Here is a 54,126-nt window from a genome sequence, read left to right on the forward strand (position 1 = left end):
TTCACAAATCAAATTCATCGTTTGTTGCATCCTATTCTCCATTTCGTTCGTTCCAACCGATCCATGAAATGCTACACTAGTTTTGCATGATTTCATTGAACACGAAGGAAGGTTTTAGTATGAAACAAATTCATCACATCTGTATTCAGACGACGGACTACGCTGCGTCTAAACACTTTTATGAACAGCTTGGGTTCTCCCTCGTTCAAGAGTCACCTGGTTTTCACGACCGCGCCTTTAACAGCTGGTTACGACTCGGTGATTTCTATATCGAATTGCAAACACCCAAATCGGGTCAGCCGTTCACCGATTATACGAAACAAGCAGCGGGTCCCGTCCATTTCGCACTTTACGTTGACGACTTGCAAGAAGAAGTAACACGCCTGGAACGACTCGGGATGCCTTTCCTACCGAAACACGGCGGAAACATCTACTTCGTCGTCGATGGTCATCTCAGCAAATTAAAAGCACCAGAAGGAACAATCATCGAATTACGGGATACGTTTGCGATTCATGGTTGAATATTGAAAATACCTTCATTGATGATTTTTTATGAAAGAATCTAATAATAATTAAAAAGCTAACGATTTGTAATCTAAACATTTCTAGATCAAAATCGTTAGCTATACCTTTATTTGATTTTAATATGTTTTTGATTTTCTATAAAGGCACCATTTGATGCAATTACTTTTTTATACCAATCAAATGACGCCTTTTTTTGTCTTCGATTCGTTCCACTGACATCATCATGACGATCTACATAAATATAGCCATACCGTTTTGCATATTCTCCGGAAGAAGCACTAACGAGGTCAATACAGCCCCAACTCGTGTAACCGATAAGTTCTACACCGTCTTGAATCGATTCGTACATTGCGCGTATGTGATCTGTTAAATAAGCAATTCGATAGTCATCTTGAATGTTTCCTTCACCATCCAATTCATCAAATGCCCCTAAGCCATTTTCGACGATGAATAACGGGAGTTGATAACGGTCATATAACTGATTCGCCGTTAAACGGAGTCCTTTCGGATCAATCGTCCATCCCCATTCCGATTGATTCAAATATGGATTTTTAACAGTCGGGAACACATTCCCCGCTGTCATCTTATCCAATATTTCTGGATCAGTACTGATACAGCGACTCGAATAATAACTAAAACCAATAAAGTCCACTGTGTGGTTGCGTAATAGTTCAATATCACCTGGTTCCATCTGAATTTCAATTCCAGCATCTTTCAATTGTCTTAATGCATAACCAGGATAGGCACCGCGAGCTTGTACATCAATGAAGAAGAAATTCTCACGATCACGTTCCATCGCTTTTTCGACGTCATCTGGGTTACAGGTATAAGGATATGTCATAGCTGCTGCCAACATACACCCAACCTGAAGATCCGGTTTAATCGTATGAGCAATTTCCACGGCACGCGCACTCGCTACCAATTGATGATGTGCTGCTTGATACTGAATTTGTTGCCGATTCTCTCCTTCTGCGAATACTAATCCAGCTCCCATATAAGGAAGATGGAACAACATATTTATTTCATTGAAAGTCATCCAATAACGAACTTTTGAATGATACCGGGATACGATCGTCTTCACATATTGTTCGAAGAATGTAACCATCTTTCGATTGCGCCAACTTCCGTAATGCTTTACTAAATGAACGGGGACATCAAAGTGCGCCATCGTAACGACCGGTTCAATTCCATATTTCAATAATTCATCGAACACTTCATCGTAAAACTTCAATCCTTGTTCGTTTGGTTGTTCTTCATCACCATTTGGAAAGATACGCGCCCATGAAATCGATAAACGAAGTGCTTTAAATCCCATTTCGGCGAATAACGCAATATCCTCCTTGTAGCGATGATAAAAATCAATCGCCTCATGGGATGGATAAGTTAGTTCTGGGAGCGGCTCATAATGTGATAAGTCTCCTTTCATGACGGCTCTTCGAGTCGACCCATTAGGAATTAAATCAACGGAAGATAATCCCTTTCCATCGGATAAATAGGCACCTTCTGCTTGATTAGCAGCAATAGCGCCACCCCATAAAAAGTTTTTTGGAAATTGCATCGTCTCATCCTTTCTTATGCAAAAGCAGGTTTATTGTATTCACTTACTGAAATTTGATCTTGGTCAATCGTAATTTGTCGTTCTTCTGATAAATTCGTGAAAATCACAGGTGTGATGATGTCATAACCTTCCGCTTGAATCGATTCCATATCAAAAGTGATTAATACATCCCCTGGTTCGATTTTCTGGTCTTGTGTGACGTGTAATTCGAAGTGAGTTCCATCTAAGCGTACCGTATCAATCCCAACATGAATGAGGATCTCCATTCCGTCCTCTGACCGAATACCAATCGCATGTTTGCTTGCAAATATAGCAGTTACTTGACCTGACACTGGGGCGATTACTTTTCCTTCAGTCGGAACGACTGCGAAACCTTTCCCCATTGCTCCACTCGCAAACACACTATCCGAAACTTTTTCGAGAGACACGATTTGACCTGACACTGGGCTTGGAATCGTCATCTCTGTTGATGGACGAATATTTTTTTCCACTTCTTTTTCAATCGGATCATCTTCAAAACCAAGGATGTATGTTAAGACCATCGATAAAAAGAATGAGACACCAACACCAATTAACAACCCGTAAAACGCTGTCATACTATCTCCAATAAAGACGGGTAACGTCAATAATCCCGGAGGACCAGAAGCAACTGCTACACTTCCAAAATGTCCTACGATTCCTCCACCTACTGCTGCACTAATGATTGCTGCAATGAAAGGACGCTTTAAGCGTAACGTGACTCCATATACGGCAGGCTCTGTAATACCGAATAATGCGGTAATTCCCGTAGAACCTGCTAATGTTTTTAACTTTTTATTTTTTGATCGAAGCATGACACCAAATGATGCTCCTGCCTGTGCAAAAATTGCTGGTGCAGTTGCCGGTTTGATATAGTCATATCCTTTAGTCGCAATGTTATTGATGAAAATCGGAACAACTCCCCAGTGAATACCGAAAATGACGAGGATTTGCCATACACCGGCAATGAACGCCCCTGCTAAAATCGGATTAAATGCTAGTACCTTTAAAATAAAAGCAGCAATCAAGTCACCTGACGTAACGCCGATTGGTCCAAACACGATTAATGTCAATGGAACGATTGTAACGAGAGCAATCAAAGGAGTAACAAAATTTTTAACACTCTCATGGACATATCGATTGAAAAATTTCTCAACATAACTCATAACCCAAACGGCAAGAATGATCGGAATGACTGTAGATGTATAGGACATCATCGTCACGGGTATACCGAAGAATGTCGTCGCGACTGCATCCGCTTTCAGTTGAATGATTGTAGGATAAATTAAAGCACCCGCTACTGTCATGGCAACAAATTGATTTGCACCAAACTTTCGCGCTGATGTAACCGCTAACAAAATAGGTAAGAAGTAAAAGAGACTATCCGCTGTAGCATTTAAAATGATATAAGTTGTTTCGGTAGGAACTAACCAACCTGCATTCGTCGCAATCGCAAGTAAACCTTTCAAGATACCTGCTCCCGCCATGACACCAAGCAACGGCGTAAAGATACTCGAAATAACATCAATCGCTCGACCGAAAATATTTCCCTTTTCACTTGTCTCAGAAGTATCTGTTGATTCTTCCATCAGCTTTGTTTGTTTCCCAATTGCTTGATATACCTCAGGTACTGTATTTCCGACGACGACCTGAAATTGCCCTCCGCTCTCTTTTACAGCAATAACACCTTCTAGTTTTTCAAGTTTTAGTTTATCAGCCTTTGCTTTATCTTTAAGTACGAAACGTAGTCGGGTCGCGCAATGGACAAGTGAACTAACGTTTTGTTCACCTCCGACAGATTCAATGATTGCTTTAGCCAGTTGATCGTATTTCATAGTACACCTCCATAGTTGATAGACACAAAAAGAAACCCAGATGAGAACAAGTTACGTATTTCATAGAAATACGCATTGCTTCACCTAGGTTTCGCCTGCTTGACCAGTAACAATCCTATTAGATAAATATATATTTATTAACCACATAATAACAACAATACATTAATATGTCAATCTTTCTTTTTTTCTTTAATCAATCTTGTAATATGAACCGTTAGGTACAATTTCTCTTCATCCGTCAACCGATAATCATATTTTGTCTGAATAAAGGTAGCGATTTTTTCAGTGCAGACATAGGACTTTGGATATTGCATTTTCACTAGATCGAAAAGCGCACTCTCATCTCCTTCGTATTCCGTTCGTGTCACGAGTCGTTGTGCAAAAAATTTAAGGTGGGTTACAAAACGATGATAGGCGAGAGCATTCTCATCCCATTCTAGTGCAAAGTGGTATTTTACGAGATTCAATACTTCTTGAATGACTTTTGTCATTGAGACGATGTTTGGCATCTCTTCGTTTAATTCAGCATTCACGATATGAAGTGCAATATAGGCTGCTTCGTCTTCAGGTAATATGATATTGAATTTTTCTTCAACCAGTTCAAGCGCTTGCAGACCAACACTAAACTCATCTTGATATAAACGTTTAATCTCCCAAAGCAATACATTTTTGATCTCTAAGCCTTTTTCATGACGTTCTAATGCAAAATGTAAATGATCAGCAAGAGCGATATACACAAGTTCATTGAGTTTTTTCCCGAGCGTCAATTTAGCAATCGTTACGATATCATCAGTCAAGACGATGATTTCTTCAGGAATTTCTTGAAGTAGTAATTTAAATCGTTCATGATTACCTGCATCATCGAGATAAAAGACTTTTTCCACATCGGAGGCTAATATCTTCTGTCCTGAATTCCGTTTAAAGCCGATTCCCTTCCCCATGACGACTCGCTCACGCCCTGCTTCGTCAAATACACTGATGACATTGTTGTTGAAAATTTGATGAATGATCATCGGTGACCTCCTTTCAAATCAGAAAAATAGAAAAACCCAAATCAAACGTCACTCACGGTTCCAGTGATCGCTGATTTGGGTTTCGCCTGCTTGACCAGTAACAATCCCTATTCCATTACATTCTATATCATTGTTGATAACGGTTACAAGTATCATTTTTATAAACATTCATTCCTTACATCTTTCGGTTCACGTACAGCAATACAAGCGGAAAGAATAAAAGTTGTCCTCCTAATGCTAGTAACAGAGCAAATTGAATGTCTTTTATGATCGACAGATTGACGAGAATCAAGATCAAGAAAAGATATCCGATACTTACGAGATAAGCGATATGTCCACTACGGATTTTAATCTCTCCTTGGCGCTCATCATACGGTTCCGTTGGCGAGAATACCGTTCCTGTGATACGTGACGTGACGCCAGCTAAAACGAGGATAATCCCAAGAGTTTTAGCCGCCGGATCTGTCATCGTTAAGTACAGACCTACTCCAATTAAAATGAAGTCTAACAACACATTAACTCGCTTCATTCTATTCCCTCCTCGTTCGTTCGATTCGGTGTAAAGATGTCTTCGATTCGCCGTTCAAACAGATCAGCTAGTGAAAACGCGAGGTCGAGTGACGGATTATACCGCTCTTTTTCGATGGAAATGACCGTCTGACGCGACACGTTCAATCGTTTTGCCAGTTCGCCTTGCGACCAACCTCGTTCTTCGCGCATCTTCTTGACCTTATTTTTCATGATTTCACCTCGTAGTCCCACTATATGTAAATAACATACCACCTGTCAAGTTTCCTTTACACCCTCTTCATACGCTCCCACATGGTATACCGATCGTCTCTCCCGACCTGAATCAATCCCGCTTTTTCGAGTACTCGGATTGATGCTTGATTCGTCGACTCCGTCTTCGCAAGTACCCCTGTCACTTCCGTTTGTTCAAACGCCCATTCAATCAATGCTTGAACTGCTTCCGTCGCAAACCCTTGATTGAGATACGCTGGTAACAGACCATAACCGATTTCGACCGCTTGTCGTATGTCCGGCTTCCCCTTGAATCCGATATCCCCGATTACTTGACCATCCTTTGTCATGACGAGCCAGCTGCCCCAGTATAGCAGCGAGGGATCTGACGCGAGTAACGTCAAGTGATGCTGAACTTCCGGTCCGTTATCGTAGTGCTGTTGTTGTAAACGTGTCACGTCATTCGCTGTACATGGATAAATCGTCAATCGCTTTGTTTGAAGGGTTATCATTACTTTGTCTCCTTTTTTAGGTTTGCCACCACTGTTGTAGGTGACGTTGGATATACCAACAAGCAATAAAAAAGCTCGTTGCACCGAGTATACTGTAAAAAATAGGAATGCCTAAGCGAATCAATCCATATAAGACGGCAAGCAATAAGAACGTCGCTGGTAATCCGAGTAACACACTCTTTAAGAATGTACTCAGTTCTGCCCGTTCACTTCCCTGTTTAACGAGCCAGGCAAAGCTAATCAGACTGACGACGGGCAATGCAGACAACACGCCTCCCAGTGACGGTGAACGCCGGGCGACTTCCGTGACGAGACCGATGACCAGTGCGCTCGACAGCACCTTAACGAGAAAAGCAGTCATCTGCCGCCTCCCGCAACAATCGAAACGCCTGTTCAATCGCCTGTTGATCTGTTTTTGACATCGTAGCAAAGACTTGATTCAACCGTTCAGGATCGAGTTCCGTATGATGACGAACGATTGTATCCCCCAAGTCTGTCAAACCAATCGTCACTTGGCGTTGGTCTTCTGGATTTCGTTTTTTTTCAATATAGCCTAATCCCTCCAACTTTTTGACGTGCTCGGACGTCGTATTATGTGAGAGGCGAAATGCCTCGGCAATCTGCTTGATCGTCGGATTCGTCGCAAATTGAATGTATTGCAGGATGCGGACGCTTTGGTGAGACAGGTTTTCTTCGAACCGTGGATGTAGTTGATAATAAATTTTTGCAAAATCAGCTGAAATCATGATGCTCCCCCTTATATCGTATAATCCGAATATATCGTAAATTACGACATATAACCAGAGAAAGAGGTATTTTCATGAAAAAAGTGTTAGCTACTATCGTATTGGTCATTCTTTGTCTCAGTGGATGTCAGACCGAGACGACGATGACAACGACGGACCTCATCGCAGCGGAAGCCATTGAACAAGATCAAGACGTCATCCGCTTGAACGATCGCGTGTACCGACTAGATCAGGTCGTAACCGTCTCCGATCTTTTCTTGACTCCTGGTCCACGTGTTCAAAAAATAGCACCCGAAAAGACGCTCGAGGACGGCATGGCAACTCGTCTTAAGAGCGGTACGGTCATCTATCAAGAAAAAGATGATACGATGTTTATATATGTGCAGCGAAACAAGAAGTGGTATCGCTATCAATCCATCCCTGAAGGATGAGGAGGAAGACAGATGCAGTATCCAACGACATTTGGCACGAAAAATGGCTACATCCACAATCCGACTTCCGCTGAAGCGATTCCTGTCCGTTATCGTGCCGTGATTCGAGACGTCGTCGCCTATTTACAAACCTTATCCGTGTTTCATGGCGTGTACTTGTATGGCAGCGTCGCAAAAGGAACGGCGCGTCCCTTTGAATCCGATCTCGATTTTACACTGATTTTGACAGAACCGTTGACGGAAGAAGAACACATGCAGTTAGATAAACGGACGGAAGATTGGTTGACGGACTATCCATTCGTCACCAAAATCGATTATGACATCGGTCTGCTTGGCGACGTCATACGGGATGACGAAGCACTTCGCTGGGGCGTCTGGTTGAAATCCGTCAATTTGTTTTTGGCAGGCGAAAATCTCCAAAGTCGATTTCCGTCCCTTCGTCCGACACGCGCTCTTGGCTTCGCGTTAAACAGTGGGTTATGCGAGCAGTTGAAAACGGATTTATTTCTCCTAGAAACAGGTCGGGTCGCTCTGCTTCATTCGGATTCGATCGTGAAACGGATTGTTCGGAGCGCCTATCACCTCATCTTAGAGGAAGATCAAAGCTTCGTGCATGACCTAGAGACACTCCGCTCGATCCTGCTTCATTATTTCCCTGATGAACCGCGCTTTTTGTCACTGTTCGCCGCTTACGATACACACCAAATCGTATCGCTAGAGGATGTCCATTACTTTGTAGACTGGTTCATGTCTCGAATGCCGGACGAATCAATCCTTTAATCGAAACAAACCGGTCCACAGTCCAGTATGACCAAATAATGCCTCTGGATTGTCGACGGGTTGCATTTCCGTTAGTTCGATGACGTCGAATGCATCGAATATAGAGAGTAATCGCTCTTTCGTGTAACTGAGTCCGCCTTGGAGACTATTTTCTTGATAGACTTCCCAGTCCGTCAACGTCGCCCCGCCAAGCGGACCGCCCGCAACAAAACACGTCAATCCGAAATATCCTCCTGGTCGCAACATCTCCTTCAGTCGCGTCACATAAGTCACACGTCGATGTGGCGCCATATGATGAAAACAGCCGGAATCGTAAATGAAATCATATGTATTCTGTTCGGTCGTCTCTAGAAAATCTTGCTTTCGAAACGCAACGTGCGCTCCAGTCTGTTGTGCTTGTTCCGTTGCCCAGTCTAACGCGGTTGCTGAGAGATCCAGTCCCGTCACCGAGAAACCGTGTGTTGCGAGATAGATCGCATTTCGACCCGGTCCTGTTCCGAGATCTAACGCATCACCAGGCGAGAGCCAGCCCTCTTCGACGTAGCGAACTAAGTTCTCGTCCGGAATGTTCTTAAAAAACGGGACCGGTTTCGACCGATCTTCATAGAACTTGTCCCAAAACGGTTCTGGTTCACGCAATCGTGCGTCGAGCATCTTTAAAATATCCTCCATCGTATCAATCGTCTGTGTTTCTGTCATTGATCAGTCCCCCCTCTTTTCTTCTATAATATTGTATTCGTGTTTCAGCTCTGATTTTCCTGTATTTCCTGGATAAAAATGCGCTATTTTTCTTACCTTACGATATTGTTAGTATGTTCTCGCAATCGCTCATGCTACACTAGCCTGTAATTGAAACAACCATTCAAAAGGGAGATATCTTGCATGCGTCAACATCCGACTTCCACTTCCACCTTAGCAACGGATGAGAAGATCATCCGCTTGATTCAAGGTCTTCATCAAATGCACCATTCACCTATGAAAGCTACCCATTATCAAAAGTTAGCAGCTCAACTTCCTTACCCTTCGCTTGAAGAAATCAATGCCCGATTCGGTTCGTGGGCACACTTGTTAGAACGAGCTGGAATCGTCAAGACTTCCCATTTATCGACGAAAGAACGCATGACGTTGAACCGTCCCGCCGCGGTCAAGCGAACGAAGCGGTGGTCGATCGAAGATAGCGTCGCTTTTTATGTCGCACAAAAAGGAACGAACATGACGATTCGCTCCTACACGGAATTGCGGGATCTACACCCAGAAATGCTGAGTGCGAATACGATCATTCGTCGGTTCGGCACCTGGAAAAATGCCTTGGCACACTTCGATCTCACCTCGAACGGCTTCTTCACCGATCAAGACTGCTTAGACGCTCTTCAACAAGCTGCTGCCACACATGGACCGCTTCTGACGAGTCAGCAATATGCCAAGTGGGCGCGTGCGCACCAAGCACCTTCACTGACATTGTTGATTGAACGCTTCTCCAGTTGGCGCGAAGCCTTACGTCGGCTCGACAGCGAATAAAAAGGATCGTGCCCGCTGATTGATTCGACGGGACACGATCCTTTTTGATTATTGTTTTGGCAATCGTAAGAGCTCATGATCCGCTCCTTCAGCGCATTTACGTAACGTATAGGTTGCCTTCTGCTTCACGATCGTCTTGTCGAGTTGTCGACAGACTTCGTTTTTACGATCATCGTCTGTCGTACCGAACTGATCACGCGATGAATCGGACGTATAGTGATACGACTTGCCATCATACTTGACGTCATACAACACCGGGTCGCCTTCAGTCGTAAACGCCGTGATGCGAATCTGATCTGATTTGCCTTGCGTTGAGTTCTTCAAAAAGGACTCGAATCGGTCGCTGTTCGTAACATCCTTCTGGACGATGATGTCGCCATTCTCCTTCGCCTCTTCCATCGTATATTTTCCACAACCGGCTAAACAAAGCAGACATACTATAAGACCGAGCTTCCCCATCCCTCACCGACTCCTTCTCAACGTTTCGTTAATAAGCGATCAAGGCGATACAGTTGCGACGTAAAGCCTTCCTTCATCCCCATACCGAGTACTTCTTGCACGGCTGCTTCTGTCTCATAGGTCGACTCGAAGACGATCAACGTCGTCTCCCCGTGGTCGAGGAATGTCGTGACATTCTCGCTTCCTGGTAAATGTTCAGAGATCCCCCCTGACGCGTCCGAGAAATAATCGGCATGACTATACGTGTTCGGAGCATCGATGTGTCTGAAAATCGCTTTTCCCCACGACTCCATGCCGTAAAAGTCACCTTGCGCCGAATCAACACAGCGCATGCAATAATGCCATACACCACCCGGTTGAAACTCAAACGTCTTGATCGTCGTCTCCCAGCCTTCCGGTCCCCACCACGCTTCGAGTTGCTCTTTTTCCGTGAATGCGGCAAAGACGCTATCTCGCGGCGCCTCGCACGTCCATTCCATTCGTAGCGTCTTCCCCTCAATCGAAGTCTTCAATTCCTTTTTCATTCGTCCCGTCTCCCTTCACGTTCGACTGAATCTGCTTCAAATGTGCGTCTAGACGATGCATGCGGGCTTCCATTTGTGCAAGCGAGTTGCTCCACATGACGAGCTCTCGAAACGCTTCTGGGCGAAGGCTATACAAGCGACGATTCGCCTGCCGTTCGACAGTGATTAGTTCCGCGTCAAGCAACAGCTTCAAATGCTTCGAGGTTTGCGGTTGGCGTAAGTGTAGTTGTTCAGCTAACTCATTGACGGAGCGAGGACCATCTCGTAACGCTTCGATGAGTTGGATCCGTGTCGCATCTCCGAGAGCTGAGAATCGTATTGGTATCCGATCGTTCATATCCGTTCACCTCTTTATTTTATATATTCCCACTTTAGAATATTCCAAACTAAGAATATAAAAAATGCAAAATGATTGTCAGATGCGTTCAAATGGCGTACGTTCTAGAGAACCTGTATGAAAAGAGCGTGAACCAATGAAGACTGAATGGATGGAAGCATTCCTCGTCACCGCGGAGACCGGTAGCCTGACGAAAGCAAGCGAAGTACTGCATATGACGCAACCGGCGTTAAGTAAACAAATCAAAAGTCTTGAGAGTGCACTTGAAGCCTCGTTGTTACACCGTTCAGCACATGGTGTTACGTTGACGACAGCTGGCGAAATCGTCTTTGAAGAGAGTCGTGAACTGCTTGACCGGATCGATCAGATGAAACGACGGATCGGTACGATTGACGAACGGACGACGTTGACACTCGGATCATGGCCAAGCGTCGCGATGACGTATCTCCCGCGTCACGTCTCGCGTCAAGCGACGGCCCCGGATCTCAAATTGAAGACGGCGCATACGACGATCGATTTGATGCAAGGTCTTGAAGAACGGCGATACGATGCTGTCTTACTCGACGATCGTCACCATGTCCATCCGTATCATACGACGCATTTGTATACGGAGAACTTTTTGCTTTATGTGCATCAAGACGATGAACGATTTATAGGCTGTACGTCTGTGGCGTTTGAGCAAATTCGTGACGCCTCTTTCTTATCGCTTCCGATCGATTGCGATTCGACGAATATCCTAAAGGACGCGTTCATCGATCGAGGTGCCGTCTACCAAGCAGAAAACGAGATGGAATTCGGTTCAAGCGTCCTCGGTTTCATTCGTGCAGGACTCGGTATCGCTCTATTGCCGGAGATTTTTCAAGACGGACTATCCCCAGAAATCAAGACGTTACCGGTCGACGGATTTGATGTCGTCCGCGAATTGTCACTCGTCTCACGAGACGCCTCCCATCATGCGATCCTGCTTGATTTGCTCGGTCAATCGCGCTGAAGGTGCACTTGTAGTTCATGTCTCAGATCATCGACCTGATCTTGTGAAATCGCCGAGTCCGGTGTCTCACCGTACCGGACGAGATGATAGATCGATGGATCGAGCGTGACATCAATCCGCTGTAACCATTCGCCGACCGTCTCTTCGGAACGGCGGCGTTTTTGTCGTGTCAGTTGCCGATCGAACGTTTGTAACAGACGGCGAATCTCTGACTCTGATTCTTCACCAACAAGAGTTTGTCGTATCGAACGATTTGGGGAAAACACCGGCGGAGGCTCCATTAAATCGTCGATTACATTCTCTCGTCTGCGTCGTTTTCGCAAACGCTTCAAGAAGTAACGTACACTGAAGAGGACGATCAGTAGTATGACAAGACCGACGACACCGTAAAAGGTAACAACTCCTAATGCATCCTTATCCGCAAATCCCCCGCTTTGGATGTCGATTTTTTGCTTGGTCGGTTTTCCTTCTTCTTTTCCGCCTCCATCAACCATAAATCGGGCTTGATAGGTTGCCGGATCATAAAAGAAATAACGATAGACTTCTGTACCGACTAGTTGAATCGCAGCAAGGCTCACGAGAGCTATACATATTGTCACAACTAAACCACGCTTCATCTCATCCCTCCTTTTCAATATTTTACCATCTCTACTTTACTATGGAGTGATTTTTCTTTCTTTTCAGTCAATTTTTCATTAGAGTAAGTGATGACTCTTAGTAAAAGGACGTGACATCATGTATCTTCCAAGTTTTTCGTTAACCGATCAGACATTTTTCATCACTGGAGCTGGACGAGGCATCGGACGCGCGCTCGCCATCGGGATGGCAGAAGCCGGTGCTAACATCATTCTCGTCGCCCGGACGGAACGGGATTTGAAGGAGACGGCACAAGAAATCGAGCGACTCGGTCGAACGGCTTACATATTCCCGTGCGACATCACTGACCGGAAACAAGTCGTCGAGACGGTAGCTCGTGCCTACGAACAAGTACCGCAGATTGATGGGCTCGTCAACAACGCTGGAATGAACATTCGCTCGAAGGCACTCGATGTGACGGAAGACGAGTGGGAAACGATCCAACAGACCAATCTGAAATCCGCTTTCTTCTTTGCTCAAGAAATTGGTAAACGGATGCAGGAGACAGGTGGAAGCATTTTAAATATCGCCTCGGTTGCTGGTCACGTCGCCTTACGGACCGGCGTCGTATATGCGACGACGAAAGCGGCAATGATTCAGATGACGAAAGTACTGGCGCTTGAATGGGGACCACAAAATATTCGCGTCAATGCAATCGGACCGTGGTATTTTAAGACACCATTAACAGAACCATTGCTGGAAGATCCTACATACCTGCAAGAGATCGTTGACGTGACACCGCTCGGTCGGGTCGGTGAATTAGAAGAACTGGTTGGACCAGCTGTCTTCTTATCGTCTGCTGCAGCCCGTTACGTGACCGGACAAACGCTTTATGTCGATGGTGGGATGACGATTAAAGGTTTTTAAAGACAGAAGAAGACGGATGCGCATCTGCCCATCCGTCTTCTCGTATCTGAAAGGAGTTTCATCATGTCAATACGTATTACACTCGTCGCTGGTGCCTCCCGTGGCGCCGGACGTGGCATCGCTTATGCCTTGGGTGACGCTGGAACGATTGTCTACGTCACAGGACGGAGTACGAATGAACAGGCAACGGATCAACGAAGCGAAACGATCGAAGAGACGGCTGCTGGTGTCACAGCACGCGGCGGACTTGGCATCCCCGTCGTTTGTGACCATACAAATCAAACGGACATCGATCGTCTGATTCAGCAGATTCAGCACCAACATGGTCGAATCGATCTCCTCGTCAACTGCGTGTTCGGTGGTTCGGAAAGCCACTTGCCTTCTGGAACCGGACGACGGTTTTGGGAGCGACCTTAGGACGCGATGATGTCTGCCGGACCAAAAGCGTATTTGTGGACGATTCGGGCTGCGATGCCATTGCTGCAACAGAGTCCAGCTGCGCTCGTCATCAATGTGACGTCATTCACTCCAGATCAGGTGGCCGGAAACCTCTATTATGATTTGGCGATGCAAACGATTAATCGAATGACACACGTCATGGCACTGGAGTTAGCTCAGACGACCATTTCTGTCATCGCGCTGTGCCCCGGTTTCATGCGAACGGAACGGGTCGTCGATGCTGGATTCGCGAGTGCTGCGACTGAATCGACGACCTATATCGGACGAGCCGTTACAGCGCTGATGGCGGATGACGATGTTAGCCGTTATTCTGGACAAGCCCTCTTCGTTGCCGATCTCGCGAAGACCTATCACTTTACGGATCAGGACGGGACGCAGCCACTACCGTTTTAATTTCTTTACCCGATGGATTCAACTAGTTTTCAATCACTCACTTCCGTTCCGGTCGCGCTGGATCAAAGACCTCTTTCGCATCAAAGAACGAATCGAGGACGTTCGTCTTTCCAGCAACGGCTTGACGTAAACGTATCCCATCAACGTTGATCCGGGCTTGGCGGAAGTAGTCGGGTCCAACTTGCTTCCAAGCATGTTGACTTGCATCGACATTGAAGAAATAGCGGAACCCACTATCGATGAGTAGACGATATTTCTCACCCGAATAATTATGCCAATCCCCGACATCACTGCCGTATGGATAAATCAGTTGCGTCGTTTTTCCAATCAGCGGGGCAACGTCCTGTTTGTAGCGTTTAAGATCCGCGTCAATCGTCGTGACTGATTCTTTTCCGACCCAAACATGTCCGTACGTATGACTCGCGAACTGCCAGCCGTCCTTTTTTAATGCGACGGCGGTCTGTTTCGCTTGTTTCCGTGCCGTTTCAACCTGTTTATTGTGTCCATATTGATTGTAGGAGGAACGATACCCGAGCACCCCGTTATAACCTGTGATACCAAGCAACCCTTTTGCTCCTTTATAGGAAAAGTCAGGATGCGACTGGACGAACGCATCGACGATTGGTACGAGATCATAGGCACCATTCGGCTTTCCAACCATCGCGTTGACGATTTTGCCGTCCTTCACTTTTAAATTCTTCGCAAATCCATCGCCTTTCATGTATTCGTAATAATTGACATCATCTTGCGAGAGAACGAGCGGGTGTTTTCCTTTTGGTAAACGGACGGGTGTCTCGACGATCTTCCCGTTCACCTCTTTTGCTAAATCTGTTGGTCGGACGAGTACGTAATCGTTTTTATACACCGCAGCTAAAATCCGTTCGAATTCCTGTTGCGTCACCATGTAATCATCGTATCCCGCTTCCTTCCGGTCACCGTCAAATGCTTGTTTTGGATCAGCAATCAATGAATGGAAAAAGAGATGCGGTACAGGTTTTGCCACGGACAGGAGCGCCTGCTTTTTCTGTTCGTATTCTTCTATTTTCAGATTTGTCTCTTTTGTGCGCACGGGTTTTAACACCTTGATCGCTCGGTCATAATCGTACTGGGCAGCGTAACGATCCGCACGCTGGATTGTCTTTTCTATGTACGCCTGCTGAGAAGCTTGTCTTTTTTGCTGTGTCTCGCGTGGTTTATCCGGCTTTTTCTCAACGACTTCTTTTTCTCCACATCCACTTAATAATAGACTCAACGCCACACTGCTAATGATCCAATTCCGTTTCATGACTGTCGACCCCTTCATCAATTTTGATATTTTCATTCTCCATTACTTTAACTATTCCCGATTGTTCAGTCGATTAACTATTTTGTTGAGTCATTCCGTTTCGTTATGACGGTCCATCCAAAGCGGAACTTCCGCTCCTTCGTCTTGAGGTGTTTAATAGGGAGCGTAATGAAATTCACGGAGGTGCAACAAGATGATTGAAAAGAACTTAATTAATGGTGAATGGTATGACACAACAGAAACGATTCCGGTCTACGACCCTGCAACGAAAGCATTGCTCGGACATGTTCCAGCAAGTTCAGCTGAAGACGCACAACGTTCCGTTGATGCAGCGAGCGAAGCATTCGTCAAGTGGTCAAACGAAACTGCAGACACACGTGCGAATTTAGTCGATGCCTGGTATCGCTTGATCAACGAACACCGTGAGGAACTCGCTCGGATCATGACGACAGAACAAGGAAAGCCGTACGTCGAAGCACTCGGTGAAGTCGATTACGGAAATCAATACGTCCGTTGGTACGCTGAAGAAGCACGCCGGATTTACGGTGAAACGATTCCGGCTTCTGTTCCAGGAAAACGACTCTTCGTCGAAAAAGAACCAGTTGGTGTCGTCGCAGCGATCACACCATGGAACTTCCCGGCAGCGATGATCACACGTAAACTTGCACCGGCTCTTGCAGCGGGTTGTACGATTGTCCTTAAACCATCGGAAGAAACACCGTTTACGGCACTTCGCCTCGTTGAATTAGCAGAAGAAGCAGGTATCCCTAAAGGTGTCATCAACGTCTTAACAGGTGATGCAGCAACGATCAGTGGCGTCTGGCAAGCCGATTCCCGCGTCCGGAAGATTACGTTCACAGGTTCAACAGCCGTCGGGAAACTGATCATGCGTCAAGCAGCCGATACGATGAAGAAACTATCACTTGAACTCGGTGGGCACGCACCCTTCATCGTCACGGAAAATGCGGATCTCGATAAAGCCGTTGAAGGCGCGATGCGCTCGAAATTCCGGAATGGTGGACAAGCGTGTGTCGCGACGAACCGCTTCTACGTGCAAGCGTCTGTTCTTGACGCATTCACGGAAAAATTCACAGCAGCCGTTAAACAACTACAAGTCGGGAACGGGATGGACGCTGACTCGACAGTTGGTCCATTGATCAATGCGAAAGCCGTCGCAAAAGTCAAAGCACACATCGATGACGCTGTCGCAAAAGGAGCAACGATTCTGACTGGTGGTACGATTGACGAATCTGTCGGCTACTTCGTCACTCCAACCGTGCTTGCGAATGTCACTGAAGATATGCTCTGCATGCAGGAAGAAACGTTTGGTCCGCTCGCACCGATCTCTGTCTTTGAGACACTTGATGAAGTCATCGAACGGGCGAACAACACACCATACGGACTGGCAGCTTACGCGTTCTCTGAACGTATCGATGAAGCATTGATGCTCGGAAAACGACTCGAATACGGGATCGTCGGTCTGAATGATGGCGCACCATCTGCTGCACAAGCTCCATTTGGTGGCTATAAAGAGAGTGGTCTTGGTCGTGAAGGTGGCGTCTACGGCATCGAAGATTATCTCGAAGTCAAATACTTGTCGCTCGGTTAATCCATCAGACATTTCGTTTGAAACAAATGATCTTTCCTCATAGGTAACCCCTCATTTCTAAATCGAAATGAGGGGTTTTTGTACGGCTGATGCTTACATACTATTTTGTAAGGTATGATTGAATTCAAATGATTATACGAAAAGGAGTGATTAAACAATGGATGTCATCACATTCGGGCAGAGACAACAGAACCAACACTACATCACGAGACCTGCTGTTTATGCGGTCATGCGCGACCCTCAAACAGGTAAAATCGCCGTCATTCAAAAAAAGGACGGTATGTTGTTTCTTCCAGGTGGCGGTATCGAGACCTATGAGACGTATGAAGACTGTCTTACAAGAGAGGTACTAGAAGAAACGGGGATGGACGTCGAAATCGGTGATTTCATCGGACGAGCCAATCAATATTTCTATTCAAAAAATGAAACGACATATTATTTGAATGAAGGGCAGTTCTACCGTTGCGATGCTGGGCAGAAAATTCAAAGTCCAATCGAGGATGATCATGCCTTACGATGGATCGACCCGGTTGAAGCAATCGAACATCTATTTCACGACCATCAACGCTACGCAGTCCAAAAGACGCTATACATGATTTAAATCAAGACGCACAAAAGGAGCACGATTCTCTTTTTCAGAGAAAACGTGCTCCTTTTAAATATGTGACAAACGAACAGTCTCGTTGTTATTCGACGTATTCGTAGAGAACGACACTCTCGATGTAGTGAATGAAGCGACGTAATTCCTTCTCCTCTTCGTTCGAGAGATCCCCTTCTTTCGACATATTCGCGATTTCAAGACGCTGAACTTCGATAGCTTTCAAGCAAAGTTCTTCTTTTTGCTGATCGACGTCCTTGCCACCGATTGGTGACGACCAACGCGTATGTTTGAAGCGAAGTCGTTTATAGAATTCCAGCACACTTTGAACGACGTCTGGTGGGTACGATGAGCGGCAATTCTCGAGACGTTCGATCACTGTGCCCATTACCTTTTCATACAGTTCATGCTCGACTTGTGTCATTTGAATCAACGCGTCAGACGACATGTTCGATCGTTTCCGCTTCCACCACAATTTTCGAATCGGTTGGACGATTTGGAAACGCGAATCCTTGCCGATCGCCTTACGACGGTTTTCGATCGAGCGGAAGACATCCTTCTTCAACAGATCCGGCACCTTGTGCTCAGCGACGAAACGTTTTGATTCTTCCTTTTCCCACTGGACGGCTTCCAGTCGCAGTGCTTTCAATTGATCATTGAATTGATCGAGCTCTTCCTGACTTTTTTCCTGTGCCCGAAGTAACCGAAGCATGACATGATACTCATTAAGGAGATCAAACGCAACGACCGCATTGTCTTCGTCCGTCACTTGTTTGATTTCTGAGATTGCACGGCGAATCATCCGTTGTTTTTGAGCATTCAGGTCGAGTGCGATTGGTGTAGCCGCTTCTCCCCGGTTCAAGACCGGTAAGAGAATCGTTGCGAGAACGAGTGTATAGATGATGACACCCGCTGCAAGGAAGATGATCAATGAGCGTTCCGGGAAGGCTTCGCCGGACTCCGTCAAGAACGGTAATGACAAGACCCCGACCATCGTGATCGTTCCGCGAACCCCGACCAGTGTCGTGATTAAATCTTGTTTGAAGGACGGTCGACGATGATCGCGGTCCTCTTTTTTAAAGAACCGATGATCGAACCAATTGAAGAACATCGTCCAGACGAGACGGATCGCGAGAATGAATGAACCGATTTCGATGACATATAGCATGAGACGCCAGTTGTTGATCGCATCATCTGCAAAAATCTCGCGTGTCGCTTCCGGCAACGTCAAACCGAGCAATAAGAAGATAATCCCGTTTAACGTATACGCAATCATCGTCCAGATGTTATCCGTCAACGTCTGCTCTTGTGCAAAGAACGTTTCCGTCCGTTCTTTGATCAAGGCATGCAAGATACCACCTGTCACGACGGCGATGACGCCTGACGCGTGAAACCCTTCTTCGGCGATGAAGAAGATGATGAATGGCGTTAAAATTTGCAATAAGGCATAAAAGACAACATCTTCAATGCCGGCGCGACGCAAGCGAACCTTGAGAAAGTTCATCGCGAGTGAAATCGTCAATCCGATCAATGCTCCGACGATGAACATGTAGAAGAACTCAGTCGTTGCGCTTTGAAGCGAGAAATACCCTGTGACGACAGCAGCGACCGCATAACTGAACGCAACGAGTCCCGATGCGTCATTGATCAGCGATTCTCCACGGACGAGCGTCAGAATCTGTTCTGGAATCTGGACACGTTTCGCAATCCCGTTGACGGCAATCGGATCGGTCGGCGATAAAATCGCAGCTAAAGCAAAGGCAGCAGCGACTGGAATAACTGGAATCAACCAGTTGATGAAGTACCCTCCGACGATCGTCGTCAACAAGACGAGAATGATCGCGTTCCCGAAGATCGCTGTCCGCATCCGCCATAAATCTTCTCGTGGGAAGTGAGAACTATCGTTGTAAAGTAACGGTGCGATGAATAAGAGGAGGAACCACTCGGATTCGACCTCGATCGTCAAACCACTCATCAGGAGAGCGGCGACGGTTCCGGCAATGATTTGAATCAAAGCCGTTGGGATGAAACGGATGTAATGTCCGATGACTTGCGTCAATAAAATAAGCGCAAGCATCAATAAAATCAATGATAGTGTTTCCATGGAAGACCCCTTCCTCTATTGTTTCTTTCTACCTATATCCTAACATAGTTTTTTAATCAATCCTGTCCGAGCGCCTTATCGGACCGTTGCACAGCAATCATTTCTTCTGCTTGACGAATCAACTGCTCCCGGAGTTCGAGTGGTTCAAGGACTCGCACTTCCGGACCGAGCCGCATCAATTGGCGTCCGAGATACGGCAGTTCGGTTTCCGGAACCAACCATGTTCGTTCCGACTGAATCGGTAAAATCCCCTCTAGCAACCGTTCGCCTAATGGTGATACTTCCAGTTTCACCGTCGTCATCGGTACACGTGTCATGTCTTGTTCCAAATCTGAAAAGGTTAACTCGGTTGCTGGCAACTCATGAAGCATCACGTCTTTGATCCGATCAACACGGAACTGGCGATACCCTCGATTCGTCTGTCCATAGAAGTACCAGCGATTCTGTTCGAACGATAAACCAATCGGATCTACGACGATCATGCGTTGTCCTTTTGTCGTCTCATACAGAATATTCCCCATCCGTCCGCTCTCTAACAAGTCGAGTAACGCTGGATTTTGCGGCGACGGTGGTGTGTCGACCGTTTGAAAGCGAAAGCGGTCTTTCCATTTTACGATCTGTTGCTCCGTCATCTTCGGTAACTCGTTCGCATAACGTTCAGCGACTTCCTGTCGAATCGTACCGAATGGAAAATCGGGAATCTGTCCGACCCATTCCAGAAGGATGAAGAAGACAATCGTCTCTTCATCCGTCAAAACGAGTGGCGGCATGTTCCGATGTGGCAACATCCGGTAACCCCCTGCCACGCCAGGTTCGCTGTAGATTGGATAACCATTTGCTTCAAGTACCGTCATGTCTCGTTGAATTGTCCGGATCGACACCTGACATTCTTCCGCGAGCATCCGTGCAGAGAAGTGTTCGCCCCGGTTTAACAAGCGTACTAAACGCCACTGTCTCGTATTCATACAGTTCCTCCTTAAATGACGACATCTTTTGTCGTCATTATACGCTAAGATGAAGTCACACGATGCAAAAGGAGGAATTATGGATGTCACAACCTACGACCGTTCTTTATATCGCTTGTAGTCTTGACGGGAAAATTGCCAGACTCGATGGTTCACTTGATTGGTTATTTGCCGTTGCCGGAGACGGGGATAATGGTTATCAAGCGTTCTATGATCAAGTCGGTGCCGTCATCATGGGACGAAAAACATATGATGAAGTCCTTCAACTCAGCGAGACGTACCCTTACGCAGATATTCCGAGTTATATCTATAGCCGGACGCAACGAACGTCTGAGACGGTCACCTATACGGATGAACCGCTCAATCAACTGCTCGACCGGATTTCGCCAACGATTGAAGGTAATGTTTGGCTGATCGGTGGTGGCGAATTGATTCAAGAAGCGTTGCGCTTAAAACGCATCCGCTCGATTGAACTGGCAATCGCCCCTGTCATTCTCGGAACAGGCATCCCACTGTTTCCGGAAGGAACGAATGAAACGAATCTTCGTTTGACAGCGAGTCGCCATTCGGGACAATTCCTGATGGCGACGTATGAAGTCTTGACTTAAATAACAACAACCGGTTCGGGAAAGCGAACCGGTTGTTCGTTTACATCAGATTAGGCATTTTTCTTCGTCTTTTTCGCTTTTGGTTCCGTCCACTTGAAGATTTTATTCATGACGTTGTAAATCCGTTTTGATTCCTTCGTCATCAACGGTCCGAGAATGGCGAGAATCAAGACATATAAAGCAGAGAATGGTGACAAGATATCCATCAATCCACCGGCGATTCCGAGATTCGCGACGATGATCGAGAACTCCCCGCGCGAGACGATCGTCAAGCCGATGTTTGAGGATGCTTTGTGTGACAAGCCTGCTTTACGTCCCGCAATCATACCCGCCACGTAGTTCCCGATGATCGTGATGACGACGGCACCGAGTGCGAGCCAGACGGCGTCAAGTAACATCGTTGGATCGATGCTCAATCCGAAACTGAAGAAGAAGATCGCACCGAAGAAATCACGGAATGGGACGACGAGATGTTCGATCCGCTCACCTTGGTCGGTTTCTGAGAAGACGAGGCCGAGTAACAACGCCCCGATTGCTTCTGCAACATGAATCGTTTCCGAGAATCCGGCGATGAAGAACAAGGCAGCAAAGACGACGATGATGAAGACTTCATCCGAGGCGATCTTCAGCATCTTATTCAAAAGCGGTGTTGCCTTCCGAGCGACGATGAAGAACAACAACATATAGCCGAGGGCGATCAAGATCGATGTGAGGGATGCGAGTAATGTCGTCCCACCACCGAGAAGCAGTCCCGATAAGACCGACAAGTAGACAGCGAGGAAAATGTCCTCGAACATGATGATTCCAAGAATCAATTCCGTCTCCGTGTTACCAGTCCGGCGGAGATCAACGAGGACTTTCGCCACGATCGCACTCGAGGAGATCGTAATGATTCCGGCGATGACGAGTACTTCATAGAGTGGGAATCCGGCGATGAATCCATAGAGTAAACCACCTGTAAAGTTAATCGATAAATAGATCGTTCCGCTCGTGACGATCGATTTTCCAGACCGGATCAACTTACCGATCGAGAACTCGAGTCCGAGATAGAACAAGAGGAATAGGACGCCGATTCGTCCGAGGAAACTGATGAACTCAGCACTTTCAATGAACTTGAAGTCTAGTATCCCGATTGTCGGAGCGTGCGGTCCAACAATCATCCCGAGAATAATCAGAAACGGGATGATTGAGAAATTGAGTCTGTTCGCGAGCACTGCCGCGATCGCCACTAAGATAAGCGCGGTACCGACTTCAAATATGAGATGATCCATATATTATCCGCCTCCTTCGATTGAGAATAATGCTTTCGTGATGTGACGGACGTTTTGACGTTCTCCTGACAGGACAATCGTATCTCCCGCTTCAAGGCGCGTTTCTGGTCCAGGATTTAACGATTTCGAACGGTCATGTTTAAGCACTGCAATGATCGAGATGTCATATTGGTTACGGACATCGAGTTCCCCAATCGTTCGATTGTTGACCTTTGAATCCTGACCGACTTTGAACCACTCGATGACGAGATCATCAAACGCGAGTTCAATTTTTTCAAGATCCTTTGGCTTATAAGATAATCCTCCGAGAATCCCTGCCATCTGACGAGCTTCTGCATCATTGAACGTCACGCTCGAGATGCTCTCATCAAAATCATCGTCATCATAATGATGCATTTCGCGTCGTCCGTCGTCATGGACGATGACGACCACCTTATCTCCTCGTGTCGTGATGCCTTCGAACTTCCGTCCGATTCCTGGTAAATCTACTTCTCGCATATCCATCTGTTATTTCCTCCTTTTTATTTTTTACAAATGATGATTCGCTTTGTGGATGAGCGTCTTGAACGTCTCATCGCTCAATATATCTTGAAGGTCATGCAGCTGTTTCAAATCCGCTTTCGCCATGATGACAAACCCGTCCTCCTCAATGAATGCCACGCGATCTCCTTCCTCCACTTGCAAGGCCTGCCGAATTTTTTTGGGGATGGTGATCTGTCCTTTTGACGTTAACTTTGATAGCTCCATCACGAACTTCCTTCTTTCTGTGTTTTTTCTTGTATTCCTTACTTCCTTACTTTTCTTATTTCCAATATAACATAGTTCTAAACTTATTCCGAGTGTTTTGCTTTGAATTAAAATTTAAAAATCGATTTTCTTTTTGTTCAACCGTATTCATACGATTATTTTCAAGACATCTTACAATAAATATAGAAAAACGCATCCTAATCTAAATGGATGCGTTCTTCGTCTTATTGTTATTCGGAGGTGATTTTATGTCGCAATTATTTTCAATTGCGTTTGTAATCTATATTTTATCGTTGAACATGGCAGCGATCTATCTTATCTACAAGCGACTTATTTCTTCTATACTCGCTGGTTTAGCAATTTTTTTCTTCATTCTTTCTGTCAGTTCAACCGTTATCGTACTCTTTCTATTTCTCACACCATTTACGGACTGGTTCACAGGTTTAGGAAATTTGTTAAGTATCATTTGGTTTGGTCTGCTGAACGGATGCTGCTACATCTTATTCGGTACCGTCAAATGGGTTTTTTCAATGATTCGGAGATGATTCTTTGGCCGGAACAATCTTTAGCCCTTTTTCACCTAGGTGATGGATGGACCGTTCAATCGCTGTTTCGATGTATCCATCCAATTGACATGGCAACAAGATATCATATTCTTGTGGCAGAACGGTTCGTCGATCCTCCTCTACCTCTCTAATGAAATGCGGAAGTGCTTTCCATCTCGACTGCACACTCACTTCATGAAGCGCCCCATTTATCGCTTGTTCATTCCAGTTCACGAACGGAGCAATGCGTGTATTGTACCGCCTGAAGTCATCATGATACCTTGAACCAATCGAGGCGTCAGCTATGATCGCTTGCCGTAACCACCCCATATAAAAACCGCGTAACCAAATATCGTCCGCTATCAGATGGACGTAATAGCCACTTCGAAAAGATGGATCCCAAGACGCCGAGTCTCTCCAAAACGCTTCGTAGTCAATCGCTCGTGTTCCGCTCGCTAATTCACCCGTATAATAGTGGGCTTGCTCCTTCTCCTCATAGCGTGCATCAGGAGCGACCGCACCGAGAAGAAATCGAGCGGGGTCTAGTTCCGAAAGTAACGTAATCAATCGTTTTCCGATGTAGGCATGCATCAGTCGTGAACCCATCTCTTACTTCCCTTCGTAATCGCTACGCGTGATCGCATAAATTTTTAAGTCCCAGAAACGCTCTTTAACGAATAAAGCACTCCGCGAGATCCCTTCGAACGTCATGCCGATCTTTTCCATGACACGAGCTGATCCATCATTCGCAACAAAACAACGGGCTTGAATGCGCTCGAGTCCGAGTGTCTCAAAACCGTACTGTACGAGACGCGCTGCTGCTTCCGGCATCAAACCCTTCCCCCAGTAATCGCGCGACAGCGCATAACCGAGTTCTGCTTGCTGTTGCTCAAACGAGACTTTGATGAAATCAATCGTTCCGATGACCCGTCCGCTCGTTTTGTCTTCAATTGCCCAAGGTGCCGGATTTCCTTGTTCGTATTGGCGAAGGATATGTTCGACGAATTGCTCAGAGTCCGTGAGGCTTTTATGCGCATGCCAGCTGACATATCGCGCCGTCTCTTCATCTTTCGTGTAGGCATAGATATCTCCTGCATCTTCTATGCGAACCGGTCGCAAACGGAGTCGCTCCGTTTCAAGTACAGGCAAAGCTTGATATAAATCGATGGTCGTTAACATGATCGAACCCTTCTTCCCTTGATTTTTTCCAAGTATACCCACTCTTCCACAAAAAGTATAGAGATATACGAAAACGGTATCAGAATTTTCTGTTATACTATTGGAAAATGATGTAAGAAAGGGTGTTGTCATGTCTTCTCGGGAGCGAACGCTCTTAAGTGCACTCGGTATTTCACAGTTTGGTGACTTCATTTATCTCGTTGCGATCAACGTTTATATCTATCGCTTGACCGGCTCAGCGTCAGCCGTTGCTGCGCTTTGGATCATCAGTCCGGTCGTCGCTCTCGTCATCAAGTCGTTCGCGGGAAGTTGGGTCGATCGATCCGACTTACGTCGACTGTTGATTCAGACTGATTTGTTACGAGCTTTCTTAATCGGTATCATGCCATTTCTACCATTATCGTTGCTTTACATCGACTTGATCGCCTTAGCTATCATCAAAGCGGTCGTCGAACCGGCAACGTTGAGCTACATCACGACGCTTGTTCCACAAAACGATCGGACGTCATTTAATGCCTATCGTAGTCTGATCACGTCTGGTGCTTTTTTAATTGGTCCGGCTCTCGCTGGAGGACTGCTCTATGTTGCTTCTGCTGACATTGCCATTTGGCTCAATGCCATCTCGTTTCTCGGATCAGCTGTCCTACTGATGCGCTTGCCGCGATTTACCGCTTCGGTCGAACGAGGGATGCGGCTGCAAGACATTATATCCGATTGGCGGCTTGTCTATCAGTTCAGCAAAAGCGCACGCTACGTGACGGGATTGTATATCCTCGCGATGCTGATGATGATCGCGACACTTGCGCTTGATACACAAGAAGTCGTCTTTTTACAGCGGAGCATCGGGTTATCGGAAACCGATTACGGTTTACTGATGAGCCTGACTGGGATTGGTTCCGTCGCCGGCAGCTGGGTCGTCGCCCGCTACGCCAAAACACTCTCCGTTCGGACGATGCTGACGATTGGCTATGTATTTGTCGCTGTCGGTTACATGCTGTATGCAAGTGCGAATTCATTTTCAATCGTCTGTATCGGTTTCTTGTTGCTCGGTTGTTTCCACGCATTTGCGGGGACCGGTTTCCTAACGTTCCAACAGACGAATATTCCACTCCACTTAATGGGACGCTTTACGAGTCTTTACGGAGTCGGTGTCAGTCTGCTACAGATTCTAGCGATCGTCGCGATCGGTCTGCTCGGTGATATCTGGTCGATTCGCTTCAGTACGATACTATTTGCCGGTCTCCTCGTGATCGTGACAATCTGTTTTCTCGGATTGGTTCTCCTCCCGCGCAAGCAACGGTACTTTACGACGAACGAAGTTAAAGCAGAGCGACACGCCTAAAAAACAGGGAACCCCGTCAACGCGGTGTTCCCTGTTTGAGTTGCTGTTTCATCACTTCTGCGTGTGCAACGAGCGGAAAAGATCCATCTTGTAGTTGTTTTTGCAGTCGCTTCGCTTCTGCCCAAGCGAGCGCATATTCCGCTTGTGAGACGTCCCCTTGATCTCGTGCTGCTTCTAGTTCGTCCGTGTCGATTAACAAAACTTGTCCCGATGGCAAGGCGATCAGATCGAGAAACAGATCCTCCCAGTAGACTCGTCCGTCCTCCACTCCGGTACGAAGACAGATATCGATATAGGTTTGTACTAACTGACCTGCGGCGTCAAACATCGAGGTCACGGCATGATGGGCATCGCTTGGGAATTGTTGTACCCAGACGTAACCAGCGTCAGCGATTCGAATCGTTTCGTCACCATAACGGACATCTAACGGTGAAGTGACTTCAATCAGTTGAAGGAGTGTCACATGTCCGTTGAACACCTCGTTTTCTACCTGTTCATGAACATAGTGTCGTTGTGTGATGCGACGCCAGTCACGTCGATCGGCATAGCGTTTTTTGATCATTTACCGGTCCCCCGTTTTTTCCTTAGTGTGCCATACCCCACTTCTTTTTCATTCTAATTCTTTAAAAAAAGGGGCAACGGATTTTTTCCGTTGCCCCTTACTTCATCATTTTGCCGTCTCTGAACCGTGTAACGCAGCACCATTCGTCTCGATGACGTGACGGTACCAATCGAACGAGTCTTTTTTCATCCGTTCCATTGATCCGTTGCCTTCGTTATCCCGATCAACATAGATCATGCCATAGCGCTTTTTCATCTCCCCTGTCGTAAAGGAGACGATGTCGATGACGCCCCACGGCGTGTAACCAATCAATTCGATGCCATCTTCGAGTACAGCTGCTTTGAATGCTTCGATATGCGCACGCAAGTAATCAATTCGCGCCGTGTCATGAATCTGACCATCCTCGATCGTATCGATTGCACCAAAGCCGTTTTCGACGATGAACAACGGAATCTGGTAACGATCGTATAGACGATTCATCGCATATCGGAGACCAACCGGATCAATCGCCCAGCCCCAATCACTCGACTGGATGTATGGGTTCTCAACGCCGTTTGCGAGACCACCGTTGACGATATTTCCCGTGTTATTGACGACAGCATCATGTTTGACGGTCGTCGACATATAGTAACTGAATCCGAGATAATCGACCGTTCCGTTTCGCAAGATTTCTGCGTCACCGTCTAGAATCGGAATATCATACCCTTCCCGTTTGAACTCATTCAACGCATAAGACGGATAGTAGCCGCGGACTTGGACGTCTGGGAAGAAATAGCGCTGACGCATCGATGTCTCAGCGAGCAGGATGTCTTCCGGGTGCGATGAATACGGATAGATCGGTACGTGCGAGACCATTGCTCCGATCTCGAAGTCCGGGTTGATCGCTTTTCCTTTCGCGACGGCAAGTGCACTTGCGAGTAACTCGTGGTGTCCCGTTTGATACATGACTTCCATCGCGTTCTCTTCCGGATCAAGGAGGACACCGGAATTCGTCCAGAGGAATAATGGATTGCTGACATCCATCTTGTTGTTGATCTCATTGAATGTCATCCAGTATTTGACCTTGTCTTTGTAACGCGTGAAACAGACTTCCGCGAATTTTTCGAAGAACAGCGCTACTTTCCGGTTGCGGAAACCGCCATATTCACGCGCAAGATGGAGTGGCATCTCAAAATGCGACAACGTGATGATTGGTTCGATGCCGTATTTCAGTAATTCGTCGAAGACGTCATCATAGAACTTCAGTCCTTCTTCGTTCGGTTCTGTCTCGTCCCCGTTCGGGAAAATCCGACTCCAACCGATCGATGTCCGGAGACACTTCAGTCCCATCTCAGCGAACAGCGCGATGTCCTCTTTATAACGATGATAGAAATCAATCGCTTCATGGTTCGGATAAAATTCATCCTCTTCTACTTGATCCGTGATGCGACGAGCGACACCGTGCGCCCCTGCCGTCAATACATCGACGACGCTCGGTCCTTTTCCACCAGCGTTCCAGCCGCCTTCGAATTGATGCGCTGCTAACGCACCGCCCCATAAGAAATCGTTTGGTAATGTCTTCATCTTCATGTCCTCCTTCTATTTCTCTTACTTGATGATCGTCAAAATCTGTGTGTTTGCCGTCGTGACCGTCTCGTCCGTCGGTAGGATTTGTGCATAACTCTGAGTGTTCGTGATAATGATTGGCGTGATCGTCTCGAGTCCATGCGCTTCAATCGCTGTCGCATCAAACGTTACGAGTAGATCGCCTGTCGTCACGGATTCGCCTTCTTTGACGTGAAGCGTAAACGGTTTACCGTCGAGCGTCACGGTCTCAAGACCGACATGGATCAAAACTTCGACACCACTCGTCGAGCGTAATCCGATCGCGTGACCTGACGGGGCGACCATGACAACGGTTCCGTCAAACGGAGCCGTAACCCGGTTGTTCGTCGGACGAATCGCTACCCCTTGTCCCATCGCACCGGAAGCAAAGACAGGATCCGGTACATCTGATAAAGCAACAATCGTTCCTTCAAGTGGTGCGCGAAGCGTCTCTTCGTTTGTCAGAGTTGCGCTGACTTCTTGTTTTGCAACTGGTGTCGCTGTACTTTCAGATGCTACGACTGGAGCAGCCTGCTCCCCGAAACCGAACACTTGAATTAAAACGATGGGTAGAATCAAGGCAATCGCCGTTCCAATCAATAAGCCGATGATCGACGATGGATAGTCGGAATCGATGCCGTTGACGAGCGTCAATGGTCCCGGTAATCCGGCGTAGGCAAAGTAATATGGTTTAAAGAAACTTGCCGTGACTGCGCCGATTGCTCCCGAGATACAGCCATAGATGAACGGTTTTTTAAAACGGAGCGTCACCCCATAGATGGCTGGTTCCGTGATACCGAAGATGCCCGTCAGTCCGGCTGATACCCCGACTTTTTTCGTTTCTTTGTTACGTGCTTTCAAGATGACCCCGATGACAGCACCGATTTGGGCGATGACGGCAATCGTTTGGTAGGCTTGGAACGAGTCGCGACCATATTGCTCGAAGTTTGCGAGCACCATCGGCGTGACACCCCAGTGGACACCGAAGATAACGATGACTTGCCAGAAGCCACCGATGATGAGACCAGCTACCGCAGGAGCATTCTCCGCTAAGTAGTTATACCCGTTTGCGATCCCTTCTGCACCAAGCGTCGTGATCGGCCCGATCAAGAGAATCGTAAGCGGCACCATCAATACCATACTGAAGAATGGAACGAACAACGGACGAATGACTTCATGAATCGTCTTGTTCAGGAATCGCTCGACATAGGACAAAATCCAGACGAGGAATAATGGCGGTAAGACCGATGACGTATACGTTGTACCGGATAAAGCGATTCCTAGGAACGTGATGGATTCACCGGCAGTGATGCGTGCTGCGATATCTGCCCATGTTGGACTGACAAGTGCCGCACTACAGGCGACCGCGATGAAGGCGTTGACCTTAAAATGATTCGCTGCCGTGATGGCAATGAAAATCGGCAAGAACGTAAATGGTGCCCATGAGATGAAGCTGAAGACTTCATAAGTACCTGTCTTCGCAAATGCTGGAAAAGCGAGCGTCGTCAAAATTAAAGTTCCCTGCAGAATCCCCGCTGCAGCTAAGATGTAGACGAACGGTGCAAAGACGGCTGACATCGTCGCAATGATTCGGTTGAGGACCGTCCCTTTCGGCGCCTCTTCCGTTTCTGGTTGCTCCAATTCGACGAGCTTCACAAATTCTTGATGGACTTCCCCGACGTGTTGACCAATGACGACTTGAAACTGCCCGCCAGACTCAACGACCGTAATGACGCCAGGTAGTGCACTGACTGTTTCCTTAGCTGACGAATCCGATCGTTTCAAGACGAGACGAAGTCGAGTTGCACATCGGACGGCGCTGATGACGTTGTCTTCGCCACCGACAGCTTCTAATATCGAATGCGCCAATTGTTGATAATCGCGAACCTTGCCCATATCATGTACCTCCCCTGAATATGACGCTTGAATACCCTTTCATTTTAATTGTACATGCACAATTAATCAATACATAAATAATTAAATTTAACATGTTATTAATCAAGAGATGGCTTATGCTATACTGAAGAAAGAAAAAGTTCGCAAGAAAAGAAGGTGTCCTATGCTGAAATACCAACAGACGGCCGATGAAATCGAACGGTACATAGAACAACATGAGTTGAAACAAGGAGACAAACTACCGATTCTCGAAGAGTTGATCCGGCAGTTCGCCGTCAGTAAGACGACGATGACAAAATCACTTGAGTTACTCGAACGAAAAGGAATCATTTTTCAAGTCCGCGGAAGCGGGATTTTTGTCCGGAAGACGAATCGCACCGGCTACATTCGTCTGTTCTCGACCCAAGGATTCAAGCAGAATCTCGTCGGTCATACGATTGAGTCGACTGTTCTTGCACTCGAACCAATCGCTGCAACGAATAACATCGCGAAGAATCTCGGGATCGAGGCAGGTGAGACGGTTTATTACGTCAAGCGAATCCGCTACATCGACGGCAAGATCCTCTGTCTCGAAGAGTCTTACTATCGCCAATCAATTGTTCCGTACTTAAATCGTGAAATCGTCGAGAAGTCGATCTTCGAATACTTAGAGACGGCACTCCAATTGAATATTGGGTTCTCGGATATGTACATGCACGTCGGGAAGTTAAGCGCTGAGTCGGCTCGTCATTTGGATCTCACCGAGGGCGATCCTGCCATGACGATCGAGACGGTGTTTCATTTGACGAACGGTCGTCCGTTCGACTATTCCGTCATCACTTACCACTATGAACATTCGCATTTCGTCGTTCAGGCAAATGGGCTATACCTTTAACAAATGAAAAAAGTAAAAAAGCGAAGTCTGATGATTGTCTTCATTTAACTGAAGACGTTCCATCGGATTTCGCTTTTTCTTTTAAGAAACTATTTAAAATTAATATACAAAACGGATAAATCGCTAAAACACCAATCAATAATAAGCCAAGGACTGGGCTCGGAAAATCAGTAGGATACGTGACTGGGAACCACTGACTCAGAGCATACGACATGAAGACGAAATACGGTATCCAACTAAAGGAAAACGACCAAGTAAGTCGACTTCGAACTATTATCCCCTGCATCAGACGAATAGGTGTAAAGAATAGGATCATACACACCGTGATCAATAGAAAATCCATTAGGTAAAAAAACTGATATGATGTTCCCGTTATGCGGATAATACGTTCAATGTTTAATGTCATCTCAACAGGAAGAAAGAGCATCAAGGCGAAAAACAGACTCCATCCGTTCCATTTTATAAATAATCGCATCCTTTAAATACCTATCTCTTCTTTACTAGAATTTTCGATATACAGTTCCCCATCAAATGTCGTTAAGGCAATCACTTTCCCGTCTTTTTCATACCACGCCGTTGCGCCTTCACGATCGAGTTCTTTCCAACCGGCTTGGCGAATCCGAGTCCCATAGAGTAAACCCGGTCCGTCAGTTTCCGAGACTAGACGGGTTTTGATTTTCCACTCGCCTTGTTTTTCAACTGCCGTAGCAAATCGCGGCACCGGAAAACCGGATACTTTTGATTCTTGAAATCCAGCATACCAACTACCGATGACTACAATGAGCCCAAGACATACAATGGCGATCCATTTCTTCTTCATAAGTATTCTCCTTTTACTTTCCATCTTCATTTTAAAATTACCAAAAAATAGTTTAACTTCCCTCATCCTAAAGGCGGATTACTGATTTTTTAGTTGTGAAAACATATGGAAATTGTTTCGAATTTATGAAAACACCCAAAAAATTTTCAATTTTTTTCATAAAAAATGCACACCCCTGTTCGTCCTTAGAGTAGCAACGGTTTGACAACTCCCGGCACAGAGCCGTTTTCAGTCGTTTTCAAGTGGTTAAGCGCATTAGCAACTTGACTTCATTTCCTGCTATGGTACGATACGAACTTATCAAAGGGAGTGAACAGAACTTATGAAATTCAGAAAAGAAAAAGTCAATGTCGTTGACATGCAGCAAACCAAAAAGAGTGTCTACGCGACCGGAATTGGGAATGCGATGGAATGGTTCGATTTTGGTCTTTATTCCTATCTCGCAATCATCATCAGTCAAAACTTCTTTAGCGCTGTTGAAAATGATGAACTGAAGCTCGTCTTTACGTTTGCGACGTTTGCGATCGCTTTTTTAATGCGACCAATCGGCGGAATCGTCTTTGGACGCATCGGAGATCGACTCGGGCGGAAGGTCGTCTTAACAACGACAATCGTCATGATGGCTGGTTCCACGCTCATCATTGGACTATTACCGACCTACGATCAAATCGGAATTTGGGCACCGATCCTGTTATTGTTAGCCCGGATCTTACAAGGATTCTCGACTGGCGGTGAATATGCCGGCGCAATGGTCTACATCGCTGAGTCATCACCAGATAATAAACGAAGTGCTCTCGGAAGTGGACTTGAAATCGGTACACTCGGTGGATATATTCTCGCCTCATTACTGGCTACAACACTTTTCGTCACCTTATCGGATGATCAAATGGCATCTTGGGGATGGCGGATTCCCTTCATTCTTGGGGCACCACTCGGTTTATTTGGTCTCTATTTACGTCGTCACTTGGATGAATCACCGATCTTCGAAAATGAGATTAATGAAAACACAGAAGAGCCTGCGACATTCCGCGAAATTCTTCGCGACCACAAACGTGATATCATCGTTTGTTTCATCGCTGTTGCCTTCTTCAATATTACGAACTACATGCTCTTGTCCTACATGCCATCGTACCTCGATGAAGTCATCGGCATGTCAAGTTCGACAAGTACGATTCTAATTACTGGTGTCATGGTGATCATGATTCCGCTCGCTTACTTCTTCGGGAAGCTCAGTGATAAAAAAGGCAATCGTAATATCGTCCTTTTCGCGTTAGCCGGACTATCGTTGCTTTCAATCCTGTCGTTCTTCTTGATTGGTCTTAAACCACTCTTGTTCGTCGGGATCGGAATCTTCATCCTTGGCTTCTTCTTGGCGATCTTTGAAGGAACGATGCCAAGTCTTCTACCGAGTATCTTCTATACGGATGTCCGTTACCGGACGCTATCCGTGACGTTTAACGTCTCTGTCTCGATCTTCGGTGGAACGACGCCACTCGTTTCGACATGGCTCGTTCATACGACACAAAACCCGCTCGCTCCTGCTTTCTATCTAACAGCAGTCAGCGTCATCGGCTTCGTCACGTTCTTCTTCTTCTTTAAGAATACAGCTGGTAAGGCACTGAAAGGATCGCATCCGACTGTATCGAGTGAAAAAGAAGTCGCGTCGATCGCGAAGAAACCAGACGATGCTCTCTGGTGGGCAGAATAATCGCTATAAGTAAGAGCCGTCTTCCGCAGAAGACGGCTCTTTTTAGTAGACAGCACTCAACTCTTTTACGACGCGGTCCGCGACTGCGAGTTCCTGCTCTTGTGCAAAATCGAACTGACAACCGATCGCAGCGAGCCCGTTCGCATGCGCCGCTTTGAAATCAGATAAGCGGTCACCGACAACGTAGCCTGACGAGATATCGTGCATCTTACAAATCTCCCGTACGAGTGCTGATTTATCACCGGAACGAATGTCTTCAATGCTATAGACATGATCGATATACGCTTCAAGTCCATACGTCGTCACGATTGCTGACAAGTAGGATGGCCACCCATTACTGGCGATATAGACGGAGTGACCCGCTTGTTTCAAACGAGCGAGCAACTCGACCGTTCCTGGATATAAGCGACCGTGCCCCGCCTTGACTGCCTGCTCTATGCTACGTCGAAACTTTTGATCCGCAGCCTGTTGGTCTGTGGCTGAAAAGTCCGGTAGTAACGTCTGTCAGACTTCCGGTAACGAGACGCCCATGATCTGCTGATAGAGGGCGACTGGCGTCTCTCCCTCCCAGCGTCCCGTTTGACGCAACTCTTGAAAGACCTCTTCTAGCGCATGCGACAGCACGGCATTCGTTTGAAACAACGTTCCATCCATGTCAAAAATGTAGTGTGTCATTCGCTCTCCCCTTTTTGCTCTTGATTTATCATTTGAATCACGGATTCTATCGATCTATCCTCAGCAATTAGACGATCTGTCGGGCGGTGATCCCGATCAATCCACCAGCGTTTCATATCCGTCACAGAAAACTCCGTGGGCTGGCGCATTTCATGGCGACGGACCGTTTCTTCGAAGGAGACGTCAAAATAATACGCCGCGTATCGTGAAGTAAAGCGTCGTTCCAACCGGTCAATCATCTCACCGTACCAGTCCTGTGCGAGAATTCCTTCCAGCAGAATCGTCGCGTGGCGTCCGTCAGCAAGTCCGATCAACTCTTCGATCCAGCGAATCGCCGGATTTCCTGGTCCATCTTTTACGTTCAACATCTCCCTGCGGATGACATCTTGCGAGAATAAGATGCTATCCGGTAAGACCAATCGTAACGCTTTTGCAAGCGTCGTTTTTCCACTACCAGAATTCCCGCGAATGACGATCAAGCGCGACTTCATGTCGTGAACCAGTCCCCGTTCAAGGCAGCAATGTACCGCTCTGCAGAGCGTGCTACTGCTTCAGACGCGCCGGTTTCGATTTTCCGATGAAAGGCGTCATATAATTTTTCAAAGTGAAGCGGACGTAACGTTTCTGCCATTCGCGCGACCGTCTTTGCCGGAAGCGGAATCACATTCGGATAGCTGTACATAAAACTGACCCATGCCCGATCGGCAACGATCCGAATGATGTCCCCTGTCAACAATATCCCCGCCGATGCGTCTTTTCGTTCACAGATGACTGCTCCTTTGAAGTGACCACCGACGCGATGTAACATCACATCTTCCGCCAATTCCAAGCGTTCACCACTCCAGAAGACGATGCGTTCGCTTGGTCGCGTCACGAACGATGCATCATCTTCATGAATATAGATCGGCACGTCAAAAGTCTCCGCCCATTCGACTTGTGTCGCGTAATAATGCGGATGTGATAAAGCAATCGCCTGAATTCCGCCTAATTTCTCAAGTTGCTCTTTCGTTGTTGAATCAAGATATGTAATGCAGTCCCATAACAAGTTGAACGATTTTCCTTGGACAAGATACGCCGTCTGACCGATACCGAACGCCGGTGTCGTCTGAATCGCATAGACGCCTGCTCCGTCGTCACTAATGACGTTTTGATATGTTCCTGACGTTTGCATGGCAGCGAGCGTCGTCCACGTTTGACCAGTTGGATTGACATACTGTCGTTCCTCTAAGCAAATCGGACACGTTTCACGTTGCGGATTAATTTGTTCGACACCACACGTCGTACAAATGATGGTTTCCATATTATCATTCCTTTCCCATTCGTAAATGATTTTCCTGATATATCATACCATATTCCATTTATAGGGATTGAAGGAATTAAGAGGTGGTTATCGAAAGGAACATGTATGAAAACAAAGGAGGAGATGCTCATGTCAATTTCGACCCACCTTATTGCGCCCCGCTTGAACGCTGTCTTTTTGCATGTTCAGGATGTGAAATGTGCCGCCTCTTGGTATCATCAGTTACTACAGCTCCCGTTTGATGCATCGCGCGTCTCGTCACCTGTTTATAATCTCCCACTCGAAGGTCCAACGAGTTTGACGCTTGATGATCATTCGAATGACGCAACGTACCAACATCATCCCTCCCCTCATGCCTTATTTAATTTTTATACGACGGACATCGATGCCTCCTATCAGTTCGTCTTATCACTACAAGCACCCATCATTCGTGACATCGAACGTTTCGATAATTTTGCTTACTTTACGTTTGCAGATCCCGACGGCAACGTCTTGATGCTCTGTACAGGGTAAGACAAAAGCAGGCCGAACCACTGATGTGGCTCGACCTGCTTTGTTTAATAAGACGTTCGATCATCATTTATGACGCTTTGAAAACGTTCTGTGAACCGATTGATCGCCTCTTCAGTATCAAGAATGCCAGAAAACCAGATCTTTTTGTCTTCCGAAAATATAAGATGCAATGACCCTTCTATTGTAGACTCCACATTAAGTGTAGCAATCGTATCTGACTTCAATAATGTCTTTTGTGATAGAGTGACCAGTTCATTTGTCAACGTTTCGCGTGTATCTTCTGACGTTTTTTCATGAAGAAGATCAACTGTTTTATGAAGCAATACGGCTTTTGAGACACGCGATAAATTCAACTCACGAATTTCAAAAATGTAGGCGTCCTCATATTCATGATGACGCTGGACGATGAATCGTGGAGAATGCACTAAGTGTTGAATGAAGTGAACGAACATTTCGATGGTCATTTCGGACATACCGAAACCCTCCCTTTTACGTGGATCAATGGACGAATGCCTTTAATCCTTTATCTGAATGGACAGTAAGAGTCCTGTATAAAAATCAAGCAGGTGAATTGGAAATATCCCCTCCTTCCTGTAAAGTTATACCACAAAAACAAGTACAAAGTGTACATGTTTTTGTTTCAAAATTAAGATTCGAATAGCGTCCGAATCTTGTTTATAGTAACATAAAAGATACTAGTTTTAATCATAATTAACATGATGATCTGATAAAAATCTGCATGACTGGAATATGTACACGGATAAAGAGTCAGAGATCATCTATCCCTCTCTGACTCTTTCTTCAGTCGTTCATCGTCGGCGCGATTAAATCTTGTAACGTGTATGCCTGCAACGCGTCCGTAAAGGACATGAATGCTTGATCGAACGCTTGACGTGTGTTTTGCAAACTACCATTTTTATTGGGAACGGTCACATTTTCAAGATAGGATACTTCTTCAAATAAATGAACGATTTCTCCTAACGTAATCGTCTCTGGCGATTTCGCTAATTTGAATCCACCATTACGACCTTGTACGGAAATGATGAGACCAAACTTGCTCAATGAATGGACAATCTTCATCAAATGATTTTTAGAAATATCATAATGGGTTGCCACTTCTTGAATTTGTACGAGCCGATTCGGATGCGACGCTGCGAAAATAAGCACACGAATGGCATAGTCCGTAGAGCGAGTCATCTTCATCCATTTCACCTTCTTTTTCTTTCCTTTATATAAACATAGTACAGAAGCTTACTCATTTTCACAATCAATAGTATGGCTTGAAGTGTTATGTCGAGTGATTTTGCACATATGTATATCGTTTATCTTAAAGGATATGAAGTGTCAAAATCTAGGGATTTTTTCGGAAAAAGGCAAAATGATATTTTAATCGATGAAGCAATTCATGCAGAATGTTTAATGTCTATGATAAGATTTCTTTAAACATGTATTTTTATTGTTTGTTTATATATCTTTTTAGAAAGAGGTCTAGTCATGAAGTGGCTTTCATCAAGTCTGTTCCATCGATTTTATATCCTATTGTTTTCGAATTTCTTGATTTTTGCAAGCATCGGCGTCTTAACATTCTACTTTGCTCAAAAAGAGCTGGAGCAACACCGAACTTCATCACAGAAGATCACATCACAAAAAACGCAAGCTCGCACACTATGGAATGAAGCACAACAAGTCAATCTTCAAGTCCAACAAATCGACTTTAATGATCAAACCGATCTTAAGCAGGTCAATCAGCGGTTGGAACGCTTACAACAACACGTTCAATCATTTAATCAACGTTATTCAGATCCATCAGACGAACGCTTTACGCGTCAACTTGTTCAATTTTCAAGATTTTTAGAACTGGAACTCACCTTACAAGTACTCACGGATAATCAAAAGCTGGTTCAACAATCTGACTCCGCTATCAATGACTACTTTCGATTGATTCATAATGAAGAGCGAAAAGCACAACAATCACTACAACAAAGAACCGTTGAAGTTTTACGCTACGCCTTTGGTGTGATGATCATTGCTTTTTGCCTTCTCAGTTACTTGATTTTAAGACTTGTGCGGTCTTTTCGAACGGACTTACTTGACCTCGTCGATCAAACGAAACACCCTGACCGATTGGAGCAGAACGATTTTCAGAACCGTCACGATGAGATTGGTACACTTGGGCGATCGATGCAACAAATGACAACGTTGCTCGCCTTTGAACACCAGCAAACGCAAGCTGTCAATTCACAACTCCAAGAGTCTTTCTATCAACAAAAAATAATTGAGCGACAACTTCAATTTCAAAACCAGTTAGCTACTCAAATTTTACGTCATCAATCAATGACAGGTCTTCACACGTGGCTACAAGCAATCGGTAGTCATTTTCGGGCGACGCATATCTTTTTTTCACCACAGTCGGAAAGTTTTGAAGCTGTCCATATCGCACTATCAGACGAACCGACTTATGACCAAGAACGGCTAGAGTTAGAAGCCAAGACCGAGCTAGATACATCGATCCATCTAATTGAGGAAGAACAATTGACGTTGTGTGCTCTCCCATTACACAGTCCGTCAAAATTCATCGGTACATTGACGTTACAATTTCATCATCGTTTCACCGAGACTATCGCACTTCAGAAAACGACACATTTATTGAATATCGGGTTGATGCGGTTGCTTGATGACATCCGTATAAAAGATCACCATCAATTAATTCAACGCATTTTAAATGGTCTTCGAGAAGCTATATTGTTCGTCGATGTGACGAACACAAATATCTTTACGAATCACATGTTCCATCAATTGTTCCCGAACTGGTCACCATCTGAAAAACAATCTGAAAACTTAGCATTCGTTATCGAAGCCTTCGAACCGTTGATTCTCGAAACAGATGCGTTGCATGTATATGTCGAACAAATCAAAGCAGGCTTCGAGCATGCATCAATCGTTCCGGCTCAGGATTTCTCAATGCCAGATGATCGTCATGTACGACTTTACACAGAATTTTTGCCCGATCGTCAAGGTATTTTATTTGTTTTTCGTGAACGCACAATTGAAGTCAACCATGCTAAAAAAGAGCAAAACTTCATTTCGGTTTTATCTCATGAGCTACGAACGCCGCTTGCCTCCATTGAAGGGTTTAGCGAACTGATGTTACACCGGACATTGTCTCCTTCAAAGCAGCGCAAATACTTAGAGACCGTGCGAAGTGAGACGCAGCGACTCAGCCAATTATTAACCGAATTCCTAGATTATCAGCGACTTAGTCATCAAAAAGAATCCTATCATTTGGTATCATTTTGTATTGAACGTATGCTCATTGAGTTAACCGAGTGGTTGAACGTTTCGACATCGACGCATCATTTACAAATCCAAACCGACGGACCTTGTCTGATCACGGCTGACCAAGAAAAAATCCGGAGAGTCTTATTAAACATCTTGAATAATGCGATAAAATATTCTCCCGTTGATTCAAATATCCAAGTCTCGCTAGCGTGCTGTGAATCTGAAATCGTCATCACCATTAGCGATGAGGGATATGGTATCCCAACTCAAGATCTTCCCTATCTGTTTGATCCCTATTACCGCGTCGAACAGGCAGACCACCTTCAAGTTCAAGGAACAGGTCTCGGTTTACCGATTTGTAAGGAAATCATTGAGGCACATGGCGGACGTATCACCGTTCATTCAGAAATCGGAAAGGGATCCGACTTTTTTATCCGTTTACCTCGTGATGAAGAGTGGAACACAACCAATAACATGTATAAGAACAGTATGAATAATCTACAACTAGGAAGTGAAGAACGTGGAAGCTGATTTAAATCAAATCGTTCGCTGTTTGAATCAAGATTTTAAACAGCAAAAAACTGTCTTCAGTGCAATGGCATTGAAAGAGACCAACCCCTGCATCGTCTTGATGGAAGATCACCGCAAAAGACTGCTGAATGACGCTTTATATCAATACCCAGATTTCATCGCAGAGTTGGAATCCCTCATCTATCGTTGTTTAATTGATGTCCGGGGAGCCCGTGAATCAGCCTCCCCTTCTGAGATTTTTATCTCTAAAGCCCAGCTCTATTCACCTTATCATTATTTAATCACTTTTTTATGAGAGGAGTCCGCCATGACTGTTCAAGAAAATACAGCATTGTTGATCATCGATGTCATCAATAAGATGGATTTTGAAGGAGCTGAGCAGTTATTGCAACAAACGCTCCCTGTCCTTGAACCACTCTCAAAATTAAAACAACATTGTAAACGTCAAAACATCCCGGTGATTTACGTCAATGACAATTTTGGTCTTTGGCAGGAAAATGTCAATCAAATCATAGATGAGTGCCGCGGTGGTCTTGGAGATGTACTCATCGAGACAATGCACCCAGAAGAGAACGATTACTTCATCATCAAGCCAAAACATTCAGGTTTTTTCGGGACCCAACTTGATATTTTATTAAAGCATTTGGATGTCTCACGTCTTATCATCACCGGTCTAACGACGGATATGTGTATCTTATTTACTGCAAACGATGCCTACATGCGAGAATATGCCATTCATGTTCCTGCAGACTGTACGGCAGCAGAAACCGCCGTTGCAAAAGATCATGCTTTAGAAATTCTCAGTTCGACATTAGCTCTTGATTGCTCCTCAAGTTTAAGCTTGATGGAGGGGGAATGACGATATTGCATTATTTTTTTGAAACGTTTAAAACTGCATACGAAATACTGCCTTGGCACTATCCCAAACTTGTTCATAAATCATTCTTTGATTGAACGTTCACCTCAGCATATCGAAAAATAAGGTAAACAGGTTTGAAAGGAACCGATTAAGGTATATAACATGTGTAAGTCATATATGTTTAAAACTTAAAAGGGGGTTCTTTTCATGTTTCGCCATCAAAAAGAATTACAATTCGAAGTCAAGGTTGATCGACCCGATCCAAAACTCGCTCGGGCCGTGCAAGAGGTACTCGGTGGACAATTCGGTGAGATGACGGTCATGATGCAATATCTTTTCCAAGGCTTCAATTGTCGAGGTGAAGAAAAGTACAAGGATATGCTGATGGATATCGGGACGGAAGAAATCGGGCACGTTGAAATGCTATGTTCCCTCATTTCTCAATTGCTCGACGGGGCGTCACCGGATGATCAGGCAGAAGCTGCCAAAGATCCAGCGACGGCAGCAATTCTCGGGGGTATGAATCCACAGCATCTTTTAGTTAGCGGTCTCGGTGGACTGCCATCAAACGCAAACGGCATTCCGTGGAACGGATCCTATATCGTCGCGAGCGGTAACTTATTGGCAGATATGCGCTCGAACCTACATGCTGAATCACAAGGTCGACTTCAAGTCGCCCGTCTCTATCATATGACGACGGATGAAGGCGTGCGTGCTACATTCCGTAAGATGCTCGCTCGCGATCGTTATCACCAGTATCAATGGATGGCTGCGATCGAAGAGCTGGAAACGAAAAACGGCGTCGTCGTGCCTGCTACTTTCGCACCGGAAGATGAGATGGAAGCGCAACCGCATGCTTATGAGTTCTGGGACCTATCGGAAGGAACAGCTTCAAAAGAAGGTCGCTGGGCTCAAGGGGAAGCACAAGATGGCACCGGTGAATTCGTTCATCTAGAAAACCCTGCACCACAAGGAAATATTCCGAATATGAAGGTACCAGCACACAAACTTCACCACGACCTAGCAGAAAAAACAGGAATGCAAAACGTTAAAGATACTGTCAAACGGATGTTACATGATAAGGAGTGAGACCGATGGCTAAATCACCACTTGCAATCCATGAAACACTCGAAATCCATGAAATCATGACGATGAAACAAGCCTGTCTCGTTAAAGCTGTTGCTGTTCGTTCTTTTGTTAAAGATGAGACGCTTGAAAAATTGATTGCTCAAGACATCAAAGATAGCGAACAAGCATTAAACGATTTACAAAAGCTATTGGCAGATCATGAAGGAGGCGGTTCTCATGAATGAAGCTCTCCAATCCATCAACCGTCCTAGTAAAAAACGCGACGAGTTGATTGCGACAGACTTCTTGATCAGCAGCAAATCACTTGTCCGTGCTTATGCTGTCGCAATTACGGAAACGGCTTCTCCTGATGTGCGGAAAGTCTTGACCGAACAACTGAATAAAGCCATTCAGACTCACGCTGCGATCGCCGGATACATGATTGATCACGATATGTATCACGCGCATGACTTGAAAAAACAATTAAAACACGATCAAGAAAAGCTAGAGGTCGCAAAAGGATTACTATGACGTTTCCCCTTCCCTTCTGATCCTGAAGCGGAAGGGGTTTTCTTTCATAATTCGTGTAAGGAGCGATCAGTCCCATGATTGACATCAATCACATTCAAATCAAACAAAGCGGAGAAACCGTTTGTCTCACCTGGAAAGGAACAAGTAACGTCCGACTCTTCTTAAACGGTATACCTTGTTTCATTCAGAACTCGAATACCTATCAAACGGATGTACTCCCTTTATATGAGCCTTTGTCGTTCGAACTGATTGATTCAGATTCGAAGACACGTATCGTCACGGCTCTTGTTTCAAGTACGGATGATTTGTTCTGGAACCGAAAAGTGACTGTCCTGATTCAACAAAATCATGCTGTCCGACTATTATGGGGTGAAATTCCAGAGGTATCGCATTATTCGATATTTCAAGATAAGCATCGATTAGGTCAAACTACAACACCCGAATGGAAAGGAACGATTGACCCTGAACAGTTTACACGTTTCGAAATCCGGATGTTACGTCCCATTTCTAGAAAATCGATGCCGTTCGCACGTATTATCGAGACGTTCGCCCGCGTTACGAATCAGATAAAACAAGAACAAGACCGAGAACGGGAATTTGAACAATTCGTGCTCTATTTTTCTTTGTACCCGCTATCCGCTTCACATACGAAGGTTTCTTCATACCGATTGCGTGTACTAACGTTCATTGCTCCTCCGATTCTCATGAACCCGAATCCGTTTTCTCCGCATCGTTATTTCGAAGGCGATGCGCGACAATATTCGCCTTTTTCTAAAGAGTATCGTACCTTTACAGAGGTCCTGACATGTAATGGTGAAACCACTCATCAACTATCAAAACAAGCAAATCCTACTCGCTCTTTTGATGCTCGTCATCAGTTATATCGAGAAGATGTCGCTTCGACACAGCAAGTCTATTTATCACATCAATCACCAACTCGATATACGCTTCATCATTCTGTTGGTAATCCGCTCGTCGTCTCACCAAACATCGACTACGAAATAACGGTGACACACCGTTCAAATCTTTGGCGTATCGCAGGAACACACCTCCAATCACCGCATCATGAAGTGTATCTGGATGAGGGAGACGATTGTTTTGAAACAATCCACCAAGCCCATGATTTAGGATTAAGTTTCCTCGGCGATCCATTGCCAAGTTGTCACTGGTTGCATGTGACCAACCAATGAACAGAAAGAAAACCGCGACCGATTCGTCGCGGTTTTTCATCTTTAGTCGTGAAATCGAGCTCGCGTCTCCGGAGACGGTAACGCGCACTGCTGCTTTTGTCCAAACCAGCGATGACGGTTGTTTGCAACGAAATCATAGACGCGATCTCGAAGTGAACGTGGAACAATCTGAAACACACTCAACAGACGCCATCCACCTTTTAAATGACGGGCAATCCGTAACGCTGCATCTGATTTGATATAGGGTACACCCCGGTCAATCACAACGACACTGTCGATCGTTTCCGGAAGATGATGACGACGGACGATTTCTTGTCCTGTTTCCCCTTGCAACGAAGCAAAATCATGATATCCTTTGTCTCGTTTCAAAATGAACTGAACACTCGCGTCACAGAGATTACATTCTCCGTCGAATAAGACGATTGCTTTCATGATCGATTCATCCTTCCCCACCTGTTTAACGAATAATTTCGTACACTTTTTCTTTACCACATTTCAAGTCAAAACATGCATTTAATCAGTATGTTAAATCATGATAACGCTTCCGTTCATTGTCTTTCTTACGCTATACTGTTTTTGTAAACATTTGGAACCATTCATTTATTTGAATGTATCTATGTAAAGGAGCGTACATATGACGAAACGACCGATTGCCATCGTGACCGGTGCCAGTCAGACACGCGACATCGGAGCTGCGATTTGCCGCCAGCTTGCCTCGTCCGGACATGACCTGGTCTTTACTTATTTTAAAGCAACAGCGGATTGGGCGGCTAGTTTTACGACCGAACTCGAAAATCAAGGTGCCCGCGTCCTTGCGATCGAGCTAGATTTAGGTCAAGCAGATGCTGCTGACGATTTATTCAATCAGGTAGAAGACTTTGGAACACCAAGCATCCTGATCAACAACGCTGCCCATTCGACGATGACGGATTGGAAAACACTTGATGCAGCCAGTCTTGATCAACACTATGCCGTCAATCTCCGGGCACCGTTGTTGCTCGCGACACGTTTCACGAAACGATTCGCTGAAGCACATCTAACGTCCGGTCGTATCATTCAACTGACGTCCGGACAAGATCTCAGTCCGATGCCTGACGAGATTGCTTACGCTACGACAAAAGGTGCCTTGTCGACGTTTACGAAGACTTACGCGGCAGCCGTGGCACCGCTTGGCATCACCGTCAATGCTGTCAATCCGGGTCCGACAGACTCGACTTGGATGGATGAAGCAACCCGGACGGCGCTTAAACCTAGTTTTCCGTTCGGGCGAATCGGTGCGCCGGAAGACGTCGCACGATTGATCCAATTCCTCGTCAGTCCTGACGGTGGCTGGGTGACCGGGCAAGTCATCCATTCCGAAGGTGGCTTTGAACGCTGAATATGTCGCATGTAAAAACATCCCTCTGACGTGAAAATCAGAAGGATGTTTTGCATTATCGAAAGACCGGACCCGTTTCCGTCAAAAAATCGTTCCAGGCTGTTTGATGCAGTTCGCTATAGAGTTCTGGCATTTGGTCTCTTTCAAAAAAAGCAACGTCGAGTGATTCATCGGAATCAATCGTCAATTGACCCCCATTGATTCGGCAAACGAAAAAATGGACGATCGGCTGAGCGACATCCCCGTTCGGATACATCTCTTCGTACTTCGAATAGACACCACTCAAACGTTCAATCCTGACATGAAAACCGGTCTCTTCAAAAATCTCACGCTGTGCGGCTTCAACGAGCGACTCTCCCAGTTCCAGTGCGCCGCCGGGAAAGCCCCATGCTTGTTGCTCCCGCCGTTTTTGAAGAAGAATGCGCCCCTTCTTGTCAAAGACAATCCCACCGGCAAAGTTCAACATCACTTTTTCTTGACCGACCTTAGTGCGAAGAAAACGTATGTAGTCCATCTGTCGCCCCTTGAAGTTTGACGTGCTTCAGCCAGGCGATTAGTTGCTTGATCATCGCATCGGTCACGGTATGATTGACACCCGGAAAAACGTCTAATACAGTCGTTTGCGCCATCCCCGCTCGAACAGCTGACGCGTGATAGAACTGTTGGATCGATAATGGAATGATGTCATCGGCATCCCCGTGCAGGAGCAATCGCGGACGCTCATCCATGACACTGATTGGATCAAGCTTCCATGGTACATCCGTCTCTTTGATAACAGGTCGCCCGTCGCGCGCGCGGAATAAGCGTTCTGCTTCAAGATAGGCACCGCCCCCATTGATCGCAACAAGTGCTTTAATCGGCAGACGCGCCATGATCCCGTGGGCAATGAACCCACCCATCGAGACGCCAACCGCCATCACATCGGAAACATGCCAGCCTGATTGTTCGATGATAGCTGTCGCTTCCGTAATCGATTGTTCGACGACCGTCCAAAAATAGGTCGTCGTTACTTCTGAATCAAACGGATGATCAAACGGTTTACGTTGATCATGCCGAAGGAGTTCCGGAATAAAGACATCGAATCCTTCTTCAGATAATTGTTCTGCAAACTCTAGATAAGAAACAGCCGTTCCGCCCCAACCATGATAGAGCAGAATGGCTCCCGTTGGTTGAGAGGCACGGACACTATGGACATGAAAATCAAGCTTCATTTTTTTGCTTCTCCTGGTTCAAGCGGACGATCGTTTTCGCGAAGTCATCCTCCGGTAATCGTTGTCCGTTCTTGAGAAACGGTTTCCAGTACGGTCGAATCTTAAATAGTGAGACCGTATCACGATAGACTGTTCGGCGGACGATTTGTTTCGTCGTCAATGGCAATCCGTTCTCGCTTTCAACCTGGATGCCGCAAATCTGCCCACCGATTGTTTTCCCGTTCAACAGTTTCAATTGCGCGACTTCTCCTAGAAAACTGATCGTCGGTTGTGTCACGACGGCGTGAACAACTTCTGACTTCACACGTCGTAACACCGTTTTTTCGATGACGACAGAAAGTCCGAAATAAACAGCTTGGTTGATGATATACGCACCGATTCGTCGTTTTGTCGTTGAATGCATGGATGGTCCTCCTTATACGTTGAAATAAACGACAGCGCCAAGTCCACTGACGGCAATCAAATAAAAGACGATTGCGAGTCGTTTGTTTGCGGCAGAAATATCCTTTCGGACGAGGATCTTACTATACCGAAACGTCAAAAATGCGAACACGAGCAATGCCAAAATTAATAATGGTGCCATTTGATTCCCCCCTCTTCTTTTTTATTCTACATCATTTCTGGTTTCGAATTGTTATATTTTACAAATAAAGTGGTATATGCTTAATCCATATATAATCAATCCAACAATGAAATGAGGTTTACATGTTGAACACTACAACAATTTGCTGTCTTGTTGAGTCGAAGACGCCTGGTTATCTTGTTCGTGAACTGCCGCCGCTTGGCATCTATGACGTCCACGTCCGCACCTTAGCCGGTGCCATCAGTATTGGTGCCGAACTTCCAATGGCTTGAACAAGATATGACCGAAACCAGCTATGACTATCCGCTCGAGACCGGATATGAAAGCTACGGCGAAGTGCTTGCAGTTGGTGACGCCGTCCAAATCGTCAAGCCCGGTGATCGGGTCGTCAGCTTCTATGGTCATCAAGATCAGGCGATCGTTCCTGTATCGAAGGTCATCCCGGTTCCTGCTCATATCTCACCGCGCGAAGCCCTACTGTTGATTCTGTCCTGTGACGCGGCAAAAGGCGTCCGAAAGCTAACATTGACACCCGACACAAGCGTCTTAGTTTCTGGAATGGGTACGATCGGTTTGCTGACGGTACATTACTTACGGCATTACGTCAACGTTCGTCAGATTGATATCCTCGAGCCGCTTACGTCCCGAGCGGAGTTAGCGCGTCAATTAGGTGCACGTGTTGTCACACCGGGTTCAAGTATGTATGACGCCGCCATCGAATGTTCCGGACGTCAAGCGGCCTTTGCCGAGCTTCAATCCGCTGTCCGTCCTCATGGTTCAATCTGCGTCTTATCGGACGGCAACCGGGAAGCCTTGGCGTTGACGCCCGCTTTTCACGCGAAAGAACTTCAGATCGTTGCATCGAGTGACGGCTGGGACTACCGCAAGCACGCAGACTGGCTCTTTGCAGACGAGCGTCACGCGACATTGCCCGCTTTGTTCGAACACGAGACTTCGTTTTCGAAGCTTGCCAGTTGCTTCGCTAGCTTAATGGAAACACCAGATCTCCCAATCAAAGTATTCGTTGATTATGAGCAGACGAGCTGAACACCGTTCGGATCCGTGCCTACGAGCGACGTATCGGAAAAGACTGCTTCTTGTAAGACGGTCTTCTCTCCGCGGACGGTTTGGATTTGTGAAATCGGTCGATCGAACAGTTTCGCTAAATCCGCCTCTAATCCTTCGCGTGGCGTCGCCAGAACGAGACGCTCAAGTGTCGTTCCATCAGTATCCGCAATCGCATCTTCATGGACTTGCAGTTCAATCCGTAATCCGTATGGTGTCTGTAAGAACGTCCGCCGCTCGTTCGCTTGGACCGTGAACGATAACGTTTCTGCGCGATCAAGAATCGTTTGCACGTCACCAGGCTGAATCAAAAATCCGATGTGATCGAAGCGAACCGTTTTTCCGAATCCGATCGTCACATTGACCGCTCCCCGTTTCATTTCAATGATTCGGAATAAAATTTGATCCGCTCGAAAATCATCCCATGATAGAGGTGGATTAAACGACGAAAATTCTCCGTCCTTCTTCCCGATACGCTGGGAAACGTGAAATCCGCGTGCCGTGTACCAGGCTTCTGTTTCTTCCAAATGTGGTGTCCAGATATGGTAGTGAAATAGCATTTACATACACTCCTTTTCGTTGTTCCAATCGTTCCACGTCATCACTTCGACTTGGTTCGATTCATTCAAGTACTGTCGTAATAACGGGAGGTGCGCAGCACCGTACAAACAGACGATTCGCTCGTTCGTCTGAGCGAGTTGCAGTAAACGATTTGTGATCTTTTGATTGCGGACTTGCCAGTAGCGTTCGATCCAAATCCGCCCGCTTTCCAGTCGTTCGATTTGATCATAGATTCTAGCCGACGCTGCAATCGTTTCTTCAGCGTGCAATCGGTCGAGCCATTCGGAGAAGGATAACTGCTCCATCGCGTGCTCTAACTGTTCTGTCCGCTTCATCTCAGCCGCGACGATCGTCTCAAAGGCTTCCGGATGATGTGAACGGACGATTCCTAAATCCGGTACGCCAGGTACGACTTCGTTCCAATCGACCCCATGGAGATGTGCTAATCCTGCCATCCGGGCTAAGCGAAAACCAATTTGTTGCCGTTCATTATCGGTTAAGTCGCTCTCGGATTGACAGGTTTCATATGTATGTTGCAAATCATTCATGCGTTCGGCTACCGTCTCAAGAGCAACGCCTGTCGGTCGAAATGCGTTCAATCGAGCAACGACTTCTTGGATTTCTCGTTGCCGTCGTTCTGATCTGACATCAAATATCGACGGACGAATCAGATCTCCATTGGCCGGGCGATCGAGATGGAACATGCCTAGCAGTAAAATCTGAGGTTTCATCTATCCCCCTCCTTTTCCTGATTTTACCTTATATTTGGTAAGGGAAGCGACTTTTACCTATCATGAATTTACGTTCCTATTCAACAAATACTCATATAAGGAGGTTCCGATGAAAAAGATATTCGTCATTGTGTTCATTGGATTTTTATTCGGATGCAGTCAAACCGGTACAGAGGACGAAGCTAGTTATGCCATGATCGTCATTGTGAATAACAAAGAGTATAACGGAACAGAAGCAGAATTGGATGCATCTAAGCAACAAGGAGAAAAAATTAGCACGATACTAAAGAAAACAAAAGCATATGAAATGCCCCAAGCGAACAGTCAATCGAATCTTTTTTCAGTCGGGTCCACCATCTATTCTGTTAAAGGAACAGAAGATTTTATCATCGTAAAAGACAAAGAAAATAAAAAATGGCTTTTACAAAAGGTAAGAGATATCAAAAACCATTTGAATCAATGAAGCACTTTAACACTTTTAACGTGGTGCATCTTTAGAAGTACTAACAGCGGAGATGTTTTGTACTTTTACACGAGGTATGGTGAGAAGAATTTAGAAAGGAGACAGATGGCGCCATCTGTCTCCTTTCTTTTATCCTGTTAAGCTTGATTTGACGAGCAAGATCTTACCACTTTCCTCAGCATCGATATAAGAAACGGCTTGCACATCGAGATGGATATCACGACCGAACAAACGGTACAGCCGTTCCATCAGAAGTCGTTCGTCTGATTGACTGAACCGCTCTGCGTCCGGAACGTAGTAAATCGATACGCTATCTGTCGTCATTTGGACATATTGAATACGTTCGATACTGTTTGGCAAATGTTTGACGAGACTCGACAGTTGCGCTTCAAAAATCTTTTGCCCATCCGGTTTTTGAATGAATGCCCGCCCCCTGCCGTCAATCGATTCGATGATTGGTCCCGGGTGACCACAGGAACAGGTGCGCTGACTGAGCGTCATCCGATCTCCGACCCGGTAGCGAATGAGGGGGGTCCCGTGTGTATCAAAACTCGTCACGAGAATCTCCCCGTCTGTATCGAGTTCGATGATCCCCATCTCATGATGCAGATGTTTTTGACCAAACCGGCATTCCGAAACGATTGGTGCCCCTTCAGACGATGCATATTGATCAAAGACTGGTCCGTGAAACACTTCTTCGATGACTTGGCGCTCTTCCGCGTCGATCCGTTCAGCCGTCGGAAAAATCGCAATCGGTTGACACGTCAAGCGGATCCCTTCTCGCTTCGCGAACCGGGCGAGCTCAATCATCGCTGACGGAAGACCATCGATCGTTTCTGGTTGAAAACGTTCGATGGCTTCAAGATACGCTGCCATCGTCCGTGGGGATAATCGTTTTACCGTGAACAAGAGCTGATTCGCCGCTCGATTCATTCGCCAATAGACGTCCACCTGTTGACGCTCGGGTACGAGATCCTGTGCCGTAAAGCTGATTCGTCGCATGCCACGGTAGACACCATGGGTCGCCTTGAAATAATCCAGATGGGCCATGCGAATTTGCATATCCGGTATCGTATATCGTACTTGCAGTGACGTGCCTGTCGTTCCGCCCGTTTTCCCTATGATTGGCGCAGCGACATCTGTTTGAATGTTCTCCATGTGCGTTCGTAATATTTCTTTTGATAGTACAGGAATATGTTTTAGTTCGGATAAGTCCGTTAAAGGTAGGCGAATGCCATGTGAAGCGAAGAGTTGACGGTAATAGGGACTGTGTTCCGTACAGAAGTGAAGGAAGTCATTTAAACGATCAAGTTGTTCCGCTTTGACGTCGATCGTCGTATGTTCTCGTTCGAGGAGCATCCGGAACCGTTCTTGATAGGCCGGTCCATAACGTTCGCGATGCAATTGATACCCATAGAGGGTTGTGAAGAGGTGCTGGAGAAATAGAGGAGAGCGATTGTAGATCTGCTCTTTGATACCCATGTCATCACGTCCTTTCGCAAGGGAAGTAACGGTTTCGATGTCTCTACGATAGCCGATGTACCTGACAAGAATATGACAAAAATAAGGGAACATGCATCCTGACAAATTACTATCGCCTTGGACAGGTCCGACGATCATCGCTCTATTATACTAAAAACAAGGAGGTGACAAGATGTGGCTCGAATCAATTCAACGCGTCATTGACTATATCGAAGATCATTTAGAAGATTCGCTCGATCTCAACTCAACGTTTTGACAAGGGTGGCGCAGATGCAAACGTATCCTTTACAACGGACGTTTTCGTTACTTGCGATGATGACCTTACCGGAATACATTCGGGGGCGACGTCTGACGCTCGCTGCCCAACAATTGACACAGACGGACGAAAAAATCATCGATCTCGCCTTACGTTTTGGTTATGAGACGCCGGAAGCTTTCACAAAAGCTTTCAAACGTCAGCATGGTTGTTCGCCAACGTTGATGCGAAGCGAGCGACGTCCGATTCACGCCTATAACCGCCTGAGCATTCAGGTGACCTTGAAGGGACTGGAGCAAATGGATTACCAACTCATCGAACGACCGGCTTTACAAATTTCAGGATGGCGAAAACATTTCCCGACGCAAGATGGTGCCCAACAACAACTGATTCCGTTGTTTTGGAATGATGTGAATCATTCTGGTCAAGATGCTACCTTGTTTAAACAAAATGACGGTCAGATTGAAGGTGTGATTGGTGTCTGCTCCAATTTCACCGAAGCATCGATGGATTATTGGATCGCGACGACGACAACGGAAGTTCTGCCCGGTCAGGAAACGATGACGATTCCGGCGAGTCTTTGGGCGACGTTTCCGGTCGTTGGTCCGATGCCGCATGCCATTCAAGAGATGTGGCAGCGTATCTATCAAGAGTGGATCCCATCGCATGGATATGATCCTCTACCTCACGCTGAACTCGAAGTTTATTCGGCAGGCGACCCGTCTGCCGCCGATTATCAATCTGCCATCTGGATTCCGGTGCGGCCACGCGACTGACAGTTTCAGGACATACGAAAAAGCGAGATCATCGGTGACCTCGCCTTTTCATGTGTCATGCATACTGTTGTTTAATCAGTAACGTTTTTCCACTGATTTCTTTCGGAATTTCGGGTACCGCGCGCATGACGACATTCAATTGTCCGTCAAACAGTCGGTCAAGAACGAAAAAGAGTTTCTTCTCATGTTCTTTCTCGAAGCATCGTTCATCCGGAACATATAATAAAACAATCTCATCCCGCGTCTCTTGAATGTATTGCACGCGTTCGATACAGTTCGGGAACGCTCGAACGATTCCCGCAAGTTCGCCTTCAAAGACACGGTGCCCGTTTCTGAGTTGAATGAAGCTTCTCCCCCGTCCGTCGATCGAAGCGATGATCGGACCTTGATGACCACAGGGACACGTTTCCTGACTAAGCGTCATCCGATCGCCAACGCGGTAACGGACAAGTGGTGTACCATGCGTATCGAAGCTCGTCACAAGGATTTCACCGTCCTCATCACGTTCAATGATTCCCATCTCATAATGTAAATGTTTTTTCCCATACGGACATTCGGCGACGATCGGCGCCCCTTCTGACGACGCATACTGATCATAGATTGGCGCATGGAAGACTTCTTCGACGAGCGTTCGTTCTTCTGCCGTCATCATCTCAGCCGTCGGGAAGATTGCTTTGGGACGAAACGTACAGGTCATCCCATATTTTTTAGCATATCGTGCGACTTCGATCATTCCTGAAGGCAAACCATCAATCGATTCCGGCTGAAACCGATTCAGTTGTTCGATGTATGCAGCGGCGGTTTTCGGATTGATGTTTTTGATCGAGAACAACATCTGATTGATGACTTTATTCGTCCGCCAATAAACCGGTGCCTTTTGTTGCGGGGAAGCAAGCGTTTGACCGGTAAAACTTGCACGGCGCATCCCTTGATCGACTCCATGGGTCCACTTGAAGAAGTCAAGATGTGCCATCCGGATTTGCATGTCTTCCTTTGTATAATGCACTTGAATCGATTTACCGGTCGTACCGCCCGTTTTTCCGAGAATCGGGGCATGGACGTGCGCATGGACGTCCTCATTTTGTTGGCGTAAGATTTCTTTCGTCAAAGGGGGAATCTGTTTTAGTTCGTCAATCGATTTTAGCGGGAGCTCTAGTGCAATGGTAGAAAACAATTCCTGATAGTATGGACTATGTGTTTGGCAAAAAGAAAGGAAGTCGTTTAATCGATGCAATTGTTCTGCTCGAACGTCATGCGGTCGTCCTAACTTCTGTTTCAGTTCTTGTAAACGTTGCTGATAGGCGGGACCGTATCGTTCATGGAACAGGCGACGTCCTTGTAAAGTCGTCAACAAGTTTTGGATGAAAATCGGTGAGTGAAAGTAGATCGATTCTTTGAGCTGCATGATGTCACTCCTTCCATAGTTAGACCACCTTTTACTGATACTTTCATCTTATTTCTAGTCGCCGCCCATCTCAATTAGTTCTTCGTGAATAAACTTAGCTTTTATTTTCATGGCGATTTATTTTAATGAACTCTGATTCACGAACATCTTCTTACCGATTCTTGAACTTACAACTTTTCTTCCCTCACAAAAAATCCGATTGATGAAGAGGAGTTTCTTCATCAATCGG

65 protein-coding genes and 2 pseudogenes (1 of these 67 only partly in view) are annotated in these 54,126 nt (G+C 46.0%); 26 read left to right on the forward strand and 41 right to left on the reverse strand.

All coding sequences use genetic code 11. The features are described from left to right. Nucleotides 1-30, reverse strand: partial view of a phosphotransferase gene (locus KNQ11_RS05540; RefSeq protein WP_214770325.1) — the beginning only. The gene continues 957 nt to the left of window position 1, outside the view; 30 of the gene's 987 nt are visible here — the first part of the coding sequence; its start codon is at nt 28-30; the stop codon falls past the left edge of the window. Between the two features lie 89 nt (nt 31-119). On the opposite strand from KNQ11_RS05540, the gene KNQ11_RS05545 reads away from it, so the two are divergent. Beyond that, the gene (locus KNQ11_RS05545; protein WP_149427488.1) at nt 120-521 is read left to right on the forward strand and encodes a VOC family protein; all 402 of its coding nucleotides are present in this window, start codon (nt 120-122) and stop codon (nt 519-521) included. A 110-nt stretch (nt 522-631) separates the two neighbouring features. Here KNQ11_RS05545 and KNQ11_RS05550 read toward each other — a convergent pair whose 3' ends face one another. The 8 genes from KNQ11_RS05550 to KNQ11_RS05585 all read right to left on the reverse strand — a co-directional run bounded on the left by KNQ11_RS05550 (nt 632) and on the right by KNQ11_RS05585 (nt 6,948). Then, on the reverse strand, nt 632-2,083 hold the full coding sequence (locus KNQ11_RS05550) for a 6-phospho-beta-glucosidase (protein ID WP_214770328.1): 1,452 nt from the start codon (nt 2,081-2,083) through the stop codon (nt 632-634). Between the two features lie 14 nt (nt 2,084-2,097). Beyond that, nucleotides 2,098-3,936 (reverse strand): beta-glucoside-specific PTS transporter subunit IIABC, encoded by a 1,839-nt coding sequence (locus KNQ11_RS05555; RefSeq protein WP_214770332.1) that lies wholly within the window; start codon nt 3,934-3,936, stop codon nt 2,098-2,100. 170 nt (nt 3,937-4,106) lie between these two features. After that, on the reverse strand, nt 4,107-4,949 hold the full coding sequence (gene licT, locus KNQ11_RS05560; protein WP_149427491.1) for a BglG family transcription antiterminator LicT: 843 nt from the start codon (nt 4,947-4,949) through the stop codon (nt 4,107-4,109). Between the two features lie 175 nt (nt 4,950-5,124). Next, entirely contained in the window at nt 5,125-5,478 is a 354-nt protein-coding gene (locus tag KNQ11_RS05565; RefSeq protein ID WP_149427492.1) for a DUF2178 domain-containing protein, read from the reverse strand. Continuing rightward, entirely contained in the window at nt 5,475-5,690 is a 216-nt protein-coding gene (locus KNQ11_RS05570; protein ID WP_149427493.1) for a helix-turn-helix transcriptional regulator, read from the reverse strand. The genes KNQ11_RS05565 and KNQ11_RS05570 overlap by 4 nt, the downstream gene beginning before the upstream one ends. 56 nt (nt 5,691-5,746) lie before the next feature. Next, nucleotides 5,747-6,202 carry a GNAT family N-acetyltransferase gene (locus KNQ11_RS05575; RefSeq protein ID WP_244290033.1) on the reverse strand — a complete coding sequence of 152 codons (456 nt, stop codon included), beginning with the start codon at nt 6,200-6,202 and terminating at the stop codon, nt 5,747-5,749. A gap of 16 nt (nt 6,203-6,218) precedes the next feature. Next, nucleotides 6,219-6,563: a DUF3147 family protein gene (locus KNQ11_RS05580; RefSeq protein ID WP_244290034.1), complete on the reverse strand. Its 345-nt coding sequence runs from the start codon at nt 6,561-6,563 to the stop codon at nt 6,219-6,221. Then, a complete protein-coding gene (locus KNQ11_RS05585; RefSeq protein WP_214770334.1) occupies nt 6,544-6,948 on the reverse strand; it encodes a MarR family winged helix-turn-helix transcriptional regulator in 405 nt (134 codons plus the stop codon). Before KNQ11_RS05585 ends, KNQ11_RS05580 begins: the two co-directional genes overlap by 20 nt. Before the next feature lie 74 nt (nt 6,949-7,022). Here KNQ11_RS05585 and KNQ11_RS05590 point away from each other — a divergent pair, with 74 nt between their 5' ends. Both KNQ11_RS05590 and KNQ11_RS05595 read left to right on the forward strand, forming a co-directional pair. Further along, nucleotides 7,023-7,379, forward strand: coding sequence for a hypothetical protein (locus tag KNQ11_RS05590; protein ID WP_214770337.1), 357 nt, complete (start codon nt 7,023-7,025; stop codon nt 7,377-7,379). Between the two features lie 12 nt (nt 7,380-7,391). Beyond that, on the forward strand, nt 7,392-8,159 hold the full coding sequence (locus tag KNQ11_RS05595; RefSeq protein ID WP_149427496.1) for a nucleotidyltransferase domain-containing protein: 768 nt from the start codon (nt 7,392-7,394) through the stop codon (nt 8,157-8,159). On the opposite strand, the gene KNQ11_RS05600 is transcribed toward KNQ11_RS05595, so the two are convergent. After that, nucleotides 8,148-8,858: an SAM-dependent methyltransferase gene (locus KNQ11_RS05600; protein ID WP_214770340.1), complete on the reverse strand. Its 711-nt coding sequence runs from the start codon at nt 8,856-8,858 to the stop codon at nt 8,148-8,150. The two genes, KNQ11_RS05595 and KNQ11_RS05600, sit on opposite strands and share 12 nt — an antisense overlap. Nucleotides 8,859-9,041: 183 nt before the next feature. Here KNQ11_RS05600 and KNQ11_RS05605 point away from each other — a divergent pair, with 183 nt between their 5' ends. Then, a complete protein-coding gene (locus KNQ11_RS05605; protein ID WP_214770343.1) occupies nt 9,042-9,677 on the forward strand; it encodes a homing endonuclease associated repeat-containing protein in 636 nt (211 codons plus the stop codon). A gap of 48 nt (nt 9,678-9,725) precedes the next feature. Here the strand turns inward: KNQ11_RS05605 and KNQ11_RS05610 are convergent, their stop codons facing one another. Genes KNQ11_RS05610 through KNQ11_RS05620 form a run of 3 tightly spaced genes read right to left on the reverse strand, consistent with a single transcriptional unit; the run spans nt 9,726 to nt 10,997 of the window. Further along, nucleotides 9,726-10,136: a DUF4362 domain-containing protein gene (locus tag KNQ11_RS05610; protein WP_214770345.1), complete on the reverse strand. Its 411-nt coding sequence runs from the start codon at nt 10,134-10,136 to the stop codon at nt 9,726-9,728. A 17-nt stretch (nt 10,137-10,153) separates the two neighbouring features. Continuing rightward, entirely contained in the window at nt 10,154-10,660 is a 507-nt protein-coding gene (locus KNQ11_RS05615; protein WP_214770348.1) for an SRPBCC family protein, read from the reverse strand. Next, complete coding sequence (locus tag KNQ11_RS05620; RefSeq protein WP_214770367.1) at nt 10,632-10,997, reverse strand: ArsR/SmtB family transcription factor; 366 nt, start codon at nt 10,995-10,997, stop codon at nt 10,632-10,634. Before KNQ11_RS05620 ends, KNQ11_RS05615 begins: the two co-directional genes overlap by 29 nt. A 136-nt stretch (nt 10,998-11,133) precedes the next feature. Between KNQ11_RS05620 and KNQ11_RS05625 the strand changes: the two genes are divergently transcribed. Next, nucleotides 11,134-11,988 (forward strand): LysR family transcriptional regulator, encoded by an 855-nt coding sequence (locus KNQ11_RS05625; RefSeq protein ID WP_214770370.1) that lies wholly within the window; start codon nt 11,134-11,136, stop codon nt 11,986-11,988. Here the strand turns inward: KNQ11_RS05625 and KNQ11_RS05630 are convergent. Further along, entirely contained in the window at nt 11,976-12,605 is a 630-nt protein-coding gene (locus tag KNQ11_RS05630) for a hypothetical protein (protein WP_214770373.1), read from the reverse strand. The two genes, KNQ11_RS05625 and KNQ11_RS05630, sit on opposite strands and share 13 nt — an antisense overlap. Before the next feature lie 118 nt (nt 12,606-12,723). On the opposite strand from KNQ11_RS05630, the gene KNQ11_RS05635 reads away from it, so the two are divergent. Together KNQ11_RS05635 and KNQ11_RS16775 are read left to right on the forward strand one after the other, a co-directional pair. Then, the gene (locus KNQ11_RS05635; protein ID WP_214770376.1) at nt 12,724-13,491 is read left to right on the forward strand and encodes an SDR family NAD(P)-dependent oxidoreductase; all 768 of its coding nucleotides are present in this window, start codon (nt 12,724-12,726) and stop codon (nt 13,489-13,491) included. 63 nt (nt 13,492-13,554) lie between these two features. Further along, nucleotides 13,555-14,343, forward strand: a pseudogene (locus tag KNQ11_RS16775) (SDR family NAD(P)-dependent oxidoreductase). A gap of 37 nt (nt 14,344-14,380) precedes the next feature. On the opposite strand, the gene KNQ11_RS05650 reads toward KNQ11_RS16775, so the two are convergent. Continuing rightward, a complete protein-coding gene (locus KNQ11_RS05650; protein WP_214770422.1) occupies nt 14,381-15,628 on the reverse strand; it encodes a polysaccharide deacetylase family protein in 1,248 nt (415 codons plus the stop codon). A 193-nt stretch (nt 15,629-15,821) separates the two neighbouring features. Here KNQ11_RS05650 and KNQ11_RS05655 point away from each other — a divergent pair, with 193 nt between their 5' ends. Both KNQ11_RS05655 and KNQ11_RS05660 read left to right on the forward strand, forming a co-directional pair. Continuing rightward, nucleotides 15,822-17,237, forward strand: a complete 1,416-nt coding sequence (locus KNQ11_RS05655) for an NAD-dependent succinate-semialdehyde dehydrogenase (RefSeq protein ID WP_195864915.1) — start codon at nt 15,822-15,824, stop codon at nt 17,235-17,237. Between the two features lie 157 nt (nt 17,238-17,394). After that, nucleotides 17,395-17,838: an NUDIX hydrolase gene (locus KNQ11_RS05660; protein WP_214770425.1), complete on the forward strand. Its 444-nt coding sequence runs from the start codon at nt 17,395-17,397 to the stop codon at nt 17,836-17,838. Between the two features lie 85 nt (nt 17,839-17,923). On the opposite strand, the gene KNQ11_RS05665 is transcribed toward KNQ11_RS05660, so the two are convergent. Together KNQ11_RS05665 and KNQ11_RS05670 are read right to left on the reverse strand one after the other, a co-directional pair. Beyond that, nucleotides 17,924-19,939: a Na+/H+ antiporter gene (locus tag KNQ11_RS05665; RefSeq protein WP_023468480.1), complete on the reverse strand. Its 2,016-nt coding sequence runs from the start codon at nt 19,937-19,939 to the stop codon at nt 17,924-17,926. A gap of 56 nt (nt 19,940-19,995) precedes the next feature. Beyond that, entirely contained in the window at nt 19,996-20,904 is a 909-nt protein-coding gene (locus tag KNQ11_RS05670; RefSeq protein ID WP_214770442.1) for a helix-turn-helix transcriptional regulator, read from the reverse strand. Nucleotides 20,905-20,987: 83 nt separating this feature from the next. Between KNQ11_RS05670 and KNQ11_RS05675 the strand changes: the two genes are divergently transcribed. After that, on the forward strand, nt 20,988-21,512 hold the full coding sequence (locus KNQ11_RS05675) for a dihydrofolate reductase family protein (protein WP_214770445.1): 525 nt from the start codon (nt 20,988-20,990) through the stop codon (nt 21,510-21,512). Nucleotides 21,513-21,562: 50 nt separating this feature from the next. Here the strand turns inward: KNQ11_RS05675 and KNQ11_RS05680 are convergent, their stop codons facing one another. The 5 genes from KNQ11_RS05680 to KNQ11_RS05700 all read right to left on the reverse strand — a co-directional run bounded on the left by KNQ11_RS05680 (nt 21,563) and on the right by KNQ11_RS05700 (nt 25,254). Further along, nucleotides 21,563-22,783 carry a cation:proton antiporter gene (locus KNQ11_RS05680; RefSeq protein WP_023468483.1) on the reverse strand — a complete coding sequence of 407 codons (1,221 nt, stop codon included), beginning with the start codon at nt 22,781-22,783 and terminating at the stop codon, nt 21,563-21,565. 3 nt (nt 22,784-22,786) lie between these two features. Continuing rightward, nucleotides 22,787-23,287 carry a cation:proton antiporter regulatory subunit gene (locus KNQ11_RS05685; protein WP_023468484.1) on the reverse strand — a complete coding sequence of 167 codons (501 nt, stop codon included), beginning with the start codon at nt 23,285-23,287 and terminating at the stop codon, nt 22,787-22,789. 24 nt (nt 23,288-23,311) lie between these two features. Beyond that, complete coding sequence (locus tag KNQ11_RS05690; RefSeq protein WP_023468485.1) at nt 23,312-23,530, reverse strand: AbrB/MazE/SpoVT family DNA-binding domain-containing protein; 219 nt, start codon at nt 23,528-23,530, stop codon at nt 23,312-23,314. 527 nt (nt 23,531-24,057) lie between these two features. Next, nucleotides 24,058-24,681 (reverse strand): zinc dependent phospholipase C family protein, encoded by a 624-nt coding sequence (locus tag KNQ11_RS05695; RefSeq protein WP_214770448.1) that lies wholly within the window; start codon nt 24,679-24,681, stop codon nt 24,058-24,060. Nucleotides 24,682-24,684: 3 nt separating this feature from the next. Further along, complete coding sequence (locus tag KNQ11_RS05700) at nt 24,685-25,254, reverse strand: GNAT family N-acetyltransferase (protein ID WP_214770451.1); 570 nt, start codon at nt 25,252-25,254, stop codon at nt 24,685-24,687. Between the two features lie 130 nt (nt 25,255-25,384). Here KNQ11_RS05700 and KNQ11_RS05705 point away from each other — a divergent pair, with 130 nt between their 5' ends. Continuing rightward, nucleotides 25,385-26,596 (forward strand): MFS transporter, encoded by a 1,212-nt coding sequence (locus KNQ11_RS05705; RefSeq protein ID WP_214770453.1) that lies wholly within the window; start codon nt 25,385-25,387, stop codon nt 26,594-26,596. Nucleotides 26,597-26,612: 16 nt separating this feature from the next. Here the strand turns inward: KNQ11_RS05705 and KNQ11_RS05710 are convergent, their stop codons facing one another. The 3 genes from KNQ11_RS05710 to KNQ11_RS05720 form a co-directional block, all read right to left on the reverse strand. After that, complete coding sequence (locus tag KNQ11_RS05710; protein WP_214770456.1) at nt 26,613-27,158, reverse strand: ribonuclease FAU-1 family protein; 546 nt, start codon at nt 27,156-27,158, stop codon at nt 26,613-26,615. Between the two features lie 105 nt (nt 27,159-27,263). Further along, nucleotides 27,264-28,721, reverse strand: a complete 1,458-nt coding sequence (gene bglA, locus KNQ11_RS05715) for a 6-phospho-beta-glucosidase (protein WP_214770473.1) — start codon at nt 28,719-28,721, stop codon at nt 27,264-27,266. Nucleotides 28,722-28,745: 24 nt separating this feature from the next. Then, nucleotides 28,746-30,638 (reverse strand): beta-glucoside-specific PTS transporter subunit IIABC, encoded by a 1,893-nt coding sequence (locus KNQ11_RS05720; protein WP_214770477.1) that lies wholly within the window; start codon nt 30,636-30,638, stop codon nt 28,746-28,748. A gap of 163 nt (nt 30,639-30,801) precedes the next feature. Here KNQ11_RS05720 and KNQ11_RS05725 point away from each other — a divergent pair, with 163 nt between their 5' ends. Further along, nucleotides 30,802-31,512 (forward strand): GntR family transcriptional regulator, encoded by a 711-nt coding sequence (locus KNQ11_RS05725; protein WP_050677233.1) that lies wholly within the window; start codon nt 30,802-30,804, stop codon nt 31,510-31,512. Between the two features lie 478 nt (nt 31,513-31,990). Here KNQ11_RS05725 and KNQ11_RS05730 read toward each other — a convergent pair whose 3' ends face one another. Continuing rightward, the gene (locus tag KNQ11_RS05730; protein ID WP_050677232.1) at nt 31,991-32,332 is read right to left on the reverse strand and encodes a hypothetical protein; all 342 of its coding nucleotides are present in this window, start codon (nt 32,330-32,332) and stop codon (nt 31,991-31,993) included. A gap of 322 nt (nt 32,333-32,654) precedes the next feature. Here KNQ11_RS05730 and KNQ11_RS05735 point away from each other — a divergent pair, with 322 nt between their 5' ends. Beyond that, complete coding sequence (locus KNQ11_RS05735; RefSeq protein WP_023468496.1) at nt 32,655-34,040, forward strand: MFS transporter; 1,386 nt, start codon at nt 32,655-32,657, stop codon at nt 34,038-34,040. A gap of 42 nt (nt 34,041-34,082) precedes the next feature. Here KNQ11_RS05735 and KNQ11_RS16780 read toward each other — a convergent pair. The 4 genes and pseudogenes from KNQ11_RS16780 to KNQ11_RS05750 all read right to left on the reverse strand — a co-directional run. After that, nucleotides 34,083-34,493, reverse strand: a pseudogene (locus KNQ11_RS16780) (HAD hydrolase-like protein); the annotation flags it as partial. A 51-nt stretch (nt 34,494-34,544) separates the two neighbouring features. Beyond that, the gene (locus KNQ11_RS16785; protein ID WP_251139635.1) at nt 34,545-34,715 is read right to left on the reverse strand and encodes a hypothetical protein; all 171 of its coding nucleotides are present in this window, start codon (nt 34,713-34,715) and stop codon (nt 34,545-34,547) included. Further along, entirely contained in the window at nt 34,712-35,206 is a 495-nt protein-coding gene (locus KNQ11_RS05745) for an AAA family ATPase (RefSeq protein WP_214770480.1), read from the reverse strand. Before KNQ11_RS05745 ends, KNQ11_RS16785 begins: the two co-directional genes overlap by 4 nt. Next, nucleotides 35,203-36,015, reverse strand: coding sequence for an MBL fold metallo-hydrolase (locus tag KNQ11_RS05750; RefSeq protein WP_214723442.1), 813 nt, complete (start codon nt 36,013-36,015; stop codon nt 35,203-35,205). The genes KNQ11_RS05745 and KNQ11_RS05750 overlap by 4 nt, the downstream gene beginning before the upstream one ends. 129 nt (nt 36,016-36,144) lie before the next feature. Between KNQ11_RS05750 and KNQ11_RS05755 the strand changes: the two genes are divergently transcribed. Beyond that, nucleotides 36,145-36,528, forward strand: coding sequence for a VOC family protein (locus KNQ11_RS05755; RefSeq protein WP_251139636.1), 384 nt, complete (start codon nt 36,145-36,147; stop codon nt 36,526-36,528). Between the two features lie 44 nt (nt 36,529-36,572). Here the strand turns inward: KNQ11_RS05755 and KNQ11_RS05760 are convergent, their stop codons facing one another. Both KNQ11_RS05760 and KNQ11_RS05765 read right to left on the reverse strand, forming a co-directional pair. Beyond that, nucleotides 36,573-37,001, reverse strand: a complete 429-nt coding sequence (locus KNQ11_RS05760; protein WP_058703992.1) for a hypothetical protein — start codon at nt 36,999-37,001, stop codon at nt 36,573-36,575. Nucleotides 37,002-37,329: 328 nt separating this feature from the next. Further along, nucleotides 37,330-37,725 carry an RrF2 family transcriptional regulator gene (locus KNQ11_RS05765; protein ID WP_241492567.1) on the reverse strand — a complete coding sequence of 132 codons (396 nt, stop codon included), beginning with the start codon at nt 37,723-37,725 and terminating at the stop codon, nt 37,330-37,332. A gap of 297 nt (nt 37,726-38,022) precedes the next feature. Between KNQ11_RS05765 and KNQ11_RS05770 the strand changes: the two genes are divergently transcribed. The 7 genes from KNQ11_RS05770 (at nt 38,023) to KNQ11_RS05800 (ending at nt 43,986) form a co-directional block, all read left to right on the forward strand. After that, a complete protein-coding gene (locus KNQ11_RS05770) occupies nt 38,023-40,338 on the forward strand; it encodes a HAMP domain-containing sensor histidine kinase (protein ID WP_149427519.1) in 2,316 nt (771 codons plus the stop codon). Continuing rightward, nucleotides 40,328-40,633 carry a hypothetical protein gene (locus KNQ11_RS05775; protein ID WP_133207422.1) on the forward strand — a complete coding sequence of 102 codons (306 nt, stop codon included), beginning with the start codon at nt 40,328-40,330 and terminating at the stop codon, nt 40,631-40,633. The genes KNQ11_RS05770 and KNQ11_RS05775 overlap by 11 nt, the downstream gene beginning before the upstream one ends. Nucleotides 40,634-40,645: 12 nt before the next feature. Beyond that, nucleotides 40,646-41,197 carry a cysteine hydrolase family protein gene (locus KNQ11_RS05780; protein WP_149427520.1) on the forward strand — a complete coding sequence of 184 codons (552 nt, stop codon included), beginning with the start codon at nt 40,646-40,648 and terminating at the stop codon, nt 41,195-41,197. 207 nt (nt 41,198-41,404) lie between these two features. Next, nucleotides 41,405-42,286, forward strand: coding sequence for a manganese catalase (locus KNQ11_RS05785; protein ID WP_058264888.1), 882 nt, complete (start codon nt 41,405-41,407; stop codon nt 42,284-42,286). Between the two features lie 5 nt (nt 42,287-42,291). Next, nucleotides 42,292-42,510: a hypothetical protein gene (locus KNQ11_RS05790; RefSeq protein ID WP_055968392.1), complete on the forward strand. Its 219-nt coding sequence runs from the start codon at nt 42,292-42,294 to the stop codon at nt 42,508-42,510. Continuing rightward, a complete protein-coding gene (locus KNQ11_RS05795; RefSeq protein WP_029341888.1) occupies nt 42,503-42,796 on the forward strand; it encodes a spore coat protein in 294 nt (97 codons plus the stop codon). The genes KNQ11_RS05790 and KNQ11_RS05795 overlap by 8 nt, the downstream gene beginning before the upstream one ends. 74 nt (nt 42,797-42,870) lie before the next feature. Continuing rightward, nucleotides 42,871-43,986 (forward strand): hypothetical protein, encoded by a 1,116-nt coding sequence (locus KNQ11_RS05800; protein WP_055968393.1) that lies wholly within the window; start codon nt 42,871-42,873, stop codon nt 43,984-43,986. A gap of 42 nt (nt 43,987-44,028) precedes the next feature. On the opposite strand, the gene KNQ11_RS05805 is transcribed toward KNQ11_RS05800, so the two are convergent. Beyond that, nucleotides 44,029-44,418, reverse strand: coding sequence for a thiol-disulfide oxidoreductase DCC family protein (locus tag KNQ11_RS05805; protein ID WP_055968395.1), 390 nt, complete (start codon nt 44,416-44,418; stop codon nt 44,029-44,031). Nucleotides 44,419-44,620: 202 nt separating this feature from the next. On the opposite strand from KNQ11_RS05805, the gene KNQ11_RS05810 reads away from it, so the two are divergent. After that, the gene (locus KNQ11_RS05810) at nt 44,621-45,364 is read left to right on the forward strand and encodes an SDR family oxidoreductase (protein ID WP_214770483.1); all 744 of its coding nucleotides are present in this window, start codon (nt 44,621-44,623) and stop codon (nt 45,362-45,364) included. A 55-nt stretch (nt 45,365-45,419) separates the two neighbouring features. Here KNQ11_RS05810 and KNQ11_RS05815 read toward each other — a convergent pair whose 3' ends face one another. Genes KNQ11_RS05815 through KNQ11_RS05830 form a run of 4 tightly spaced genes read right to left on the reverse strand, consistent with a single transcriptional unit; the run spans nt 45,420 to nt 47,158 of the window. Beyond that, the gene (locus KNQ11_RS05815; RefSeq protein WP_214770486.1) at nt 45,420-45,878 is read right to left on the reverse strand and encodes an NUDIX hydrolase; all 459 of its coding nucleotides are present in this window, start codon (nt 45,876-45,878) and stop codon (nt 45,420-45,422) included. Next, a complete protein-coding gene (locus KNQ11_RS05820; RefSeq protein ID WP_214770489.1) occupies nt 45,850-46,575 on the reverse strand; it encodes an alpha/beta fold hydrolase in 726 nt (241 codons plus the stop codon). The genes KNQ11_RS05815 and KNQ11_RS05820 overlap by 29 nt, the downstream gene beginning before the upstream one ends. Continuing rightward, on the reverse strand, nt 46,565-46,978 hold the full coding sequence (locus KNQ11_RS05825; protein ID WP_214770493.1) for an RDD family protein: 414 nt from the start codon (nt 46,976-46,978) through the stop codon (nt 46,565-46,567). The genes KNQ11_RS05820 and KNQ11_RS05825 overlap by 11 nt, the downstream gene beginning before the upstream one ends. Nucleotides 46,979-46,990: 12 nt before the next feature. Then, nucleotides 46,991-47,158, reverse strand: a complete 168-nt coding sequence (locus tag KNQ11_RS05830; protein ID WP_156323149.1) for a hypothetical protein — start codon at nt 47,156-47,158, stop codon at nt 46,991-46,993. Nucleotides 47,159-47,283: 125 nt separating this feature from the next. On the opposite strand from KNQ11_RS05830, the gene KNQ11_RS05835 reads away from it, so the two are divergent. Together KNQ11_RS05835 and KNQ11_RS05840 are read left to right on the forward strand one after the other, a co-directional pair. Beyond that, nucleotides 47,284-47,430 carry a hypothetical protein gene (locus KNQ11_RS05835; protein WP_214770496.1) on the forward strand — a complete coding sequence of 49 codons (147 nt, stop codon included), beginning with the start codon at nt 47,284-47,286 and terminating at the stop codon, nt 47,428-47,430. Further along, nucleotides 47,393-48,205, forward strand: a complete 813-nt coding sequence (locus KNQ11_RS05840; RefSeq protein WP_214770498.1) for a zinc-dependent alcohol dehydrogenase — start codon at nt 47,393-47,395, stop codon at nt 48,203-48,205. Before KNQ11_RS05835 ends, KNQ11_RS05840 begins: the two co-directional genes overlap by 38 nt. Here the strand turns inward: KNQ11_RS05840 and KNQ11_RS05845 are convergent. Together KNQ11_RS05845 and KNQ11_RS05850 are read right to left on the reverse strand one after the other, a co-directional pair. After that, nucleotides 48,187-48,783 carry a hypothetical protein gene (locus tag KNQ11_RS05845; protein ID WP_214770501.1) on the reverse strand — a complete coding sequence of 199 codons (597 nt, stop codon included), beginning with the start codon at nt 48,781-48,783 and terminating at the stop codon, nt 48,187-48,189. The genes KNQ11_RS05840 and KNQ11_RS05845 overlap by 19 nt on opposite strands. Beyond that, a complete protein-coding gene (locus tag KNQ11_RS05850; protein WP_214770504.1) occupies nt 48,784-49,515 on the reverse strand; it encodes a DUF5694 domain-containing protein in 732 nt (243 codons plus the stop codon). 109 nt (nt 49,516-49,624) lie between these two features. Here KNQ11_RS05850 and KNQ11_RS05855 point away from each other — a divergent pair, with 109 nt between their 5' ends. Further along, complete coding sequence (locus KNQ11_RS05855) at nt 49,625-49,978, forward strand: hypothetical protein (RefSeq protein WP_214770508.1); 354 nt, start codon at nt 49,625-49,627, stop codon at nt 49,976-49,978. 129 nt (nt 49,979-50,107) lie between these two features. Here the strand turns inward: KNQ11_RS05855 and KNQ11_RS05860 are convergent, their stop codons facing one another. Continuing rightward, the gene (locus tag KNQ11_RS05860) at nt 50,108-51,460 is read right to left on the reverse strand and encodes a phenylacetate--CoA ligase family protein (RefSeq protein WP_214770511.1); all 1,353 of its coding nucleotides are present in this window, start codon (nt 51,458-51,460) and stop codon (nt 50,108-50,110) included. A gap of 261 nt (nt 51,461-51,721) precedes the next feature. On the opposite strand from KNQ11_RS05860, the gene KNQ11_RS05865 reads away from it, so the two are divergent. Beyond that, the gene (locus tag KNQ11_RS05865; RefSeq protein WP_353049813.1) at nt 51,722-52,492 is read left to right on the forward strand and encodes an AraC family transcriptional regulator; all 771 of its coding nucleotides are present in this window, start codon (nt 51,722-51,724) and stop codon (nt 52,490-52,492) included. 55 nt (nt 52,493-52,547) lie between these two features. On the opposite strand, the gene KNQ11_RS05870 is transcribed toward KNQ11_RS05865, so the two are convergent. Next, entirely contained in the window at nt 52,548-53,897 is a 1,350-nt protein-coding gene (locus tag KNQ11_RS05870; RefSeq protein ID WP_023468514.1) for a phenylacetate--CoA ligase family protein, read from the reverse strand. Nucleotides 53,898-54,126 lie beyond the last annotated feature (229 nt).

Source organism: Exiguobacterium sp. s39 (genome assembly GCF_018618925.1).
Lineage (GTDB): Bacteria > Bacillota > Bacilli > Exiguobacteriales > Exiguobacteriaceae > Exiguobacterium_A > Exiguobacterium_A abrahamii.

Bases quoted from the DNA above. Each gene is read 5' to 3' on its own strand.
- KNQ11_RS05630 (WP_214770373.1), bottom strand. From the start codon at position 12,605: ATGAAGCGTGGTTTAGTTGTGACAATATGTATAGCTCTCGTGAGCCTT.
- KNQ11_RS05870 (WP_023468514.1), bottom strand. From the start codon at position 53,897: ATGCAGCTCAAAGAATCGATCTACTTTCACTCACCGATTTTCATCCAA.
- KNQ11_RS05805 (WP_055968395.1), bottom strand. From the start codon at position 44,418: ATGAAAGCAATCGTCTTATTCGACGGAGAATGTAATCTCTGTGACGCG.
- KNQ11_RS05790 (WP_055968392.1), top strand. From the start codon at position 42,292: ATGGCTAAATCACCACTTGCAATCCATGAAACACTCGAAATCCATGAA.
- KNQ11_RS05665 (WP_023468480.1), bottom strand. From the start codon at position 19,939: ATGGAAACACTATCATTGATTTTATTGATGCTTGCGCTTATTTTATTG.
- KNQ11_RS05690 (WP_023468485.1), bottom strand. From the start codon at position 23,530: ATGGAGCTATCAAAGTTAACGTCAAAAGGACAGATCACCATCCCCAAA.
- KNQ11_RS05585 (WP_214770334.1), bottom strand. From the start codon at position 6,948: ATGATTTCAGCTGATTTTGCAAAAATTTATTATCAACTACATCCACGG.
- KNQ11_RS05685 (WP_023468484.1), bottom strand. From the start codon at position 23,287: ATGGATATGCGAGAAGTAGATTTACCAGGAATCGGACGGAAGTTCGAA.
- KNQ11_RS05700 (WP_214770451.1), bottom strand. From the start codon at position 25,254: ATGTTAACGACCATCGATTTATATCAAGCTTTGCCTGTACTTGAAACG.
- KNQ11_RS05590 (WP_214770337.1), top strand. From the start codon at position 7,023: ATGAAAAAAGTGTTAGCTACTATCGTATTGGTCATTCTTTGTCTCAGT.
- KNQ11_RS05635 (WP_214770376.1), top strand. From the start codon at position 12,724: ATGTATCTTCCAAGTTTTTCGTTAACCGATCAGACATTTTTCATCACT.
- KNQ11_RS05695 (WP_214770448.1), bottom strand. From the start codon at position 24,681: ATGGGTTCACGACTGATGCATGCCTACATCGGAAAACGATTGATTACG.
- KNQ11_RS16785 (WP_251139635.1), bottom strand. From the start codon at position 34,715: ATGACACACTACATTTTTGACATGGATGGAACGTTGTTTCAAACGAAT.
- KNQ11_RS05575 (WP_244290033.1), bottom strand. From the start codon at position 6,202: ATGATAACCCTTCAAACAAAGCGATTGACGATTTATCCATGTACAGCG.
- KNQ11_RS05565 (WP_149427492.1), bottom strand. From the start codon at position 5,478: ATGAAGCGAGTTAATGTGTTGTTAGACTTCATTTTAATTGGAGTAGGT.
- KNQ11_RS05830 (WP_156323149.1), bottom strand. From the start codon at position 47,158: ATGGCACCATTATTAATTTTGGCATTGCTCGTGTTCGCATTTTTGACG.
- KNQ11_RS05825 (WP_214770493.1), bottom strand. From the start codon at position 46,978: ATGCATTCAACGACAAAACGACGAATCGGTGCGTATATCATCAACCAA.
- KNQ11_RS05770 (WP_149427519.1), top strand. From the start codon at position 38,023: ATGAAGTGGCTTTCATCAAGTCTGTTCCATCGATTTTATATCCTATTG.
- KNQ11_RS05785 (WP_058264888.1), top strand. From the start codon at position 41,405: ATGTTTCGCCATCAAAAAGAATTACAATTCGAAGTCAAGGTTGATCGA.
- KNQ11_RS05780 (WP_149427520.1), top strand. From the start codon at position 40,646: ATGACTGTTCAAGAAAATACAGCATTGTTGATCATCGATGTCATCAAT.
- KNQ11_RS05800 (WP_055968393.1), top strand. From the start codon at position 42,871: ATGATTGACATCAATCACATTCAAATCAAACAAAGCGGAGAAACCGTT.
- KNQ11_RS05570 (WP_149427493.1), bottom strand. From the start codon at position 5,690: ATGAAAAATAAGGTCAAGAAGATGCGCGAAGAACGAGGTTGGTCGCAA.
- KNQ11_RS05680 (WP_023468483.1), bottom strand. From the start codon at position 22,783: ATGGATCATCTCATATTTGAAGTCGGTACCGCGCTTATCTTAGTGGCG.
- KNQ11_RS05595 (WP_149427496.1), top strand. From the start codon at position 7,392: ATGCAGTATCCAACGACATTTGGCACGAAAAATGGCTACATCCACAAT.
- KNQ11_RS05750 (WP_214723442.1), bottom strand. From the start codon at position 36,015: ATGGAAACCATCATTTGTACGACGTGTGGTGTCGAACAAATTAATCCG.
- KNQ11_RS05860 (WP_214770511.1), bottom strand. From the start codon at position 51,460: ATGGGTATCAAAGAGCAGATCTACAATCGCTCTCCTCTATTTCTCCAG.
- KNQ11_RS05545 (WP_149427488.1), top strand. From the start codon at position 120: ATGAAACAAATTCATCACATCTGTATTCAGACGACGGACTACGCTGCG.
- KNQ11_RS05760 (WP_058703992.1), bottom strand. From the start codon at position 37,001: ATGTCCGAAATGACCATCGAAATGTTCGTTCACTTCATTCAACACTTA.
- KNQ11_RS05815 (WP_214770486.1), bottom strand. From the start codon at position 45,878: ATGGACTACATACGTTTTCTTCGCACTAAGGTCGGTCAAGAAAAAGTG.
- KNQ11_RS05660 (WP_214770425.1), top strand. From the start codon at position 17,395: ATGGATGTCATCACATTCGGGCAGAGACAACAGAACCAACACTACATC.
- KNQ11_RS05555 (WP_214770332.1), bottom strand. From the start codon at position 3,936: ATGAAATACGATCAACTGGCTAAAGCAATCATTGAATCTGTCGGAGGT.
- KNQ11_RS05705 (WP_214770453.1), top strand. From the start codon at position 25,385: ATGTCTTCTCGGGAGCGAACGCTCTTAAGTGCACTCGGTATTTCACAG.
- KNQ11_RS05615 (WP_214770348.1), bottom strand. From the start codon at position 10,660: ATGAAAAAGGAATTGAAGACTTCGATTGAGGGGAAGACGCTACGAATG.
- KNQ11_RS05730 (WP_050677232.1), bottom strand. From the start codon at position 32,332: ATGAAGAAGAAATGGATCGCCATTGTATGTCTTGGGCTCATTGTAGTC.
- KNQ11_RS05610 (WP_214770345.1), bottom strand. From the start codon at position 10,136: ATGGGGAAGCTCGGTCTTATAGTATGTCTGCTTTGTTTAGCCGGTTGT.
- KNQ11_RS05725 (WP_050677233.1), top strand. From the start codon at position 30,802: ATGCTGAAATACCAACAGACGGCCGATGAAATCGAACGGTACATAGAA.
- KNQ11_RS05850 (WP_214770504.1), bottom strand. From the start codon at position 49,515: ATGAAACCTCAGATTTTACTGCTAGGCATGTTCCATCTCGATCGCCCG.
- KNQ11_RS05625 (WP_214770370.1), top strand. From the start codon at position 11,134: ATGAAGACTGAATGGATGGAAGCATTCCTCGTCACCGCGGAGACCGGT.
- licT (WP_149427491.1), bottom strand. From the start codon at position 4,949: ATGATCATTCATCAAATTTTCAACAACAATGTCATCAGTGTATTTGAC.
- KNQ11_RS05605 (WP_214770343.1), top strand. From the start codon at position 9,042: ATGCGTCAACATCCGACTTCCACTTCCACCTTAGCAACGGATGAGAAG.
- KNQ11_RS05655 (WP_195864915.1), top strand. From the start codon at position 15,822: ATGATTGAAAAGAACTTAATTAATGGTGAATGGTATGACACAACAGAA.
- KNQ11_RS05550 (WP_214770328.1), bottom strand. From the start codon at position 2,083: ATGCAATTTCCAAAAAACTTTTTATGGGGTGGCGCTATTGCTGCTAAT.
- KNQ11_RS05600 (WP_214770340.1), bottom strand. From the start codon at position 8,858: ATGACAGAAACACAGACGATTGATACGATGGAGGATATTTTAAAGATG.
- bglA (WP_214770473.1), bottom strand. From the start codon at position 28,721: ATGAAGACATTACCAAACGATTTCTTATGGGGCGGTGCGTTAGCAGCG.
- KNQ11_RS05765 (WP_241492567.1), bottom strand. From the start codon at position 37,725: ATGACTCGCTCTACGGACTATGCCATTCGTGTGCTTATTTTCGCAGCG.
- KNQ11_RS05650 (WP_214770422.1), bottom strand. From the start codon at position 15,628: ATGAAACGGAATTGGATCATTAGCAGTGTGGCGTTGAGTCTATTATTA.
- KNQ11_RS05710 (WP_214770456.1), bottom strand. From the start codon at position 27,158: ATGATCAAAAAACGCTATGCCGATCGACGTGACTGGCGTCGCATCACA.
- KNQ11_RS05810 (WP_214770483.1), top strand. From the start codon at position 44,621: ATGACGAAACGACCGATTGCCATCGTGACCGGTGCCAGTCAGACACGC.
- KNQ11_RS05670 (WP_214770442.1), bottom strand. From the start codon at position 20,904: ATGAATACGAGACAGTGGCGTTTAGTACGCTTGTTAAACCGGGGCGAA.
- KNQ11_RS05845 (WP_214770501.1), bottom strand. From the start codon at position 48,783: ATGCTATTTCACTACCATATCTGGACACCACATTTGGAAGAAACAGAA.
- KNQ11_RS05820 (WP_214770489.1), bottom strand. From the start codon at position 46,575: ATGAAGCTTGATTTTCATGTCCATAGTGTCCGTGCCTCTCAACCAACG.
- KNQ11_RS05720 (WP_214770477.1), bottom strand. From the start codon at position 30,638: ATGGGCAAGGTTCGCGATTATCAACAATTGGCGCATTCGATATTAGAA.
- KNQ11_RS05620 (WP_214770367.1), bottom strand. From the start codon at position 10,997: ATGAACGATCGGATACCAATACGATTCTCAGCTCTCGGAGATGCGACA.
- KNQ11_RS05735 (WP_023468496.1), top strand. From the start codon at position 32,655: ATGAAATTCAGAAAAGAAAAAGTCAATGTCGTTGACATGCAGCAAACC.
- KNQ11_RS05675 (WP_214770445.1), top strand. From the start codon at position 20,988: ATGTCACAACCTACGACCGTTCTTTATATCGCTTGTAGTCTTGACGGG.
- KNQ11_RS05855 (WP_214770508.1), top strand. From the start codon at position 49,625: ATGAAAAAGATATTCGTCATTGTGTTCATTGGATTTTTATTCGGATGC.
- KNQ11_RS05755 (WP_251139636.1), top strand. From the start codon at position 36,145: ATGTCAATTTCGACCCACCTTATTGCGCCCCGCTTGAACGCTGTCTTT.
- KNQ11_RS05795 (WP_029341888.1), top strand. From the start codon at position 42,503: ATGAATGAAGCTCTCCAATCCATCAACCGTCCTAGTAAAAAACGCGAC.
- KNQ11_RS05745 (WP_214770480.1), bottom strand. From the start codon at position 35,206: ATGAAGTCGCGCTTGATCGTCATTCGCGGGAATTCTGGTAGTGGAAAA.
- KNQ11_RS05580 (WP_244290034.1), bottom strand. From the start codon at position 6,563: ATGACTGCTTTTCTCGTTAAGGTGCTGTCGAGCGCACTGGTCATCGGT.